This is a genomic window from Corynebacterium sp. NML130628 (assembly GCF_001875665.1).
In the GTDB taxonomy this organism is placed as follows: Bacteria; Actinomycetota; Actinomycetes; order Mycobacteriales; family Mycobacteriaceae; genus Corynebacterium.
The window spans coordinates 167,388-215,960 of sequence record NZ_MLAL01000045.1; the positions used below are offsets into that span (position 1 = coordinate 167,388).

Annotated in this window: 46 protein-coding genes and 4 tRNA genes (1 of these 50 cut by a window edge); 10 read left to right on the forward strand and 40 right to left on the reverse strand. The window is 61.2% G+C overall.

The features are described 5' to 3' along the window. The 9 genes in view from rplP to rpsJ are tightly spaced (at most 43 nt apart) and all read right to left on the reverse strand, a layout consistent with a single transcriptional unit that may run on beyond the window. A protein-coding gene (gene rplP, locus BJP07_RS10535) for a 50S ribosomal protein L16 (protein ID WP_070363099.1) crosses the window boundary here: on the reverse strand, positions 1-269 show its 5' portion. The gene continues 148 nt to the left of window position 1, outside the view; the window shows 269 of its 417 coding nt (coding positions 1-269); its start codon is at positions 267-269; the stop codon falls past the left edge of the window. Between the two features lie 3 nt (positions 270-272). Beyond that, entirely contained in the window at positions 273-1,016 is a 744-nt protein-coding gene (rpsC, locus tag BJP07_RS10540; protein WP_071567403.1) for a 30S ribosomal protein S3, read from the reverse strand. Beyond that, complete coding sequence (gene rplV / locus BJP07_RS10545) at positions 1,016-1,375, reverse strand: 50S ribosomal protein L22 (protein WP_070363101.1); 360 nt, start codon at positions 1,373-1,375, stop codon at positions 1,016-1,018. Before rplV ends, rpsC begins: the two co-directional genes overlap by 1 nt. 3 nt (positions 1,376-1,378) lie before the next feature. Further along, positions 1,379-1,654 (reverse strand): 30S ribosomal protein S19, encoded by a 276-nt coding sequence (gene rpsS / locus BJP07_RS10550; protein ID WP_070363102.1) that lies wholly within the window; start codon positions 1,652-1,654, stop codon positions 1,379-1,381. A 16-nt stretch (positions 1,655-1,670) separates the two neighbouring features. Then, a complete protein-coding gene (gene rplB / locus BJP07_RS10555) occupies positions 1,671-2,510 on the reverse strand; it encodes a 50S ribosomal protein L2 (RefSeq protein ID WP_071567404.1) in 840 nt (279 codons plus the stop codon). Positions 2,511-2,535: 25 nt separating this feature from the next. Then, positions 2,536-2,841, reverse strand: coding sequence for a 50S ribosomal protein L23 (gene rplW / locus BJP07_RS10560; protein WP_070363104.1), 306 nt, complete (start codon positions 2,839-2,841; stop codon positions 2,536-2,538). Then, complete coding sequence (gene rplD / locus BJP07_RS10565; protein ID WP_071567405.1) at positions 2,842-3,498, reverse strand: 50S ribosomal protein L4; 657 nt, start codon at positions 3,496-3,498, stop codon at positions 2,842-2,844. Further along, entirely contained in the window at positions 3,495-4,151 is a 657-nt protein-coding gene (gene rplC, locus BJP07_RS10570; RefSeq protein ID WP_070363106.1) for a 50S ribosomal protein L3, read from the reverse strand. The genes rplD and rplC overlap by 4 nt, the downstream gene beginning before the upstream one ends. 43 nt (positions 4,152-4,194) lie before the next feature. After that, complete coding sequence (rpsJ, locus tag BJP07_RS10575; protein WP_005286760.1) at positions 4,195-4,500, reverse strand: 30S ribosomal protein S10; 306 nt, start codon at positions 4,498-4,500, stop codon at positions 4,195-4,197. A 566-nt stretch (positions 4,501-5,066) separates the two neighbouring features. Between rpsJ and BJP07_RS10580 the strand changes: the two genes are divergently transcribed. The 6 genes from BJP07_RS10580 to BJP07_RS10605 are packed head-to-tail and all read left to right on the forward strand — an operon-like array spanning position 5,067 to position 8,061. Next, positions 5,067-5,561 carry an Asp23/Gls24 family envelope stress response protein gene (locus tag BJP07_RS10580; RefSeq protein WP_071567406.1) on the forward strand — a complete coding sequence of 165 codons (495 nt, stop codon included), beginning with the start codon at positions 5,067-5,069 and terminating at the stop codon, positions 5,559-5,561. A 2-nt stretch (positions 5,562-5,563) separates the two neighbouring features. Beyond that, a complete protein-coding gene (locus tag BJP07_RS10585) occupies positions 5,564-5,875 on the forward strand; it encodes a hypothetical protein (protein ID WP_071567407.1) in 312 nt (103 codons plus the stop codon). 59 nt (positions 5,876-5,934) lie between these two features. Continuing rightward, entirely contained in the window at positions 5,935-6,135 is a 201-nt protein-coding gene (locus BJP07_RS10590) for a hypothetical protein (RefSeq protein WP_071567408.1), read from the forward strand. Continuing rightward, positions 6,135-6,920, forward strand: a complete 786-nt coding sequence (locus BJP07_RS10595) for an Asp23/Gls24 family envelope stress response protein (RefSeq protein ID WP_071567409.1) — start codon at positions 6,135-6,137, stop codon at positions 6,918-6,920. The genes BJP07_RS10590 and BJP07_RS10595 overlap by 1 nt, the downstream gene beginning before the upstream one ends. Continuing rightward, complete coding sequence (locus tag BJP07_RS10600) at positions 6,907-7,500, forward strand: hypothetical protein (RefSeq protein WP_071567410.1); 594 nt, start codon at positions 6,907-6,909, stop codon at positions 7,498-7,500. The genes BJP07_RS10595 and BJP07_RS10600 overlap by 14 nt, the downstream gene beginning before the upstream one ends. Next, positions 7,501-8,061 carry a hypothetical protein gene (locus tag BJP07_RS10605; RefSeq protein ID WP_071567411.1) on the forward strand — a complete coding sequence of 187 codons (561 nt, stop codon included), beginning with the start codon at positions 7,501-7,503 and terminating at the stop codon, positions 8,059-8,061. Positions 8,062-8,793: 732 nt separating this feature from the next. On the opposite strand, the gene tuf is transcribed toward BJP07_RS10605, so the two are convergent. The 4 genes from tuf to rpsL all read right to left on the reverse strand — a co-directional run bounded on the left by tuf (position 8,794) and on the right by rpsL (position 13,502). Further along, positions 8,794-9,984, reverse strand: coding sequence for an elongation factor Tu (gene tuf, locus BJP07_RS10610; protein WP_071567412.1), 1,191 nt, complete (start codon positions 9,982-9,984; stop codon positions 8,794-8,796). 311 nt (positions 9,985-10,295) lie between these two features. Next, positions 10,296-12,416: an elongation factor G gene (gene fusA, locus BJP07_RS10615; protein WP_071567413.1), complete on the reverse strand. Its 2,121-nt coding sequence runs from the start codon at positions 12,414-12,416 to the stop codon at positions 10,296-10,298. A 240-nt stretch (positions 12,417-12,656) separates the two neighbouring features. Next, entirely contained in the window at positions 12,657-13,124 is a 468-nt protein-coding gene (rpsG, locus tag BJP07_RS10620) for a 30S ribosomal protein S7 (RefSeq protein WP_071567414.1), read from the reverse strand. A 6-nt stretch (positions 13,125-13,130) separates the two neighbouring features. Continuing rightward, a complete protein-coding gene (gene rpsL, locus BJP07_RS10625; RefSeq protein WP_071567415.1) occupies positions 13,131-13,502 on the reverse strand; it encodes a 30S ribosomal protein S12 in 372 nt (123 codons plus the stop codon). Positions 13,503-13,908: 406 nt separating this feature from the next. Here rpsL and BJP07_RS10630 point away from each other — a divergent pair, with 406 nt between their 5' ends. Further along, complete coding sequence (locus tag BJP07_RS10630; protein ID WP_083584214.1) at positions 13,909-15,696, forward strand: ribonucleoside triphosphate reductase; 1,788 nt, start codon at positions 13,909-13,911, stop codon at positions 15,694-15,696. Further along, entirely contained in the window at positions 15,662-16,324 is a 663-nt protein-coding gene (locus tag BJP07_RS10635; protein ID WP_071567459.1) for an anaerobic ribonucleoside-triphosphate reductase activating protein, read from the forward strand. Before BJP07_RS10630 ends, BJP07_RS10635 begins: the two co-directional genes overlap by 35 nt. 80 nt (positions 16,325-16,404) lie before the next feature. Here the strand turns inward: BJP07_RS10635 and BJP07_RS10640 are convergent, their stop codons facing one another. The 11 genes from BJP07_RS10640 to BJP07_RS10690 all read right to left on the reverse strand — a co-directional run bounded on the left by BJP07_RS10640 (position 16,405) and on the right by BJP07_RS10690 (position 33,449). Continuing rightward, on the reverse strand, positions 16,405-20,403 hold the full coding sequence (locus BJP07_RS10640; RefSeq protein WP_071567416.1) for a DNA-directed RNA polymerase subunit beta': 3,999 nt from the start codon (positions 20,401-20,403) through the stop codon (positions 16,405-16,407). 71 nt (positions 20,404-20,474) lie between these two features. Next, positions 20,475-23,972 (reverse strand): DNA-directed RNA polymerase subunit beta, encoded by a 3,498-nt coding sequence (locus BJP07_RS10645; RefSeq protein ID WP_071567417.1) that lies wholly within the window; start codon positions 23,970-23,972, stop codon positions 20,475-20,477. A gap of 294 nt (positions 23,973-24,266) precedes the next feature. Then, on the reverse strand, positions 24,267-25,193 hold the full coding sequence (locus BJP07_RS10650) for a DUF3068 domain-containing protein (RefSeq protein WP_071567418.1): 927 nt from the start codon (positions 25,191-25,193) through the stop codon (positions 24,267-24,269). 92 nt (positions 25,194-25,285) lie between these two features. After that, the gene (gene rplL / locus BJP07_RS10655) at positions 25,286-25,672 is read right to left on the reverse strand and encodes a 50S ribosomal protein L7/L12 (RefSeq protein WP_071567419.1); all 387 of its coding nucleotides are present in this window, start codon (positions 25,670-25,672) and stop codon (positions 25,286-25,288) included. A 49-nt stretch (positions 25,673-25,721) separates the two neighbouring features. After that, the gene (rplJ, locus tag BJP07_RS10660) at positions 25,722-26,243 is read right to left on the reverse strand and encodes a 50S ribosomal protein L10 (protein ID WP_071567420.1); all 522 of its coding nucleotides are present in this window, start codon (positions 26,241-26,243) and stop codon (positions 25,722-25,724) included. 217 nt (positions 26,244-26,460) lie between these two features. After that, entirely contained in the window at positions 26,461-28,491 is a 2,031-nt protein-coding gene (locus tag BJP07_RS10665; protein ID WP_071567421.1) for a choice-of-anchor M domain-containing protein, read from the reverse strand. Further along, a complete protein-coding gene (locus BJP07_RS10670) occupies positions 28,488-29,330 on the reverse strand; it encodes an anchored repeat-type ABC transporter permease subunit (RefSeq protein ID WP_071567422.1) in 843 nt (280 codons plus the stop codon). The genes BJP07_RS10665 and BJP07_RS10670 overlap by 4 nt, the downstream gene beginning before the upstream one ends. After that, the gene (locus BJP07_RS10675) at positions 29,323-30,096 is read right to left on the reverse strand and encodes an anchored repeat-type ABC transporter ATP-binding subunit (protein ID WP_071567423.1); all 774 of its coding nucleotides are present in this window, start codon (positions 30,094-30,096) and stop codon (positions 29,323-29,325) included. The genes BJP07_RS10670 and BJP07_RS10675 overlap by 8 nt, the downstream gene beginning before the upstream one ends. Further along, on the reverse strand, positions 30,093-30,986 hold the full coding sequence (locus BJP07_RS10680; RefSeq protein ID WP_071567424.1) for a choice-of-anchor M domain-containing protein: 894 nt from the start codon (positions 30,984-30,986) through the stop codon (positions 30,093-30,095). Before BJP07_RS10680 ends, BJP07_RS10675 begins: the two co-directional genes overlap by 4 nt. Before the next feature lie 7 nt (positions 30,987-30,993). Continuing rightward, positions 30,994-32,502: an anchored repeat ABC transporter, substrate-binding protein gene (locus BJP07_RS10685; protein ID WP_071567425.1), complete on the reverse strand. Its 1,509-nt coding sequence runs from the start codon at positions 32,500-32,502 to the stop codon at positions 30,994-30,996. 29 nt (positions 32,503-32,531) lie between these two features. Further along, positions 32,532-33,449, reverse strand: a complete 918-nt coding sequence (locus BJP07_RS10690; RefSeq protein ID WP_071567426.1) for a TIGR03773 family transporter-associated surface protein — start codon at positions 33,447-33,449, stop codon at positions 32,532-32,534. Between the two features lie 104 nt (positions 33,450-33,553). On the opposite strand from BJP07_RS10690, the gene BJP07_RS10695 reads away from it, so the two are divergent. Continuing rightward, a complete protein-coding gene (locus BJP07_RS10695) occupies positions 33,554-34,630 on the forward strand; it encodes an HNH endonuclease signature motif containing protein (RefSeq protein ID WP_071567427.1) in 1,077 nt (358 codons plus the stop codon). A gap of 52 nt (positions 34,631-34,682) precedes the next feature. Here the strand turns inward: BJP07_RS10695 and rplA are convergent, their stop codons facing one another. From rplA to BJP07_RS10740, 9 genes are all read right to left on the reverse strand, one after another. Further along, a complete protein-coding gene (rplA, locus tag BJP07_RS10700) occupies positions 34,683-35,393 on the reverse strand; it encodes a 50S ribosomal protein L1 (protein ID WP_071567428.1) in 711 nt (236 codons plus the stop codon). A 77-nt stretch (positions 35,394-35,470) separates the two neighbouring features. After that, positions 35,471-35,899 (reverse strand): 50S ribosomal protein L11, encoded by a 429-nt coding sequence (rplK, locus tag BJP07_RS10705; RefSeq protein WP_071567429.1) that lies wholly within the window; start codon positions 35,897-35,899, stop codon positions 35,471-35,473. Positions 35,900-36,065: 166 nt separating this feature from the next. Next, complete coding sequence (gene nusG, locus BJP07_RS10710) at positions 36,066-36,980, reverse strand: transcription termination/antitermination protein NusG (protein ID WP_071567430.1); 915 nt, start codon at positions 36,978-36,980, stop codon at positions 36,066-36,068. An 81-nt stretch (positions 36,981-37,061) separates the two neighbouring features. After that, entirely contained in the window at positions 37,062-37,385 is a 324-nt protein-coding gene (gene secE / locus BJP07_RS10715; RefSeq protein WP_071567431.1) for a preprotein translocase subunit SecE, read from the reverse strand. A 24-nt stretch (positions 37,386-37,409) separates the two neighbouring features. Further along, positions 37,410-37,485 (reverse strand) — tRNA-Trp (locus tag BJP07_RS10720). Positions 37,486-37,548: 63 nt separating this feature from the next. Continuing rightward, positions 37,549-37,620, reverse strand: a tRNA-Met gene (locus BJP07_RS10725). A gap of 36 nt (positions 37,621-37,656) precedes the next feature. Beyond that, positions 37,657-37,729 (reverse strand) — tRNA-Thr (locus BJP07_RS10730). 197 nt (positions 37,730-37,926) lie between these two features. Then, positions 37,927-38,009, reverse strand: a tRNA-Tyr gene (locus BJP07_RS10735). Positions 38,010-38,090: 81 nt separating this feature from the next. After that, on the reverse strand, positions 38,091-39,107 hold the full coding sequence (locus tag BJP07_RS10740) for a polyprenyl synthetase family protein (RefSeq protein WP_071567432.1): 1,017 nt from the start codon (positions 39,105-39,107) through the stop codon (positions 38,091-38,093). A gap of 144 nt (positions 39,108-39,251) precedes the next feature. Here BJP07_RS10740 and BJP07_RS10745 point away from each other — a divergent pair, with 144 nt between their 5' ends. Further along, positions 39,252-40,478, forward strand: a complete 1,227-nt coding sequence (locus BJP07_RS10745; protein WP_071567433.1) for a geranylgeranyl reductase family protein — start codon at positions 39,252-39,254, stop codon at positions 40,476-40,478. Here BJP07_RS10745 and BJP07_RS10750 read toward each other — a convergent pair. The 7 genes from BJP07_RS10750 to BJP07_RS10780 all read right to left on the reverse strand — a co-directional run bounded on the left by BJP07_RS10750 (position 40,468) and on the right by BJP07_RS10780 (position 47,484). Then, positions 40,468-41,160, reverse strand: a complete 693-nt coding sequence (locus BJP07_RS10750; protein WP_071567434.1) for a demethylmenaquinone methyltransferase — start codon at positions 41,158-41,160, stop codon at positions 40,468-40,470. The two genes, BJP07_RS10745 and BJP07_RS10750, sit on opposite strands and share 11 nt — an antisense overlap. A 6-nt stretch (positions 41,161-41,166) precedes the next feature. After that, positions 41,167-42,288: a glycosyltransferase family 1 protein gene (locus BJP07_RS10755; RefSeq protein WP_083584215.1), complete on the reverse strand. Its 1,122-nt coding sequence runs from the start codon at positions 42,286-42,288 to the stop codon at positions 41,167-41,169. A gap of 3 nt (positions 42,289-42,291) precedes the next feature. Beyond that, positions 42,292-42,768, reverse strand: coding sequence for a DUF3592 domain-containing protein (locus BJP07_RS10760; protein ID WP_369822356.1), 477 nt, complete (start codon positions 42,766-42,768; stop codon positions 42,292-42,294). Beyond that, positions 42,717-44,333 (reverse strand): 2-succinyl-5-enolpyruvyl-6-hydroxy-3-cyclohexene-1-carboxylic-acid synthase, encoded by a 1,617-nt coding sequence (gene menD / locus BJP07_RS10765; protein WP_071567435.1) that lies wholly within the window; start codon positions 44,331-44,333, stop codon positions 42,717-42,719. Before menD ends, BJP07_RS10760 begins: the two co-directional genes overlap by 52 nt. 11 nt (positions 44,334-44,344) lie before the next feature. Continuing rightward, positions 44,345-44,791, reverse strand: a complete 447-nt coding sequence (locus BJP07_RS10770) for a hypothetical protein (RefSeq protein WP_071567436.1) — start codon at positions 44,789-44,791, stop codon at positions 44,345-44,347. Positions 44,792-44,806: 15 nt separating this feature from the next. Further along, the gene (locus tag BJP07_RS10775) at positions 44,807-46,387 is read right to left on the reverse strand and encodes a DASS family sodium-coupled anion symporter (RefSeq protein WP_071567437.1); all 1,581 of its coding nucleotides are present in this window, start codon (positions 46,385-46,387) and stop codon (positions 44,807-44,809) included. 146 nt (positions 46,388-46,533) lie between these two features. After that, the gene (locus BJP07_RS10780) at positions 46,534-47,484 is read right to left on the reverse strand and encodes an o-succinylbenzoate synthase (RefSeq protein WP_071567438.1); all 951 of its coding nucleotides are present in this window, start codon (positions 47,482-47,484) and stop codon (positions 46,534-46,536) included. Positions 47,485-48,573 lie beyond the last annotated feature (1,089 nt).

Consider the following 48,573-nt stretch of genomic DNA (forward strand, 5'->3'; position numbering starts at 1 on the left):
ACAGGGCCCTTACCGGAACCCATACGAACACCAAGTGGCTTCTGCGTCAACGGACGGTCCGGGAAGATGTTGATCCAGACCTTGCCACCACGCTTCACGTGCCGGTTGATCGCAATACGAGCCGCCTCAATCTGACGGTTGGTGATGTACGCCGGCTCGAGAGCCTGCAGAGCGTAATCACCGAAGTTGATCGTGTTGCCACCCTTGGACACGCCAGAACGAGTCGGGCGGTGCTGGCGGCGGTACTTCACACGCTTAGGAATAAGCATTGATTAGCCCTCCTGCTTCTGCTCTGCACGCTGGCGGCGCTGGCCACCACGGCGTGGGCGGCGATCGCCACGGCCACGACGCTCGTTCGACGGAGCGTTGAGCTCGGACTCGCGCACGCCACCGACGACGTCGCCCTTGTAGATCCAAACCTTGACGCCGATGACGCCGAAGGTCGTGTGTGCTTCTGCGGTGCCGTAGTCGATCTCAGCACGAAGGGTGTGCAGCGGCACACGGCCCTCGTGGTAGCGCTCAACGCGGGACATTTCAGCGCCGCCAAGACGACCAGAGGTCATGACCTTGATGCCCTTGACCTGTGGGTTGCGCATAGCGGACTGGATTGCCTTACGCATTGCGCGACGGAATGCGACACGGTTGACGAGCTGCTCAGCAATGGACTGAGCGACCAGGGTTGCGTCGGCGTCGACGTTCTTGACCTCGAGAATGTTGAGGGCGACCATCTTGCCGGTGAGCTTCTCCAGCTCACGGCGGATGCGATCAGCCTCAGCGCCACGACGGCCAATCACGATGCCCGGACGGGCGGTGTGAATGTCGACGCGGACGCGGTCGCGGGTGCGCTCGATGACGACGTCGGAAATACCGGCGCGCTCGAGGCCCTTGGACAGAAACTCGCGGATCTTGATGTCTTCTGCGACGTAATCAGCGTAGTTCTTGTCGGCGTACCAGTGGGACTTCCAGTCGGACGTGATACCCAGGCGCAGGCCGTGTGGGTGAATCTTCTGGCCCATTACTTCGCCCCTTCCTTGGACTCGACAACTACGGTGATGTGCGAGGTGCGCTTCCGGATCTGGAATGCGCGCCCCTGAGCGCGTGGCTGGAAGCGACGCATGGTCGGACCTTCGTTTGCCCAGCACTCGGAAACGACCAGCGTACGCGGGTCCAAACCGAAGTTGTTTTCAGCGTTGGCGGCTGCAGATGCAACAACCTTAGCGACGTCCTTCGCAGCACCCTGTGGTGCGTACTTCAGGACTGCGAGAGCCTCGGAGACGGACTTCCCACGGACAAGGGCGAGCACGCGGCGCGCCTTCATCGGGGAAACACGAACGAACTTGGCCGTCGCGGATGCAGTGGTGATGGTGTCAGCCATTGCTTATCGACGTCCCTTCTGTTCCTTGACGTGACCCTTAAAGGTCTTGGTTGGTGCAAACTCACCGAGCTTGTGGCCGACCATGGACTCGTCGACAAACACCGGGACGTGCTTGCGGCCGTCGTGGACGGCGAAGGTGTGTCCGATGAAATCTGGGAGAATGGTCGAACGGCGAGACCAGGTCTTGATTACCTGCTTGGTGCCGGCATCGTTCTGAGCATCCACCTTGTTGAGGAGGTGCTCATCGACGAACGGGCCTTTCTTTAGGCTACGTGGCATGTCTTACTACCTCCTCTTAACGCTTCTTGCTCTTCGAGCGACGACGTCGCACGATCATATTGTTTGAGTAACGGTTTGGGTTGCGGGTGCGAACTTCCTTCTTGCCCCATGGGGACACTGGGTGACGACCACCGGAAGTCTTACCTTCACCACCACCGTGTGGGTGATCCACAGGGTTCATGACAACACCGCGGACCGTTGGGCGCCAGCCCTTCCAGCGCATACGGCCAGCCTTGCCCCAGCGGATGTTGATCTGGTCAGCGTTGCCGACCTCACCAACGGTTGCGCGGCAACGGATGTCCACGCGGCGGATTTCGGAGGAAGGCATGCGCAGCACTGCGTAGGAGCCTTCCTTACCGAGGAGCTGGATCGAAGCACCAGCGGAGCGAGCAAGCTTGGCACCTGCGCCTGGCTTGAGCTCGACTGCGTGAATCGTCGTACCGGTCGGGATGTTGCGCAGTGGCAGGTTGTTGCCAACCTTGATGTCGGCGTTAGGGCCGGCCTCGAGGACGGCGCCCTGCTTCAGGCCCTTCGGAGCGATGATGTAGCGCTTCTCGCCGTCGTAGTAGTGGAGCAACGCGATGTTTGCGGTGCGGTTCGGGTCGTACTCGATGTGAGCGACCTTTGCCAGCACGCCATCCTTGTCCGAACGACGGAAGTCAATCACGCGGTAACGACGCTTGTGGCCGCCACCACGGTGACGAGTGGTGATGTGGCCGTGCGTGTTACGGCCACCCTTCTTCGGGAGCGGGCGCAGCAGCGACTTTTCCGGAGTGGAGCGGGTGAGCTCCTCGAACTCCGAAACAGAGCTGGCACGGCGACCCGGGGTTGTCGGCTTGTACTTACGAATAGCCATATTTTGTCCTTTTCTATCGAGTCACTTAGACGGCTGCGCCGCCGAAGATGTCGATGGGATCGCTGCCCTCGCGGAGAGTAACGTAGGCGCGCTTGGTGTCCTTGCGCTTACCGAATCCAGTGCGGGAACGCTTGCGCTTGCCCTCACGGTTCACGGTGTTCACCGAAGCGACGTCGACGCCGAAAATCTCTTCCACGGCAATCTTGATCTGGGTCTTGTTCGCAGACTTCGCTACAAAAAACGTGTAGGTGTTCTGCTCCATCAGCGCGTAGGTCTTCTCAGAGAGGACCGGCGCGATGATGATGTCGCGGGAATTCACGATCTTAGCCATTTACTTCTCCTCCTCCGCAGCTTCAGCCTTGCCACGGTTGATGAAGGTGTGCAGCGCTTCAACCGAGAACACAACGTCATCGGCGTTCAGCACGTCGTAGGTGTTCAGCTGCGCCGGCTCAAGAATGGTGACGCCCGGCAGGTTCCTTGCGGACAGACGGGAGTTGACATCCTCACGGCCGATCACGAGAAGCACCGACTTACGGTCAGTCAGACGCTCAATGAACGTACGAGCGGACTTGGTCGAAGGCTTCTGGCCTGGAACAAGCTCCTCAATGAGGTGGATGCGCTCGTTGCGAACACGATCAGTCAGCGCACCAGCAAGTGCAGCCTTGATCATCTTCTTCGGGGTGCGTTGCGCGTAGGAACGCGGCTGCGGCCCGTGAACAATGCCACCACCGGTGAAGTGTGGCGCGCGGATCGAGCCCTGACGAGCGCGACCGGTGCCCTTCTGGCGGAATGGCTTCTTACCACCACCGCGGACCATGCCGCGGGTCTTGGTGGCGTGAGTACCCTGACGAGCGGCTGCCAGCTGAGCTGTAACAACCTGGTGCATCAGGGGGATGGAAGCTTCACGGTCAAAAAGTTCTGCCGGAAGCTCAACGGAACCGTTGGTCTTTCCGTCTGCGGTGTGGACGTTCAACGTCAGGTTCGTCATGCGTGAGCACCGCCCTTCACTGCGGTCTTGACGGTAACAACGGAACCCTTCGCACCAGGGATAGCACCCTTGATGAGCAGCAGGTTGTTGTCGCCGTCGATGCGTTGAATCTTCAGGTTCTGGGTAGTAACGCGGTTACCGCCCATACGGCCAGCCATGCGCTTGCCCTTGAACACGCGACCCGGCGTAGACGCGCCACCGATGCCACCAACGCGACGGTGTGCAGCCTGGTTACCGTGTGCGGCACCCTGGCCAGCGAAGCCGTGACGCTTCATTGCACCGGCGAAGCCGTGGCCCTTGGTGGTACCGGCAACGTCGACGAAGACATCGCCGTCAAACAGGTTGACGGTGATTTCCTGGCCGAGTTCGTACGCAGAGGTGTCATCCATGCGGATTTCAGCTACGTAGCGACGTGGGGTGACGCCAGCCTTCTTGAAGTGGCCGGCCTCTGGCTTGTTCGTCTTACGGGGATCGATGTCACCGTAAGCAATCTGGATGGCGGAGTAGCCATCAGTCTCTGGTGTACGGATCTGGGTGACCACGCACGGCCCAGCCTCCACGACGGTAACCGGGATAACACGGTTCTCGTCGTCGAAGATCTGGGTCATGCCGAGCTTGGTGCCCAGGATGCCCTTGATCTGGTTATCAGACATGTATTAGTTCTCCACTACTTACAGGTTGTCGGATCTCTAGTGATTACTGGATGTTCACGTCAACGCTTGCAGGAAGGTCGATACGCATAAGCGCGTCAACCGTCTTTGGCGTCGGATCGAGAATGTCGATGAGACGCTTGTGCGTGCGCATCTCAAAGTGCTCGCGAGAGTCCTTGTCCTTGTGGGGAGAACGAATAACGGCGTACACGTTCTTCTCTGTGGGCAACGGCACCGGTCCAACGACGCGGGCACCCGTGCGGGTGACCGTCTCAACGATCTTCTTCGCGGATGCGTCGATCGCTTCGTGGTCGTAGGCCTTCAGCCTGATGCGGATCTTCTGTCCCGCCACGCTTACCTCTTCCTCGCATCCCCACATTCTGAACGAAGCGGTGGGGTTGTAGCTTCTAGTTTCTCTATAACGTTGTCCGGGCTGGGCCCATGGCTCAACGCCAGTGTCGTTTTCATTGACTGTTTGACACTTCCGGAAGGTGAACGACGCGACAAAAAAACTGCGCGTTTACTTCAGTGCTTCCGCCACGATGCGCGAGCACATCGGGGTGTCAGACTCGGAAGGGTGCGTGACCCTTGCGTACTGCCGCTGTTTATTTGCCATGTCCCTTCTCCGGTTTCTCACCTAGTTAACCTAGATAAAAACCTTCTTTGGAAGGTGTCATGTTTACCTCACCACCATAACCATGTGGTCATCATGTTGAGGCAACCCGAGTATTAAAACACGTTCTTACAATAAGCGCAACCCCTTGCCTGCATTATCTCGGTTTGGTTGCAGTGTTGTATCCATTCGGCACATCTTGCATTGATTCGAGCATGCGCGGTGGTTGCTGTGTACCCTGGGTGGGTGCACGGCGCTTGTCCGTCGTATTTTTCTTTATCCATATTTATATGAAGGGATTTTCCATGGCCGACCATAATGCAACCGAGAACACCCCAGCTACCACTGAGGCAAAGGAGACGGAACAGATCCGCACCCGCAACTCCAACCTTGAGACCGAGCACGGGACCACAATGATCGACGACAATGTCGTCGGCAAGATCGCCGGCATCGCGGCGCGCGAGGTATCCGGCGTGTACAACCTTGGTGGTGGAGCAGCCCGTATGTGGGGTGCAGTTCGCGAGTCGCTGACGTCTTCCACCAACGTGCAGCAGGGCGTCGACGTCGCCGTTGAAGACGGCCACGCCTCGGTCGCCGTCGCCATCATTGCGGAGTACGGTGTTGCCATCCACGAGCTCGCAAACGCTATCCGCGAGAACATCACGGTCGCCGTCACCCGTATGACTGGCCTTATCGTTGACCGCGTCGACGTCACGGTTCACGACGTCCACCTGCCGGAGCAGGACAACGAGGTATCCCAAGACGCTGCATACAACGCTAACCAGGCCCTGGCCCAGTAGTTATGGCGTACACCTCCGTTAGCCGCGAGGTGGCCGAAGCCGCCCGGGACGCCATCTTGGCTATCCCTGGCGTAGCAGGCATGCACGGTGGGCACTTCGGCGAAGTCGCCTTCCTACTGCCTGGTGGGCGGATCGAGGGGCTGAAACCGGCGACACGATCCTCCGAGCCAAACCTACGCGGCCTAGAAGTGAACTTTATTTACGACGTTTCGAGCGAACGCGACATTCGTTCCGTCGCCGACGACGTACGCACCGCCGCCCTGCGCGCCACCGATGTCGACTTCGTCGATGTTGTTGTCGCCGACGCCGCATAGGACTGTCCTTGCTGGGCAGCCCGCGTTGCGTACCCACAACAAAATCTAAGTGGTGAACAATGAACTTTTTATCTAACAAAGCGCTAACTGGTGTCATTATCGGCATTATCGTTGCTTTCTTCGTTACCTTTGGTGGCGGGCTTGGGCTGCTGTGGCTCGTCCTGTTTTCCGTCATCGGTGGCATAGTGGGCGCCCAGCTCGACGGCAAGCTGGATCTTGCCGAGATCCTGAGCACCAGCTCGGGCAAGGGTCGTAGCTAATGGCGTCGAACGAATTCCACCTCAGCGAGCGTGTAATTACGCAGATCGCTGAGGTGGCGGCTTCCTCAGTGCCGGGCACGATCGAAATGGACGCGAAGCTGGCCGGTCTGGCAGGCCGCAGCTTTCCCCAAATTGATGTCCGCCTGGACCGGGTTTCAGGCACCGTGGCCGTCGAAGCCGAGATCGCTACTACTTACCCTGCCCCCATCGCCGCCATCACGGACGCCGTGCGGTCGACGATCATTTCGCATATCCGCACCTTGACCGGCTTGGATGTCTCGACCGTCAACATCGAGGTCGCGAATATCACCGCAAACGCCGGTACACCCGTGTCCTGGGACGACGTAGCAAACCACCAGTCCTTCATCATTCCGACTCCTCTGAAGGTCACACCCCTAGAAGTGGAGTCCCCGACGACGAAGGAGCCAGAACCGTTGCGCGACATCGTCGCCCGCTCGCTTGTCGACGACCTCACAGCCACCCACGCCCCAGAACCGGCGGCTGTTGCGTCTGTCGTGGCGCCCCAGCCACACCCCGTCCGAACAAAAGGCTTCGAAACGCAGCCACCCCGGGTATTCCGACCACGCACGCCGGAACCCGTCCGACTGCAGAGCATCCAAGTACGCGAACAACGCGCGTACAGCCCAAGTGCTCCGAATCCGGCGCCACTCAAGCCAGTTCGTGTGAAGCCCGCTGCAGCACCGAAGCCGGTGAAGGCACCGCAGCCACAACCGCTTCGCCAAATCACAATCAAACCGGCGGTGAAGTACTATGACCGAACCTAATACCTCCGTCATCCCAGTAGGTCCGCACCCTGCAGTCGCCCCCAAGGCCAGCCCCGCGGCTCGTTGGCTCAGCGTGCTTGCCGGCCTCATCTTCCTTGGCGGAGCCGTCACAACAGGCCACGACGCTTGGGTTCGACTCCAGGAATCTAGCAACCAATCCGAGTGGCTCCCCGAGCTCTACGACCAATTGACGTTGCACCTCATTGACATCACATGGGTCGGCGTCGCAGTTGGCATCGTCGTCATGCTGGTGGGAATAGCTCTCATCATTGCATCATTCAAGCCCCGTCAGAAGACGCATTTGCGGGTGCAGTCGCCGGTTTCAATTTGGACCCGCCCAGTGGACATTGCACGGAAATCAACATTCCTCGCAACGTCTCAGCTTGGGGCAAACCATGCGCGGACCAAAGCGGACCGGAAGAAGCTTACGCTCACGATGCAGACCGACAGGCAGCGACCGGAGGTCGAACAGCAGGCAAATGACTCTCTCGCTACCGAATTCCAGCGTCTGGAGCAGCTGCCCGCTATCACAATCAAGACCGAGGCACCGGCAGCTGTTGCGCAACAGGAGGCGAAATAAATGACCAAGACCCTTGCTTTCTTTGACCGCCTACTCGTTTTCATTCTCGGTGCTGCGTTTCTCTGCCTCGGATTCATTCCACTCACCTACTTTTGGGACATCCCATACGTGAGCGAATGGACCCAACAGGTCGATCCAGCGGTGATCAGCAACCTGCCCTACCGTTCCTCATACAACACCGCGCTCATCGTCGGAACAGTTGTCTTGGTCGTTCTGGGACTGTGGGCGATCATCGCGAATATCCGCAGCCGCGGATTCTCCACCCGAGCAATCACCGCGGCCGACGCCGAGCATGGCACGACCGAGATCAACGTGAAACGAGTTGCTGAGGCTGCGTGCCACCACCTGGCAACCAACCCGATGATTAACTCAGCGGACGCCAAGGTCGCGATGGTCGAGACTCGCCCGACCGTAGAGTTCGTCGCAGTCGCAAACCCTGCGTTCTCACTCGATGACGTCGCTGCAGTTCTCGAGGCAGCCGACCAGGATTTCCGGATGGCAAACCACACAATGAACGTGGATACCCTCTGGAAGCTGCATTACGACCAAGTCGCCTCCTAACTCCTTAGATAGCAAAAGCTCCCCACTTCGCAATGCGCGGTGGGGAGCTTTTCTGTGCCCGTTCGTCAGGCTTCAGGAGCACTAACGTGGCAGGTTCGGGCTTAAGGGACCTTATGTGTGTATAAATCTATCCGGTTTACCGGGGTGACCTCGACCAACAACCCGATATGGTTTTCAAAACAGTTCCATTCGCCCATTTTGAGGAATCAACACTGAATAGCGTCTGATGTGTGGTACGGAAGCTGCGGGTAGCACAGCGAGATCGACGGCTATAAGCCAGGAACGAGCCGTCCCGTACGATGAGGGCTCGCGCACCAACACAGAGCCCAGCAAAAGCCCTTTACGTGCGCCATACAGGCCGCGTCGCGGGAAGAACCGCGTGTTGAGGTTCTCCATATACATCCCAAGACCGCCTGTGCCGTTTACCGGGAAGCAAAGCTTCGAGGCATGTCGTTAAGCAGACTGACGTACAGCTTGAGTGGAAGACGAACTCACGTGACGTGGTCACTGAGAAGGGTGGCCGAACGAATTCGACACCGGCATTGTTAACCAGTTGAATCCCAGCTTAGGCGTGAGAAAAGGGTGGGCTGGACGCAGCTAGTTACACACAAAATGTCCCTTAAGCCCAGGTTCGGGCCTATCCTCAGCCGGGTGGATCAGCGGGCTCTCGCATGCAAAAAGGTCACTCCCCGTGGCGGGGAGTGACCTTTTAAGTCACATTATCGGGATAAATTAGCCGATAATCTTGGTGACGCGACCAGCGCCGACGGTGCGGGAGCCTTCGCGGATAGCGAAGCGCAGGCCCTCGTCCATTGCGACTGGGTGGATCAGCTCGACGGACATATCAACGTTGTCGCCAGGCATGACCATCTCGGTGCCCTCAGGCAGGTGCACAACACCGGTAACGTCGGTGGTGCGGAAGTAGAACTGAGGACGGTAGTTGTCGAAGAATGGCGTGTGTCGGCCACCCTCGTCCTTGGACAGGACGTAGACGGAGCCCTCGAACTTGGAGTGAGGGGTGTAAGCGCCCGGCTTGATGACAACCTGGCCACGCTCAACGTCCTCACGCTTCAGGCCACGAAGCAGCAGAGCTGCGTTGTCGCCAGCCTCAGCGGTGTCGAGAAGCTTGTTGAACATCTCGATCGAGGTGACGGTGGTCTTTGTGGACTTCTCGCGGATACCGATGATCTCAACTTCGTCGTTGAGGTTCAGGACGCCACGCTCAACACGGCCGGTAACAACGGTACCGCGACCGGAAATGGTGAAGATGTCCTCGATCGGCATCAGGAAGTCGCGGTCGGTCTCACGGACTGGATCCGGGATCGAGTTGTCGCAAGCTTCCATGAGCTCGACGATGGACTGTACCCACTTCTCTTCGCCCTCAAGAGCCTTCAGAGCGGAGATGTGAACGATTGGAGCCTCTTCGTCGTAGTCCTGCTCGGCGAGCAGCTCGCGAACCTCCATCTCGACGAGCTCGATGATTTCCTCATCATCGACCATGTCGCACTTGTTCAGTGCAACGAGGATGTAAGGAACGCCAACCTGGCGTGCGAGCAGAACGTGCTCGCGGGTCTGAGGCATTGGGCCGTCGGTAGCAGCAACCACGAGGATTGCGCCGTCCATCTGGGCTGCGCCGGTAATCATGTTCTTGATGTAGTCGGCGTGGCCTGGGGCGTCCACGTGAGCGTAGTGACGCTTCGGGGTGTTGTACTCGACGTGCGAAATGTTAATGGTAATGCCGCGCTCGCGCTCCTCCGGAGCCTTGTCGATCGCGTCGTACGCGAAGGACTTGTTCTCCTCCGGGTACTGGTCCGCGAGCACCTTGGTGATCGCGGCCGTGGTGGTCGTCTTACCGTGGTCGACGTGACCAATGGTACCGATGTTCACGTGCGGCTTAGAGCGCTCGAACTTTTCCTTTGCCACTGTATGTCCTCCTGGACTTCATGGTGGCTACGACCTTCGCAGCCACGTGGTTTACATTTGCCTTGCCTCCGAAGAGGCGATGGCTCTTTCACAATGTGCCAGTTACCTGATCCTAGAGATTCCATGCCCGATTTTCAAACTGTCAGACCGAATCTTCCGGGACCATTCGTCGCGAGTAACGGCCGGCTCAAACCACCACACCTCGGGCGTGGTAGCTCCAGCACGGCCGCTACTTGCGACCGCCCTTGCCCCTCTTTACCAATCAACTCGCTGGCACACGAAGTTGGTCGTCGAGAAGCAAGGGAAAACGACTAGTTGCCGTTACGCTCGTCGATGATTTCCTGCGCAACGTTGGAAGGAACCTCACCGTAGGAGTCGAACACCATGGTGTAGTTCGCACGACCCTGCGTCTTGGAACGCAGGTCGCCAACGTAGCCGAACATCTGGGACAGCGGGACAACAGCCTTGACGACCTTCGCGCCGGAGCGGTCGTCCATCGAGTTGACCTGGCCACGACGGGAGTTCAGGTCACCAATGACATCACCCATGTACTCCTCAGGCGTGACGACCTCAACAGCCATCAGTGGCTCAAGCAGGATCGGCTTCGCCTTTGCGACGGCCTCCTTGAGCACCTGCGAACCAGCCATCTTGAAGGCCATTTCGGAAGAGTCAACCTCGTGGTAGGCACCGTCTTCGAGGGTCGCCTTGATGTTGACCAGCGGGTAGCCAGCCAGGTAGCCGTACTGCATCGCGTCCTGAATACCAGCGTCGACGGAAGGGATGTACTCCTTCGGAACACGGCCACCGGTGACAGCGTTGACGAACTGGTAGGTTGCGCTCTCGCCCTCTTCCAGAGTCTCCGGGTCCGGGTTGTAAGGCTCGATGGTAACGATAACCTTCGCGAACTGACCAGAACCACCGGTCTGCTTCTTGTGCGTGTAGTCGAGGGACTCCACCTTCTTGCGGATGGTTTCGCGGTAAGCAACCTGCGGGGAACCGATGTTTGCCTCAACCTTGAACTCGCGCTTCATGCGGTCCACAAGGACATCGAGGTGGAGCTCACCCATACCGCCGATGACGGTCTGGCCGGTCTCGTCGTCAAGGTGAACGGTAAAGGTTGGGTCCTCTTCCGAAAGCTTCTGGATAGCCGTACCCAGCTTCTCCTGGTCAGCCTTCGTCTTCGGCTCAATAGCAACCTGAATAACCGGGTCCGGGAAGTCCATGGACTCGAGGATGATCGGGTGGTCAGGGTTGCACAGGGTGTCACCCGTAGTCGTGTGCTTCAGACCGATGAACGCGTAGATGTTACCGGCGTCAGCGTGCTCGACCGGGTTCTCCTTGTTCGCGTGCATCTGGAAGAGCTTACCGACGCGCTCACGCTGCTGCTTCGTCGAGTTCAGCATGTTCTCGCCCGGAATTGCCTGGCCGGAGTAAACACGGACGTAGGTCAGCTTGCCGAAGAATGGGTGCACTGCGATCTTGAACGCAAGAGCGGAGAAAGGCTCATCAACGGAAGGCTTACGGGTCAGATCACTCTCACCGTCAAGCGCGGTGCCGTGGACCTCACCGATGTCCAGCGGAGAAGGCAAGTAATCGACGATGGCGTCCAGCACAGGCTCAACGCCCTTGTTGCGGTACGCGGTACCACAGAAGACTGGGTAGACCTCCGAGTTCACGGTGAGCTTACGGATACCAGCCTTGAGCTCCTCAATCGTGAGTTCTTCGCCGCCGAAGTACTTCTCCATGAGCTCTTCGTCAGACTCTGCAACGGTCTCGACGAGCTTCTCGCGGTACTCCTCGGCCTTCGCCTTCAGATCGTCCGGAATCTCGGTGATTTGTGCAGGTGTGCCGGTCTCAACCTTGCCGGGCCACAGCATCGCCTTCATCTCAAGGAGGTCGACGACGCCGTCAAAGTTGTCCTCAGCGCCGATTGGCAGCTGCATTACCAGCGGCTTCGCACCAAGACGGTCGACGATCGTGCCGACCGTGTAGTAGAAGTCAGCACCCAGCTTGTCCATCTTATTGACGAAGCAGATACGTGGGACGTCGTACTTGGCAGCCTGACGCCACACCTGCTCGGACTGCGGCTCAACGCCTTCCTTACCGTCGAACACCGCAACAGCGCCATCGAGCACGCGCAGGGAGCGCTCAACCTCAACAGTGAAGTCCACGTGACCCGGCGTATCGATGATGTTGATCTGGTTGTTATTCCAGAAGCAAGTTACGGCAGCGGAAGTAATGGTGATGCCGCGCTCTTTCTCCTGATCCATCCAGTCAGTAGTCGCGCCACCGTCGTGGGTCTCGCCGACCTTACGGTTAATACCGGTGTAGAACAGAATGCGCTCTGTCGTGGTGGTCTTACCAGCATCGATGTGGGCCATGATGCCGATGTTGCGGACCTTGTGAAGATCCTTAAGCACTTCTTGTGCCACGTTATTTACCCCAACTTAAAAGTCGTCGACGTGCTACACACGTCTTGGCGAATATTTACCTAGTTCATTGTGCCACTGTTTGCCCACGATGGGCAGTGTCAGCCGAAAAATCACCACAAAACAAAAACCCGGACGCCGCACGTGCACCCACATTGGTGGGTGCACACGTATGCAGTTGTGCACACGCTGTCCGTGTCAGCATGGTCCGGGCGATTTGCTTCATAGATGACCTACCGGCGACTACCAGCGGTAGTGAGCAAACGCGCGGTTTGCCTCAGCCATCTTGTGAACGTCCTCGCGACGCTTCACGGATGCTCCCAAACCGTTGGACGCGTCCAGAATCTCGTTTGCGAGACGCTCGATCATCGAGTTCTCACGACGCTGACGCGTAAAGGTGACCATCCAGCGCAGGGCCAGCGTGGTTGAGCGAACCGGCTTGACCTCAACCGGGACCTGGTAGGTAGCGCCACCAACACGGCGTGAACGTACCTCAAGGTCAGGGCGGATGTTGCCGAGCGCCTTTTCCAAGGTGCCGACCGGATCGGTGCCCGTCTTTTCACGGCAGATCTCAAGCGCGCCGTAGACGATGCGCTCAGCGGTGGATTTCTTACCGTCGACAAGTACCTTATTGACCAGCTGGGTCACGAGTTCAGAGTTGTATACCGGGTCCTTAACGATGGGACGCTTCGGAGCTTGCTGCTTACGCATTTCTGATTACTGTCCCTTCTTTGCGCCGTAGCGGGAACGAGCCTGCTTACGATCCTTGACGCCCTGGGTATCCAAGGAGCCACGAACAATCTTGTAGCGAACACCCGGGAGGTCCTTCACACGACCACCACGGACGAGCACCATGGAGTGCTCCTGGAGGTTGTGACCCTCGCCCGGAATGTATGCAGAAACCTCGATACCGGAGCTCAGACGAACACGAGCAACCTTGCGGAGCGCCGAGTTCGGCTTCTTCGGCGTGGTGGTGTACACACGGGTGCACACACCACGACGCTGCGGGGAACCCTTCAGCGCTGCAGTTGCTACCTTGCCACGCTTGTCGTGGCGGCCCTTGCGGACCAGCTGCTGGATAGTTGGCATTAATTTTCCTTCTAAGTTTTTACGCCGAGACGGCAATCGCCTGAACATGCAAAAATGAGGGCTCTTTCCCGGGGCCCTACCGCACGTCCAGAACGTCCCGCCACGTTGATGCGAAAACGATCAGACACTTCACCTTTAGATGGTGAACCGTCCGACACAGTATCACGTTTACCGTCCATCACGCAACAATGGCTCCACGGTCGGCTTCCCCTCCCCCGGTAGAGGGTAAACCTAAGAACCACTTCCTTACCACTACACCTACGCCACCACCCACCCGTCGTCCGAGCACAGCAGACCACGGAACTACCATATCTAGTAGTGGTAGCTACTTTTGTGTCGATATCTACTAAATGCGATCTATGGAATTACAGCTACGTTAGTAACGAACCGAGAGAAAGGAAGACGCATGGCCGCAACCAACCAGGTCGACCCCCGCACCACGATCAACGAATACCTCCACCGCGCTGATTGGCGCATCAACGCAAACGCAAACCAGGACTACTCACTTGGTGGGATGATCCTCAACTCTGCCGGCAAAATCACCGCCAACTACTGGCTCGACGAAGTCTTTTCCAACGCCGCCGGAAAGGCGCACCGCAACGGCGACCTTCACATCCACGATCTAGACATGCTCTCCGGATACTGTGCAGGCTGGTCATTACGCCAGCTCCTCGAGGAGGGGTTCGGAGGAGTGCCGGGCACGATTTCCTCAACGCCCCCAAGGCATTTTTCTTCCGCGTGCGGGCAGGTGGTCAACTTCCTCGGCACGTTGCAGAACGAATGGGCTGGTGCTCAAGCGTTTTCGAGCTTCGACACGTATATGGCACCGTTTGTACGGCTGGATTCCCTGTCGTACGAGGACGTGCTGCAGCATATGCAGGAGTTCGTTTTTAACCTCAATGTCCCTTCCCGCTGGGGGACACAGACCCCATTTACGAACCTCACCTTCGACTGGACATGCCCGGAAGATCTCGCGGACCAGACCCCTTTCATCGGTGGCGAGCCGGTCGACTTCACCTACGGCGATCTCCAATTGGAAATGGACATAATTAACCGCGCGTTCATCGAAGTCATGTCCCAAGGTGACGCAGACGGCCGCCCTTTCACGTTCCCTATCCCGACCTACAACATCACAAAGGACTTCGACTGGGACTCCCCAAACGCGGAGGCCTTGTTTGCCATGACTGGTAAGTACGGGCTCCCGTACTTCCAGAACTTCCTCAACTCTGATTTGGATCCCGGCATGATCCGATCCATGTGCTGCCGTCTCCAGCTTGACCTTCGGGAATTACTCAAGCGTGGCAACGGCCTTTTCGGTTCTGCAGAACTCACTGGCTCCATCGGTGTGGTAACGCTGAATTGTGCGCGCCTCGGGTACCTCTTCCCGAACGACGAGGCTGCGCTGCTTCGCAGGGTTGATGAGTTGATCGAAGTGGCCGTCGATACGCTGGAGCGGCGCCGAGCGTTTGTGCAAGAGTGCTTCGACAAGGGGCTGTACCCGTACACGAAGCGGTGGCTCCCGGGCTTCGATAACCACTTCACCACTATTGGCGTCAACGGTTGCAACGAAATGGTGCGAAACTTCACTGGGGACGCCTACGACATCACCGATCCTCAATGCCACGCGATGGTGGCGCGTCTGCTCGATCACATCAATGCTCGCATCACTGAAGCACAAGAACGCACCGGGCACCTCTACAACCTGGAGGCCTCGCCCGCAGAAGGTGCCACGTACCGATTCGCACGCGAAGACCGCGCGCGCTACCCCGGCATTATTCAGGCAGGCACCGAAGAGCAGCCTTACTACACCAATTCCTCGCAGCTGCCGGTGGCGCACACGCCGGACCCCTTTGCAGCGCTCGCCGCGCAGGAAGACCTGCAAACCAAGTACACCGGTGGCACGGTACTACACCTCTACATGGGCGCGGCGATGTCCAGCGGTGAAGCTACCGCGGCACTTGTGCGCCGCAGCCTGGAGACGTTCCGACTGCCATACATCACCATCACACCGACATTCTCCATCTGTGCAAACCACGGCTACATCTCCGGCGAGCACCCAGAATGCCCGCACTGTGGCACGACTACCGAAATGTGGACGCGTGTGATGGGGTACTTCCGACCCATGCAAAGCTTCAACACTGGTAAGAAGGGTGAGTTCGCTGAGCGCCACTACTTCGCCGAAGCCTACGTCTAACCTCCCAGTGGCGGGGATCATTCCGTTCTCCGCCACGGATTGGCCGGGGCGCCTCACCGTCACTGCGTTCACGCAGGGCTGTCCGCTGCGGTGTCGCTACTGTCACAATCCGGCGCTGCAAGAGTTCACTCCGGGGGTTCATGAGTTCACAGAAGTGCTTGATTTGCTGCGAGCGCGCCGCGGCCTTATCGACGCCCTCGTCATCTCCGGCGGTGAACCGTTGGCATGCGCGGGCCTCGGCGATGCGATCGCGGCAACACACGACATCGGTTTCCCCGTCGGGTTGCACACCAGTGGCTATGCGCCCACGCGACTTCACACACTGCTTTCCGACGCCACTACCCGTCCCGACTGGATCGGGTTCGACGTGAAAGCGCTTCCGGAACACCTGCCGTCGGTCACCGGTGTATCCAACGCGGCTGCTGCCCGAATGTGGGAAAGCCTAGACATCGTGTGCAACGCTGCCAGTGATCACGGGATGGGGCTGCAGCTCCGTACTACGCTGTGGCCCGGCTCCGTGATTGAGCAGCACCTCGACCAGCTGCAAGACGCTGTTGCCCAGCGAGGTCAGGAACTCGTGCTGCAGTGGGCACGAGGGGTCAACTCCCAGGGTGTTTACAGCGCCTAACGCAAAGCGCCCCGCCTCCCTCAATTCAGGGTGGCGGGGCGCTGGTGCTGGGTAGCAGACCTAGCTACAAGCCAGAGTCACTAGATCTGGTCGTACCCGTATTCCTCCAGTGGGACGGAGGCGCCGGTGTAGTCGCCGTAGGCTTCGTCGCCGTAGATACCGTCGCCGAAGGACGGGATCGAGTAGGCGGCGGAGCGGGCGGCTTCCGTCGGCTTCACCGTGATGTTGCGGTAGCGGGAAATACCGGTACCGGCCGGGATCAGCTTACCGATGATCACGTTCTCCTTCAGACCAATCAGCTGGTCGGAACGCTTGTTGATGGCAGCGTCCGTGAGCACGCGCGTGGTCTCCTGGAACGAGGCGGCGGACAGCCAGGACTCGGTAGCCAGGGAGGCCTTGGTGATGCCCATGATCTCGGAGCGCATCTCTGCTGGCTCGCCACCGTCGGCGACGACTGCGGCGTTGACCTGGCGTGCCTCCGACAGGTCAACGAGCGTGCCTGGCAGGAACTCGGTGGTACCCGAGTCGATGACGGTGCCACGACGCAGCATCTGACGGATGATGATCTCGATGTGCTTGTCGTGGATGGACACACCCTGGGTGCGGTACACAGCCTGCACCTCGTCGATGAGGTGCTTCTCCACACCACGGCGGCCGAGGACCTCGAGCACGTCGTGTGGATCAGCAGCGCCGCGCAGGAGGCGGTCGCCCACGTTGACGTGGTCGCCTTCACGCAGGGAGCGCTCGATCATCGCGTTCGGGTTGGACTCCATCGGGCGGCGGACCTGCGCCAGGCCCTGGCGCTTCGACAGCTTCTCGTAGACCACAACGTCGGAGCCGTCATCGGGGTGGATGGTGAGCGTCCAGAAGTTGCCTTCGTCCTCGAGGGTGATGGTGCCGGCCACGGATGCGATCGGGGCGCAGTTCTTCGGCACGCGGGCCTCGAACAGCTCCTGGACACGTGGCAGACCACCGGTAATGTCGCCACCGACACCACCCTGGTGGAAGGTACGCATGGTCAGCTGGGTGCCAGGCTCACCAATGGACTGTGCAGCCACGATACCGACGGCTTCGCCGATGTCGACCAGCTTGCCGGATGCCATGGACTTGCCGTAGCACTTCGCGCAGACACCGGTTGGGGTCTGGCAGGTCAGTACCGAGCGGACCTTGACTTCCTCAACGCCGGCGGCGACGAGGGCGTCGATACGCTCTTCCGAAAGCTCAGCATCGGCCTCGAGCACGACGTTGCCCTCGGCGTCCTTCGCATCGGATGCGAGGACGCGGCCAGCAATCGAAGTCTCGACGAACTCGTCGCGGACGAACTTCTCGCCAGCGAGCTGCGCGACAGGGACCTTGACGCCCTGGCGGGTGCCACAGTCATGTTCGCGGACAATGACGTCCTGAGCCACGTCGACGAGACGGCGGGTCAGGTAGCCGGAGTCCGCGGTACGCAGTGCCGTATCGGCAAGACCCTTACGGGAACCGTGGGAGTTGTTGAAGTACTCCATCACTGTCAGGCCTTCGCGGAAGGAGGTCTTGATCGGGCGGGTGATGTACTCACCACGCGAGTTCACGACCATGCCCTTCATGCCGGCCAGGGTCCAGATCTGACGCATGTTACCGGCAGCACCGGACTTCACGATCATCGGAATCGGGTTGTCATCCGGGTACAGCGCCTCAACCGCTTCACCGACCTGGTTGGTGGCGTCCTGCCACAGCTCCACGAGACGGTCGTAACGGTTCTCCTCGGTCAGGGCACCCTTCTCCCAGTACTTGCGCTCGATTTCCTCGGCGCGCTGCTCGTACTGCTCAAGAATTTCCGTCTTGTTCGGAAGCACCAACACGTCAGACATGGAGATGGTCACGCCGGAACGGGTAGCCCAGTAGAAACCGGCATCCTTCAGCTTGTCCAGCGTCTGGGCAACGGTGATCATCGGGTACTTCTCCACCATCGACTGGATGATGTCGCCCAACAGCACCTTGCCGGAGCCACCGCCCTTACGGACCATGGCGCCTTCCTGGTACGGGAAGTTGAACGGAAGCAACTCGTTGAACATGATACGACCAAGGGTGGTCTCCATCATCCACGCCTGGCCCTTCGACCAACCCTCTGGGAACTGCTCCGCCTCGATCTCGCGAGTCGGACGCAGGTGATCAATGCGAACCTTGATCGGTGCCTGGAGGCCAAGCACGCCCAGGTCGTAGGCCATGATGGCCTCGCGGTAAGAGGAGTACACGCCCTTTGCTGGGCCGTTCTCATCAGCAGGAGTGAAGCGACCCTCGCCGCCAATCTCGTCCTCAGCCTTTTCCATGGTCAGGAAGTACAGGCCAGTCACCATGTCCAGGCGCGGCATCGCCAGTGGCTTACCGGATGCCGGGGACAGGATGTTGTTCGAGGACAGCATCAGAATGCGAGCCTCAGCCTGCGCCTCTGCGGACAGCGGCAGGTGGACTGCCATCTGGTCACCGTCAAAGTCAGCGTTGAACGCCTCACAAGCCAGCGGGTGCAGCTGAATTGCCTTACCCTCGACCAGCTTCGGCTCGAACGCCTGAATACCAAGACGGTGCAGAGTTGGTGCGCGGTTCAGCAACACTGGGTGCTCGGAAATCGCCTCTTCGAGGACGTCCCACACCTCAGGGCGCTGGCGCTCCACCATGCGCTTCGCCGACTTGATGTTCTGCGCATACTCGTTATCGACGAGGCGCTTCATCACGAACGGCTTGAACAACTCGAGCGCCATCAGCTTCGGCAGACCACACTCGTGCATCTTCAGCTGCGGACCAACAATGATGACCGAACGGCCAGAGTAGTCCACACGCTTACCCAGCAGGTTCTGACGGAAGCGGCCCTGCTTACCCTTCAGCAGATCAGACAGCGACTTCAACGGACGGTTGCCAGGGCCCGTAACAGGGCGGCCGCGGCGGCCGTTGTCGAAGAGGGCGTCGACAGACTCCTGCAGCATGCGCTTCTCGTTGTTCACGATGATCTCTGGGGCACCCAGATCGATCATGCGCTTCAAACGGTTGTTGCGGTTGATCACGCGGCGGTACAGGTCATTCAAGTCCGAGGTGGCGAAGCGGCCACCGTCGAGCTGCACCATCGGGCGCAGCTCCGGCGGGATAACCGGGATCGCGTCCAGGATCATGCCGGCAGGATCGTTACCGGAACGCTGGAACGCAGCTACAACCTTCAGACGCTTCAGCGCACGGACCTTCTTCTGGCCCTTGCCCTCCGCGATGATGGTGCGCAGCTCCTCCGCCTCAGCTTCAAGGTCGAAGTTGCGGATCAGCGTCTGAATCGCCTCAGCGCCCATGCCGCCGGTGAAGTAATCCTCGTAACGGTCCACGAGCTCTTCGTAGAGGAACTCGTCGATAATCATCTGCTTCGGAGCAAGCTTCTGGAAGGTCGACCAGATCTCGTCGAGGCGCTCAACCTCACGCTCGCCAGCCTCACGGATGTGCTGCATCTCCTTGTCCGCAGCGTTCTGCACCTTCTTGCGGGCAGCGGCAGTCGCGCCGGCGGCCTCGAGCTCAGCGAGGTCCTCCTCCAGCTTCTGCGCACGCTCCGCAATCTCGGCGTTAGCGTCCTGCTCAACTTCCTTCTTCTCGAGCAGCATCTCCGCCTCGAGCGTCGACATATCGTTGTGACGCGCCTCCTCATCAACACTGGTGACGATGTTGGCAGCGAAGTAAATGATGCGCTCCAGATCCTTCGGAGCAAGATCCAGCAGGTAGCCAAGGCGCGACGGGACGCCCTTGAAGTACCAAATGTGGGTCACCGGTGCAGCCAGCTCAATGTGGCCCATGCGCTCACGGCGAACCTTCGACTTGGTGACCTCGACGCCACAACGCTCACAAATGATGCCCTTGTAGCGAACACGCTTGTACTTGCCACACGCACACTCCCAGTCGCGAGTAGGACCGAAGATGCGCTCGCAGAACAGGCCGTCCTTTTCCGGCTTCAACGTGCGGTAGTTAATCGTTTCGGGCTTCTTGACCTCACCATGCGACCAACGACGGATGTCGTCAGCAGTAGCCAGGCCGATGCGAAGCTCGTCGAAGAGGTTTACGTCAAACACGTAAATTCCCTTTCACCTCCCCAACGACGGGGAGGATTGCAGTTGGATAGATTCTTTCGTTCGTTCCTGGCTTAGGCGGTGTCCGTCGCGGAGCCCTCGTCACGTGACAGGTTGATGCCAAGGGAGGAACCAGCCTGATCAAAGTCGTCGTCGTCGCCGTCGAGCTCCATCGGGGTGCCGTCCGTCGAAAGAACCTCGACGTTCAGGCACAGCGACTGCAGCTCCTTGAGCAACACCTTGAACGACTCCGGAATACCCGGGTCAGGAATGTTCTCGCCCTTCACGATGGCTTCGTACACCTTCACGCGACCAACCACGTCATCCGACTTGATGGTCAACAGTTCCTGCAGCGTGTAGGCGGCGCCGTATGCCTGCATCGCCCACACCTCCATCTCACCGAAGCGCTGGCCACCGAACTGGGCCTTACCGCCAAGCGGCTGCTGGGTAATCATGGAGTATGGACCAGTAGAGCGAGCGTGAATCTTCTCGTCGACCAGGTGGTGCAGCTTGAGCATGTACATGTAGCCGACAGAGATCGGGTACTTGAACGGCTCGCCGGAGCGGCCATCGAACAGCGTGGTCTTGCCGTTCTCGTCGACCATGACGTCGCCGTCGCGGTTCGGCTTGGAGTTCGCCAGCAGGCCAGCGATCTCCTCGTTCGTCGCGCCGTCAAACACAGGGGTCGCGGTCAGCGACTCCGGTGGGACGTCGTACAGGTGCTCAGGCAGCGTCTCGAGCAGCTTAGCGTTCGCAGGATCGTCCGGGTTGACCGTCCAGCCAGCCTTCGCCAACCAGCCGAGGTGGACCTCAAGGACCTGGCCAATGTTCATACGACGCGGCACACCGTGGGTGTTCAGAATGATGTCCACCGGGGTGCCGTCCGCCATGAACGGCATGTCTTCCTGGGGCAAAATCTTGCCGACGACACCCTTGTTGCCGTGGCGGCCAGCCATCTTGTCGCCGTCCTGGATCTTGCGCTTCTGCGCAACGTAAACGCGAATCATCTCGTTGACGCCTGGCGACAGATCGTCGTCGTCCTCGCGGGAGAAGCGACGAACCGCGATGACCTTACCAGTCTCACCGTGCGGCACCTTCAGGGACGTGTCGCGGACCTCGCGAGCCTTCTCGCCGAAGATGGCGCGCAGCAGACGCTCCTCCGGTGTCAGCTCGGTCTCACCCTTCGGGGTGACCTTACCGACCAGGATGTCGCCGTCGCGCACATCCGCACCGATGCGGATAATGCCGCGCTCGTCGAGATCCTTCAGCACGTCCTCTGACACGTTCGGAATCTCGCGGGTGATTTCCTCGGCACCGAGCTTGGTGTCGCGGGCATCAATCTCGTGCTCCTCGATGTGCACGGAGGTCAGGATGTCGTCCTCAACCACGCGCTGGTTCAGGATGATCGCGTCCTCATAGTTGTGGCCTTCCCACGGCATGAACGCAACCAGCAAGTTGCGGCCGAGCGCCATCTCGCCGTTCTTGGTGCCCGGGCCGTCAGCCAGCACCTGACCAGCCTCAACGCGCTGACCGTGGTCGACGATCGGGACCTGGTTGTAGCAGGTGCCCTGGTTCGTACGCTCGAAGGTGCGCAGCATGTATGTGTCCTGGATGCCTTCGTCGTCCATGACGGTGATGAAGTCACCGGTCACGTTCGTGACGACGCCAGCCTTCGCAGAAATAATCGTGTCACCAGCATCGTACGCGGCACGCTGCTCCATGCCCGTGGCCACATACGCAGCCTCAGAGCGCAGCAGCGGCACAGCCTGCTTCTGCATGTTCGCACCCATGAGGGCACGGTTCGCGTCGTCGTGCTCGAGGAACGGAATCATTGCCGTTGCCACGGACACCATCTGGCGCGGGGAAATGTCGAGGTAATCGACGCCCTTCGGACCGACGACGCCGATGTCGCCGTCCTTCAGGCGGACCTCAATACGCTCACCAGTGAGGTTGCGGTCCTTATCCATCGGGGTGGCCGCCTGCGCGATTGCGTAGCGGTCCTCTTCATCCGCGGTCAAGTAGTGGACCGTATCGGTCAGCTTGCCGTCTTCGACCTTCTGGTACGGCGTCTCAATGAAGCCGAACGCGTTCACGCGCGCGTAGGACGACAGCGCACCGATCAGACCAATGTTCGGGCCTTCCGGCGTCTCAATCGGACACATACGGCCGTAGTGCGACGGGTGGACGTCGCGAACCTCAATGCCGGCGCGCTCACGCGACAGACCACCAGGACCCAACGCCGAGAGACGACGCTTGTGCGTCAGCCCAGACAGCGAGTTGTTCTGGTCCATGAACTGGGACAACTGAGAGGTACCAAAGAATTCGCGGATCGCCGCGGAAACCGGACGGACGTTGATCAGCGAGGTCGGCGTGATGGACTCCGCATCCTGCGTCGTCATGCGCTCGCGCACAACACGCTCCATGCGAGACAGGCCAACACGAACCTGGTTCTGGATCAGCTCGCCCACCGTGCGCAGACGACGGTTACCGAAGTGGTCAATGTCGTCCGTATTAATCGCGATGACCTCGCCCTCCGGGGAAGTCATTTCGGTCTCACCTGCGTGCAGGCGCACCAAGTACTCGAGAGTGGTTGCAATGTCTTCCTCGGTCAGCGTCATCAGGCCGTCGTGGTCACCGCCCAAGCCGAGCTTGCGGTTGACCTTGTAACGACCAACACGCGCCAGGTCGTAGCGCTTCGCCTTAAAGAACGAGTTCTCCAGCAGCGACTGCGCGAGGTCGCGCGTCGGCTGCTCACCCGGGCGCTGCTTGCGGTAAATCTCCAGCAGTGCCTCGTCGGTGTTCGCCACACCATCATTTTCGAGAGTGGACATCATGATCTCGGAGAAGCCGAAACGCTCCGTGATCTGCTCCGTCGTCCAACCAAGAGCCTTCAGCAACACCGTCACCGGCTGGCGACGCTTGCGGTCGATACGCACACCAACCGTGTCACGCTTATCGACGTCGAACTCCAACCACGCGCCACGCGAAGGAATCACCTTCACCGCATGCAGCGGACGCTCCGTCGACTTATCGATCGTCTCGTCGAAGTACACGCCCGGCGAACGCACCAACTGCGAAACAACAACACGCTCGGTGCCGTTGACAATGAAGGTGCCCTTGTCCGTCATCAGCGGGAAATCGCCAATGAACACCGTCTGAGACTTAATCTCCTGGGTCTCATTGTTGATAAACTCCGCCGTCACATACAGCGGCGCGGAGTAGTTAATATCTTTTTCTTTACACTCGTCGATCGTGTCCTTGACATCTTCGAAGCGCGGCTCGGACAGCGTCAGGCTCATATTGCCCGAGTAGTCCTGGATTGGAGAGATCTCCTCGAGGATGTCCTCCAAGCCACTCGTGACACGCGCATCGGCGCCGCGAGCTTCCTGCTCACGCTCACGCCACTCCTGCGTACCAACAAGCCACGCGAAAGATTCAAGCTGTACATCAAGAAGACCCGGGACAGCGATCGGCTCTGCGATCTTCGCGAACGAATAACGTTCGGGAGCCCCGGGAATTTCAGCCATTGACATGGTCTGGTTTGAGACTGCCAAGTTGGGTCCTTCCAGCACCTAAGGCGGACGCCGATCTCTACTCTGGCTCTGTAAAATCGGCGTTTCCGCTGGGTAAATTAGCATTCGGTCTGCTTCGGAATACCCGCCCCCAGAGACAGCAAAATCACCTTGTCAAGTCGACGTTTCGAAAGTTTTTCGACGCCGAAAAAGCAAGGCTGACATAGCGGACTGGAGACGGCTTCCAGTGCAACGAATAAGTTTACACAATCCACCCAATGTTGTAAAGGGCAGCACGAATCCCCCGAATCTTTGCCGTCGCCGGGAAGCTTAGCACTAAACGCGCACGCGACGCTAACGCCGACGCGGCCACAACGCGCCAACCAAACCAATCAAGGTCAACACCCCACCCAAACCAAGCACACCCCATGTAAAGGCCTGCTGCGTGGAGGGACCGTAGGCGCCGTCGAGAAGCGAGAGAAGCTCGACCGTCTGCTGTGCATCCATCGCCGCATCGTAGGAAACAATGCCCTGGACCTCATTGCCGTCGAGATCAGCATAATAGTCGTTGACACGCTCCTGCATTCCCACGACCACGCCGGTGACCTGATCAACCAGCAACTCACGCTGCGCACTATGCGTGTAAAAGGCACGGACCGGCTCGCCGCCCTCCCCCTCGACAGTCAACGTATTGCGCATATCCGCGTAGCGCTGCGCCACATTCGTCGGAGCAACTTCCTGCCGGAACCGCAACACCGTGCGTCCCGCGACCGTCTCCTCCGCAACAAACTCCGCAGGAGCAGACCCACGCAACACAGGATCAAACACCTGGTACGTTTCCTGCTTCACCGGCGACGGCAACTTCAACCAAGCCCCCTCCACCGGGACATCAACGGCCGGCATCGCCATCACAAGCTGCACCTTTGCCGGGCTCTGCGCCTCGCCCGTCTCACGGTCCACGGCGTACGTCCATGTGCTCGCACCGACAAGATTCTCAAAATCCGTGCCAGCATCCCCCGCCCGCAATGTATCCCCCACACGCACGCTGGCAGTATCCTTCCCCGCCGGGCTCTGCACCTCCATATGCAACTGGTGCACGACCGGCACAGACTCACCCTCACGGGTGCCTTCGGGATCCGACATTGTCAGCGTGACCGCCCCCAGGTCCAACGGCAGCTTCGCCCCCGAGTTCAGCACACGCGGGGCCAGCAACCCGCCCACCAACAGCGCGATACCGAGGCCCGCCAACAGCGAAGCAATGATCCTGGATTTGGGCAGCATGGTGCGAAATTTTAGCACACAACGAAAAACACCCCGCCTGCCACGGTAAGTGGCGACGGGGTGTTCGTCGAAAAGCTATGCAGCCTGCACGATTACTTGAGGGTAACCTTTGCGCCAGCCTCTTCCAGCTTGGCCTTTGCAGCCTCTGCATCGTCCTTGTTTGCGCCCTCGAGGATAGCCTTTGGAGCACCCTCGACCATTTCCTTGGCGTCCTTCAGTCCCAGGCCCGGAACGAGCTCGCGAACAACCTTGATGACGCCGATCTTCTTGGCGCCAGCGTCCTCGAGAACAACGTCGAACTCGTCCTTCTCCTCAGCAGCTGGAGCATCGCCAGCAGCGCCCGGAGCAGCAGCAACAGCAACTGGTGCAGCAGCGGTAACGTCGAAGACCTCCTCGAATTCCTTCAGGAACTCGGAAAGCTCGATGAGGGTCATTTCCTTGAACTGCTCAATGAGCTCGTCCTTAGACAGCTTAGCCATGGTGGCTTCCTTTCTATTGGTGGGCGGTTAGCCCAAGTTTGTAAGTGTGTTATGCGGCGTCGTCCTGCTTGTCCTGCAGTGCAGCGACAAGGCGAGCCGTCTTGGATGCCGGAGCCTCGAACAGCCCAGCAGCCTTTGCCAAAGAACCCTGGAATGCGCCAGCGATTTTTGCAAGCGTGGTCTCGCGGTTGTCCATCTCAGCGATGGCGTCAACCTGAGCGGCGTCGATGGCAGCGCCATCCATGTAGCCACCCTTGATCACGAACGCGTCGTGATCCTTGGAGAACTTCTTCATGACCTTCGCGGCGTCCACAGCCTCGCCCTTAATGAAAGCGATAGCGGTCGGGCCGGTCAGAAGCTCGTCGAGACCCTCGATGCCGTGCTCGTTCGCAGCAATCTTGATGAGGGTGTTCTTGGCGACGTGGTATTCGACATCGAAGCCGAGATCGCCACGCAGAGTCTGCAGCTGACCAACGGTCAGGCCACGGTACTCCGTCAGCACGATGGAGCTAGCAGCGTCAAACTTCTCCTTCAACGCAACGAGCTCGCTCTCATTCTTCGGATTTGCCATTACACACGCCTCCTTCCAATACTTCATGTCCTTCAATCCGCCCGGAACACAAAAAGTGCCCCGTGCAGAAGCACGAGGCACCATAAGAAAGGTAGGCCACGTTCCTCCTGCGTGGGTCGACCCCTGGAGTGGGGTACCTTCGGCCCCGAAGGGCGACCGACGGTCTTCGGTGAAACTTGAGCTCGGGTAATACCCGTTCAAACTTCGTTGTAGAACCCTACACGCCTTCTTGCATGCGCGCAACTCCGCGCAACATTCGAGCCGCAACCACAAACAGCGCGATACCTCCCAACAACGCCATCAAGCCAACGCCGAGAATAAGTCCACCCCAAAAACCGCTGGCAGTCACGTCCGTCGCGGGCTCCTCCTGCGCTGCGCCCTGGTCGAAGGAGGACACAATGCCGCCCCCACCCTTCGGCGCCGAGGCATCGGGAATCGCTCCCCTTGTCGACGTCGGCTTCACCCCGGTCGCCTTTGCATCCCGCTGCTTCGCCGCCGACGTTGTTGTGGGCTTCTGCGCCGGCTTCGAAGCCGACTTGTGCGATGCTGTTTGCTTCGGTACCGCTTGCTTCGACACCATCTTCGCTTCCGTCGCCCGCACCGTACTTATAACAGTGCGGGCTGCGGCTGGCTTCGACGGGGAGGTCGTCGCTACTGGCCGTAGCTTCTGGCCGAACTTGCTCAACTCTTCATCGATTGAGCGGATGCCCTTCGCCAATGCGCCCACCCAGGTGTCGCTCGCCGCTGCGTTGACGCCGCACGAGTCCAAGTCGCGATATCCGTTTGCGTGCTGCTCACGCGCGGTAGCGATGGCGGCGTCGCCAACCGCGAACACCGCGACGAGCTCCACAGAGTCGAATGCAAACGTCACGGCGTACAGGCCCGGCTCAGTGAATCCGAACGCCTGGTGATCGTGGGCGTTGGCCGGGTAGCGCAGTGTGCGGGAGCTGTCGCCCGAGTCCAACTCAAGCTTGGCGCCCTGCAACCCTTCGTGCCATGTGTACATGCGTCCCGGCCCGGAGACCTTATTAATACGGACGGTTGCGGGTGCGGGGTGGTGGGTCGTCGAGAAGCCGAGCCACGGCAGGTCTGACTGCTGCGACTGCGGCAACATCCACATGCGCTCGGGGCGCGTGGGGAAGGTGTCGCGCAGCGTCGCGGGTATGTCCTTTCGCGCACGGTCGGGCACCTCGAACACGAAAGTGCCACTGGCGCGACGCGCGGGGTTGTTGGGGTCGCGGTCGTCGATGAGCGCGGCCTCCCGAGTATCGACGGGCCCCATATCCATATGACCGCTCGCGATGAAGGTATCCGGTCGGGTGCGCAGCGCATCGCAGTGCTTCGATGCGGGGGCTGGGGTAGGCGCCGACGACGCAGTTGTTGCCGGCGTCGGCGTTGGCGTTGGTGTTGGTGCTTGCGTTGGTGCCGGAGTGGGCGTCGATAAATTGGGGGTCCGAAGCCCCGTCGTGGTGCCCTCCGGCAGACCGACGTCCGCGTCAGTGCCCACCAACCAGTACTGGTCGGTCCAACTGGTGTACTCGGTCTCGCCGTTGGTCAGCTCGGCACGGCCCTGCCAGCGCAGCTTGTACACTCCAGGTTTCGTAAACGTCCAGTTGAAGTGCCCGTGTGCACCGACCTCATACTCGACGGTGTGCATCTGCGCATCGGCGCTATTGAAGAGTCGCTCGGCCGGCGAGGCGGCGTTCTTGAAGAAAATCTGCACATCGCCCGGGCCGTCGATGCTCAACAGGTCGAAGTACATCAAACGGTCTTTGAAGTTGCTCGGCACAGCCCCCGGCAGCTCGTGGGCAGGGTCAAATGCGCCGATACCGGACCAGATCGGGCGCCAATTGTCCGTGAAGTCGGCGTGCTGGGGTGCGAGCCACACCTGACTGCCCGGGGCGCCAAGGAAATCGAGGGAACCGTCGTCCGGAATGGTGAGCCGGGAGACGTCATTGCCATCGGAGTCAGCGTCGAGGGGCAGTCGGAAGCAGACGTCGCGCTGGTCAGTGACCTGCTGGCCATCGACCGCCCCGATGGACAGTTGGCCGCCGAACCGAGTGCCGTAGAGGGCGTCGTTGTGGGAGTGGTACAGCAACTTACGGCCAGCGCACGGGTGGTCAAGATCCTCAGGGAGGACGACGCCATGCCCTGGGTCGCCGGGTTGGTGCTCCGCAGGCGTGGCGGCGTGGGCCGGGGCGACCGTGAAAGCGAGAAGCGCCACCGCGAGGATGAGCCTTCGAATCATGCCCGTGCCCCCTTCCGCGCGAACAGCCAGCTCGCACCAAAAATGGCCGTCACGCACAGCACGATAGTTGCGCCGGTCGGCGAGTCGAACGACCATGCCAACCACACGCCAACCACACTGCCGACCACACCGATCAGCGCAGCAAGGATCATCATTGTCTCCAGGTTGTCCGTAAACAGGCGAGCCGCGGAAGCCGGAGTGACCAGCAACGCCAGCACAAGAATGTTGCCGATCGTCTGTACCGAAACGACCACCGCGGCAGTCACGCAGAGGTAGAGCACTAAGTCCAGAAGTGCGACGCGCACGTTCATCGCGCGGGCCGTCTCCCGGTCGAGCGCTACCGCGGTCAGCCACGGACGCAACGCCACCACCAACGCCACGATCACGGCGCACGTCGCGGCACTGACTATGAGGTCGCGCTCGCTCACGCCCGTCAGTGAGCCAAACAAAAACGAGCTCAGCGACGCCGTGTAGCCTTCCACACGCGAAATAATGACCAGACCGAGCGCGAACGCGGCCGCAAACACAATGCCGATCACCGCATCCTCCTTGAGCGCACGCCGCTGCGACAGCCCCGCAATCAACACCGCCACGATGAGCCCAGCAACAGCGCCACCGAACAGCACCGACACCTGCAGAGCAAACGCCAACGCGACGCCCGGGAACACAGCATGTGCGACCGCGTCCCCAATGAACGCCATGCCACGCAGCACCACAAAACACCCGACGACCGCGCACAGCACCGACGCCAACACCGCCGCCGTCAGCGCGCGCGGCAGGAACGCCAGGTGCGGGTTGGCCACATCGGCCAAAAACTGCAGAAACCCGATTTCAAGCACGAGTGACCTCTTTCACGTGTGTTTGCAGAGCCGCCAACCACGGCGAATCCGGGCCGACGCCGAACGTGTCCATCCAAGGCTCGGCACTGTCAAGCTCAGCGGGAGTCCCATCAGCGACGATGCCACCGCGGAACAGCAACAGCCGATCGCAGGAATCCACAGCCTCAACGATGTTGTGCGTGGACATCACGATCGCGATTCCTCGGGAAGCCAGCTGGCGAAACAACGCCAGCAGTTGCTCAGTGGATGGGATGTCGAGGCCCGTGAACGGCTCGTCAAGGAACAGCGCGCTCGGACGACGCACCAAGGCGCGCGCCACCAGGACGCGTTGGCGCTGCCCACCGGACAGTGCCGCAATTGGTCGGCGAGCCAAATCCTGCAGGTTCACAGCATCGAGCGCATCCGCAACAGCTTCGCGATGCTCCGCGGTAGGACGGACATACCACGGACGCAAGTCAAGCGTGGCGTTGAGCACGGCGGACGCGACATCAATCGGGAAGTCCCAAGCAACGTCGTGGCGCTGCGGAACGTACCCCACCACTTTGCGCACCGAGTTACCCGTCTGCTCCCCCACCCGCACCGTCCCCGAGGCACCGGGAATCAGGCCGAGCGTTGCCCGCATCAGCGTGGTCTTGCCAGCCCCATTTGGTCCGAGCAGGCCGACGAACTGTCCAGCAGGCACTACAAGATCAACGCCCTCGAAAATGAGACGGCCCGGGTACCCGGCGCGCAGCCCGCGCGCCTCTATGAGCGGTTGTCGGTTCACTCGCTACGCCCCTTCCGGGAGCGCGCCACCAGAAGTGCCACGAGTGCAAGCACCAGCACGCCGATCACGCCACCGGCGATCAACCCCGCGTTCAACCTGCCCCGGCCGCCTTGCTGCTTTTCCGACGCTGCGCCCTCACGCCACGACCCCTCGAACTGCGCGGCGCGCGCCGCCTCAACATCTGCGGCGTCACCGACCGCCACGTGCACCAGCTGCTCGTCTGTGTGGACAGTGCCGGCGTCGTCTTTCACCACGGCCCGCACCCCAACTAGGTGTACGCCCGGCTCGGTGAATACCCAGTTGGCGTGGGTGTGTGTGTTGGGCTCCACCCACATCGGCTGTGCGCCCGGCTCTGTGGTTGTCCACAGGAGCTGGGGCGCGTGGAACCCACCCGGTTGCAAGAACAGTGAGAACTCGCCCGGGCCTTCGTGTCCGCCGAATTCCAGGCTTACCCCGCTGCCAGAGCGCTCAAGCAGGCTTGCAGCCTGCGTGTTCCACCCTAGCCACGGAACTCCAGCGACCTCAGTTTGTGGGATTACCCACACATCTGCACCAGGCTTTGCGCCGGTAAAGGCGAAGTCATCACCGTCGGGTAGCGTTTGCTTCGCTGCGTCCGTAACCCGAAATACCACGTCGTCGAGGTGGCGCCACACGGGTGGTTGTTGCGTGTCGTCGCGCGCAAGGAACTCAAGTGTGTCCCCGTTGAACGTCGCACCGAGGTCCACGTGGCCGGCGTCGATAACGGTGCTCTCGCCGACAGGCGCGATCGCCTCATCTGCACTGACCACCTGTTGCAGCGCAGGATCATTGTCGGCGGCCTGCGCGTTTGCAATCACTGGGGTGGCTACGAGCATCGCAGCGCACACGAGTGGAGTAATTCGAAGTTTCATTGTTCGCTCATTTCTCATTTCGTCCAAGGCACCTGCGTATCGACGCAGCATTCGCCTCCACAAGGTGTATATAGGTATCGGCCGGGCCAGCCCCTGGGGGATCCAACGTGTCGCCCCAGATCGGGCACACTTTAATGCCCAGTTGGGCGGCGGTTTCCGTCAGCACTGTGCTGCGTCCGGCAAGCTGCGGTTCCAGGAACACCGCGGGCACGTGCAGGTTCTCCAGCGTGCGGGTGAACGCGATGACATCGCGTGGGCTCGGTTCTACGCTCGGGTTTGGTGTAACAAACCCCGCAACGCGCAGCCCGTAAGCTCGCGCAAGGTAGGAGTAACCGTGGTGAGTGGTCACTAGGTTGCGTTGCTCTTCGGGGACCGCTGCGATAGCGTCACGCATTGCGTCATCCGCTTCGTTCAGTTGCTGGAGGTAATCGTGGGCGTTGGCCTGGTAGATTTCCGCGTGTCGCGGGTCCACTGCAGCCAACTCGTCGCGGATCACCTGAACGATCGCCTTCATCGCACGCACGTCATGCCACACGTGCGGATCCAGCTCGCCGTGCACGTGATTGCCGAGCACCGCCTGCGGCAGCAGATATGCTTCCTCCCCCGGGGTGCCCAAGAATCGGAACGCTCGCTCCGGCGGGATCGGCTGGAGCGTAGTGTTTGGCACCGTGACGGCAACGTTTTCGGGGTCGAGGCGGCCGTCGTCATCCGAATTGAGTACGAGATGGGCTGCCCCCTGCTCGTCGAGCTCAGCTGTGATGTCGACATGCCCCTTCTCCACCGCGTGCATCCCAGGCGCAACCCGCGCAGGATCCTGCCCCACCACGACCGTCACCGTCGATTGCGTATTTGCCCGTTCCGGCGCACCGACGGCATCGCGGATCTGCGCGTCAAACGTCAGCTTGTACACACCGGGTTTAGAAAACGCCCAGCTAAGGTGGGTATGTGCGTCGACAGGCAATGTTTTTGCGTCATGCTTATCCAGCCCGTCACGAGAGTTGAACACCACCTCCGGGGTGCCAAAAGTCCCCAGGATAAACGCGAAAGCGTCACCGGGGCCGTCAACATCTACAAGCTCCAGGTCCGCAACCCCCGTCGCCGACAGCTGCTGGCCCGTATCCACCCGCAGCCCGAGCCATACAGCGTCTAGACTCGCGTCCTCCACAAGTGGAATCGGCGCGAACCCGTAGCGCTGCGCTTCCTGTGCAAGAGGCACGACCGGCGTTGTCTCGCGGGCAGTCGCTGCGATCGTGTTGATCAGTGACTGCGGTTCCAGCAACAGACCGTTGGTAAAAACCGCATCTGCGTAAGCAATGTCGCGCGTGGCATGCAAGCTTGGCTCATAGCTGTGCGGGTCAACCCCACGCGCCATCAAGGCGTGCACATCAGCCGCCTCACCGGCAACGTTGTGCACCATGTCCGCCAAAATAGGTGTCGACGCCACCACCGACGCCTTCCCCTCCCCCACCGACTGCACACCCGGGGACCCACACGCACCAAGCAACGTCACGCACATCAATGCAGTGGCTCGACGAAAAAATTGACTCACCGGTGGCCACCAAAACCCCACACCGCAGCAACACGACGGCGCAACGACGCATCTAAGCACAACCAACCGGCACCAAAAACAAACACACCCAGACCAAGCACTGCTACTGGCAGCGTCATCACCGTAGTCCCCGTCTCCGCGAGAGTACCGCTACGCTGCGTGGGCGCAGACGCAGGTTCTTGCAACGACTGTTCCTGCGACTGACGCTGCTCCTTCCCAGACCCTTCGTCTGCTCCGGCCGCCGCCACTTGCTGGGCACATTCGCCCTCTGCCTCAAAGACGGAACCGAAATCGAAATGGCCATCGTCCGCGTTTCCTGAACCACCAACGTCAAAGGTGAGCGTCGCCTCTCCATTCACCGATTCACCATTGTTCGCTGTCGCACTTTGCCGCACAGTCACCGTATATGTTCCTGGTGCGCTAAACATCCAATTCGGGTGCACGTGCGAATTCGCCGGGATGGTGTGACTACCCTGGGCCTGCCCGTCGACTGCACGGAACCACTCTTCACCCACAACCCGACCGAGGCCACCTTGCGTAAACACAAACATTGTGCCAGGGCCGTCGAATCCCGTGACCTCCCACGTCACATCGCCCGATGTGTTCTCAAGCAGCGATGGGTGCTGCGTGTTCGCCCCGAGCCATGGCACGCCGGCCTGCTGGGTTGCTCCGATCAGCCACGCCGCACCAGCCGGGATAGGCCCTACAGGACTCGTGAGCTGCTGTTTCGCCGCATCCCCCAGGCCAAAGCGGAGCTCCGTGGGATCGCGCCACTCCGCCGGAACTGTACGGTCATCCTTCACCATCGGATGCAGCGCTGGGTGGCATTCGTCTGCGAAGGCTGGCGTCGATACGAAGAAGAACAGCAGTGTCGCCGCGAGCACTCGCAGCGTTTGGGTGACAGAAAAATTCACCTAATGAACATTATTTTCATTAGAGTCGACATGCAAATTGCGAGTTATCCACAGGCAATGAGAGGGCTCTTCCCGAACACTGCACAGCCACTTAAGTTAAAAGTATGAACTTCAAAACATTCCTAGAATCCATGTCCACGCAAGCCCTCGACACCTTGGACGGCTTCGATTACGACGCCGCCATCGAAGCCGGCGTCGACCCAACACGCGCACGCGCCTGGCGCCAACTCCACGAAATCTACTTCGGCCCCACAAAATCTCGACAGAAACAACGCCTCGCCGCAGAAAAAGCACGCCGCTACGGCTTCTCCCTCGACCAACTCGCCATGATCGAACGCAGACTACGCCCCATCAAATCTGCCCGAACCCGCACCAAACTGCGCCTGGTACTCCTCGACAGCAAAGGCACCTACAAAAAGCTCAGCGAACGCGCAAAAGCACTCCTCCCGAGCAACACCAAACCAGCCAAAGACCGCCTGACCTTTTCACCATCCCGCAACGGGCGTCGCACCATGACGCTCACCACCAACGAACGCGACCTCGCAGACCTCGAACACGCCCTCACCCGCGACATGGACCCCAAAACACCACCCAGCAAACACATGCTGCGCAGATTCCTCGACATCATACGTGGCGACGGCCACTCCGTCCCCCACGCCGTCCCACGCCCCCTCCTCCTCATCCCGCTACCACAGTGGATCCAGATCAAACGCGGCCACGGCGACGACACCACCCTCACCCTCACCGATGGCACCACCATGACCGGCGCCGAATACCTCAACAGCAGCGTCGCAACCAGCGACAACGAACTCGAGGCCGCCGTCTTCCACCCACAACACGGAGCAGTCAACCTCTACCGGACGCAACGCCTCGCCAATGACAAGCAACGCACCCTCGCCCGCGCCATCACTCCCGGTTGCCCGGTACCCGGCTGCCGCCACACCGCCGACGCCTGCGAAATCCACCACATCACCGCGTGGCAACACGGAGGAGAAACGAACATCGACAACCTGGCCCCGCTGTGTCGCTACCACAACCGCGTCAACGACGACGACCCGCAACGCGCCCGCCGCGGACGAATCGAACTTGTCAACGCACAGCCCCTCTGGCACTCACCGCGCGGCTACGCCACCACCAATCCAGTACACCGTCCAGGGGCTATGAAACTGCTGTACACATAGCAAAACGCCCACCACGGCATGGCCGAAGTGGGCGTCGAAAAGGGAAGGAAGCTTACGCCTTCTTCGCGTAGTCCTTCACAACGTTGGTGTCCACTGGGACGCCAGGGCCCTGCGTTGCGGAAACGGTGACCTTCTTCAGGTAAATACCCTTCGCGGATGCTGGCTTGAGGCGCAGCACCTCGTCGAGCAGGGCGCCGTAGTTCTCGGCGAGCTGCTCAGCGGTGAAGGATGCCTTACCGATCAGCGCGTGCAGGTTGGAAGCTTTGTCCACGCGGAACGCGATCTTGCCGCCCTTGGTCTCCTCGATCGCCTTCGCGACGTCGGTGGTGACGGTGCCGGTCTTTGGGTTCGGCATGAGGCCACGTGGGCCCAGGACGCGAGCGACGCGGCCAACCTTGGCCATCTGGTCCGGGGTCGCGATTGCGACGTCGAAGTCGATGGTGCCGGCGTTGATCTGCTCGATCAGAACGTCGGTGCCGACGATGTCAGCGCCTGCAGCCTCAGCCTTGGTTGCGTTCTCGCCCTCTGCGAACACAGCTACACGGACGGTCTTACCGGTGCCGTGTGGCAAGTTGACGGTGCCGCGGACCAGCTGGTCGGCCTTGCGAGGGTCGACGGATAGGCGCATTGCGACGTCGATGGTGGCGTCGTAGTTCTTGGAGGAGGTCTCCTGCGCCAGCTTGACGGCATCGAGTGGGTGGTAGAACGCGTCGCGGTCTACCTTTGCCAGCGTCTCGTTGTAGCGCTTGGACTTCTTAGCCATGTTGGTTTCCTTTCAGAAAATGGTGTTTTCAGGAAATGTGGTACGCGCCTGGCCGGCGCTCCCACGAACGGCGAGAACTACTTCTCGACCGTGATGCCCATGGAACGAGCGGTACCTGCGATGATCGCGGCGCCTGCCTCGATGTCGCGGGCGTTGAGATCCTTCTTCTTGGTCTCGGCAATTTCCTTGCACTGGTCCCAGGTGACAGAGCCAACCTTTTGGGTGTGCGGGATGCCGGAGCCCTTCTGCAGGCCAGCTGCCTTAAGAAGCAGAGATGCAGCCGGTGGGGACTTCAGGATGAAGTCGAAGGAGCGGTCTTCATACACGGTGATCTCAACCGGGATGATGTTGCCGCGCATGGACTCGGTTGCAGCGTTGTATGCCTTGGTGAACTCAACAATGTTGACACCGTGTGCACCCAGCGCAGGACCAACCGGCGGAGCCGGGTTTGCCATACCGGCCTCGATCTGCAGTTTGATCAGGCCGGTGACCTTCTTCTTAGCCATCGAATTACCTCAATTCCTTGGTACAGTGCCTCCTGCCACGATGACGGCAGAAACACTTCCGGATGCCCCGCTTGACGGAGCCACCGGGGAGAACGAAAAACGTCGCGGGCCTCTCGGCACACGCGACGTTTCACTTTACGCCCCGACACGGGACAAACGCAAACGGTTACATGATGCGTTCGATCTGGTCGGCGGTGAGCTCGACTGGAGTTTCGCGGCCGAAGATGGACACGAGCGCTTGAATCTTGCCGGTTTCTTCGTCGATCTCGGAAATGGTGGCGGACACGGACGCCAACGCCCCGGACAGGATGGTGACGGCTTCGCCGACCTTGTAGTCGTGGTCGATCTTCTTCGGCGCTGCCTCCTCCGGCATTGCCACGACGGTCTCGCCCTCGGCGTTCGGTTTGCTGTCTTCGCCGGTGACTGGCTCCGCCTTCGGCATGAGGAATTTTGCCACGTCGCGATGCTTGACCGGGGTGGCGTTGCCTTCGTTGCCTACGAAGCTGGTCACGCCTGGGGTCTCGCGGACAACGGACCAGGCGGCGTCGTTCATGTCCATGCGGACCAGGACGTAGCCCGGCAGCAGCTTGCGCTTCACAAGCTTTTTCTTGCCGTCTTTGTTTTCGATGGCCTGCTCGATCGGCACGACAACGTCGTAAATGGAGTCCTCCACCTCGAGCGTCTGAATACGCATGTCGAGGTTGGTCTTCACTTTGTTCTCGTAGCCGGAGTAGGACTGGATGATGTACCACTCGCCTGGCAGCTTCTTCAGTTCGCGGACGTACTTGCGAAGGCGCGCGCGGTACTCGGAGTCCTCGTCAGCCTGTGAAGCCTCCACAGCCTCCGTCGGCTCTGCGAGTGGCGACTCGGCCGCGTTGAGGTCTGCCTCCTGCACAGGCTCCTCGACAACTTCGACAGCCTCAGTGGCTTCCGCCGTTTCCGGATCGGTAGCCTCGCTCACGGCGCCACCTTCGGCAACCATTTCTTCTTCGGCGTGGAGCTCAGCAGTCTGCTCTGTTGCTTCGGACGATTCGGGCGCTTCGAGGTCCGTGTTTTCCTGGTTTCCCGGCTCGGTGCTCATGGTGTTTCTCCTTGGTGTGGCAAAAACTAATCCCGCCTTCCCTCGGGTTTGAGGTGGCGGGACAATCACGTGTTTTACATGTTAGCGGATGAGCACCCACTGCACCAACATGGTGCCGAGGTGGTCGGTTCCCCACACGAGTGCGGTGAGCACGATGAGGAAAGCGAATACGACGAGGGTGTAGTTGAGCATCTGGTTTCCGGTTGGCCAGATGACTTTGCGCATTTCCTGGACGACTTCACCCGGGAACGCGCCTGGGCCGCCTCCGAGGGATTCTTCGCGGTCCTCTTCCTGCTTTGCGGGTGCCCGCTTCTCTTCGTAGGAAGCGGATGAAACAGAGGAAACCCCGCGCAGCTGGCGCTTGCCGGTTGGCTGTGCTGGGTTGTGTTCTTGCGGATTAGTCAAAAGAACTCCTCTAACTACAAGTTTTGGCAGGGGCGACAGGACTCGAACCTGCAACCTACGGTTTTGGAGACCGTTGCGCTACCAATTGCGCCACGCCCCTAGGACACTGTGAACAGTGTTCCTAACCCTACCACGGGAAACGCGTTTCCCGTTTTGAGGTGAGTAGCGATGGCGAGAATTGAACTCGCGACACAGCGATTATGAGTCGCTTGCTCTACCACTGAGCTACACCGCCATGTGTTTGCCGCCACGAGGACTATACAAACAACAGAGCCCCCTGTCAGAATCGAACTGACGACCTTTTCCTTACCATGGAAACGCTCTGCCGACTGAGCTAAGGGGGCACAGCCTCTGTGTTGTGAACTCACCGTTTCGGCGTGTCCGCTCCGTTGAAGCCTTTGAAAGAGTAACCCGCTTCTACCATTGAACGCAAATCGCCAGGTAGCAATAGCTTTTCGACGCCCTCTTCGCATGCTTATAACGCAACACCTGAAGATGGAAAAGGCCCGCCCCTCACAGAACGCGAGGGGCGGGCTTTCGGTGCCAGGTAGAAGATTCGAACTTCTGAAGGCGTACGCCGGCGGATTTACAGTCCGCTTCCTTTGGCCACTCGGACAACCTGGCATGCACCGTAAGTGCGTGGACTACTTTACATCAACGTACCCGCAAGAACGCAAATCGCGTGGCCAGAGCCGCTATCCGGCGCTATCCGACGCGTTCGATCGCGTAGACGGAGACTTGGCGCAGCGCTTGGTTTGCGGGGCCGTCGGGAAGGAAGTCGAGTTCGCGTTCGACGATGTCGAGGTACTCCTGCACGGTGTCGAGTGAGCGCTGGCGACCTTGCGTTTGGCTGAGCAGGTCGATGGCACGCTCGACGTCGGCGTCGTTGTCGAGTGGGCCGGTGAGCAGGCCGCGGAGTTCTTCGGCGGCTGGCGAGTCCTCTTCGAGTGCGTAGAGCACCGGGAGGGTGAATACGCCCTCACGGAGGTCTGTGCCGGGCGTTTTCCCGGATTGGGCGCTGTCGGAGAAGATGTCGATGATGTCGTCGACGATCTGGAAAATCATGCCGATGGCGCTGCCCATCCGGGAGCAGCTTTCAACGATGTCGCGCGACGCCCCGGAGTGCAACGAGCCGAGGTAGGCGGCGGAGGCGATGAGGACGGCGGTTTTGCCGTCGATAACTTTGAGGTAGTGCTCGACTGGATCTTCCCCCTGGGCGCCGACGGTTTCGCGCATTTGGCCGGTGACGAGGCCTTGGAAGGTGTCTGCGAAGTGGGCGACGGTAGCGGTGTCGATTTCGCTCATGAGCCTGGAGGCGTGGGCGAAGAGGATATCGCCGGCGAGGATGGCGACGGTGTTGTTCCACCGCATGTTGGCGGAGTCGACGCCGCGGCGTTTTTCGGCTTCGTCCATGACGTCGTCGTGGTACAGGGTGGCCAGGTGCACCATTTCGGTGATGGTGGCCCCTTTGATGACGTTGGTGGTGCCAGGGTTGGGCCCGAATTCGCTGCAGAGCAGTGCCACAAGTGGGCGGAAGCGTTTGCCGCCGGCGGCTGCTAGGTGCATCACTTTGTCGGTGATGAACGCTTCACCTTGCTGGAGCCGCTCCCTGAGCAGGGTTTCGACCTCGCCCATGCCGTTTGTAACACGCTCGGTGAGGGCGTCGTCGCCTAGGTCCATGCGAAAGCCATGGCGTGGTGACGGTGTTATGCCGTTGGTCATCGATGATGTCCTTGCAGGTTAAAGTACTCATTGCGCCATTCCCGGGGCATGTGGGGGCGCGGTTAACATCACTAACCGTAGTCCACACCCTCAAATTTTTGCAGTAATGGGGTGTGCCTGCGCTATCTGGCACAATGTGGACTCGTGACTGAGTTTGTTGATTGCGTAGTTGTGGGCGCGGGCCCGTCGGGGGCCACGGCGGCCATCGCGGCCCAGAGGGCTGGGTTTTCAACCCTGCTTATCGACGCCTCTTCGCCCGGCCGCGACAAAACCTGCGGCGACGGTCTGACTCCGCGGGCGGTACACACACTGCGTCGCTTAGGGCTAGAGCACGTGTTGCCCTCCTACCGCAATAAGGGTCTGCGGTTGCACGGGTACGGGGGTGACGTGATTGCCCCGTGGCCGGATGGGATGTATGGCACGGATGGTTCCGCGAGCCCGCGCGCGACGTTTGATGCGGCGTTGGTCGCGGAGGCTGCGGCCGCGGGGGCCACGGTGTGGCAGGACTGCCCCGCAACGGACGTGACGTTCGGCGCCGACGGTGTGATCGAGGCGGTGCACACCGCGCGTGGCGAGGTGCGCTGCCGCTGGGTGGTTGTGGCCGATGGGGTGCGTTCGACCTTCGGCAAGCTGTTGGGCCGCACGTGGCACAAGGGCGAGGTGTTTGGGATCGCGGCGCGATCCTACTGCGCCTCCCCCATGTCCGGGGAGCCGTGGATGCATTCGCACGTGGAACTTCGCGACGACACCGGCACCATCCAGCCGGGCTACGGGTGGATCTTCCCGCTCGGCGACGGCACCGTAAACCTTGGTTGCGGCGCCCTGTCTACGAATGCTCGCCCGGCGCGGGTGAACACGAAGAAGTTGCTGCACCAGTACGCGGACCAGCAGCGTGATACCTGGGCCCTGGGCGAGCCGCAGCGGGTCACGAGCGCGTTGCTCCCGATGGGTGGCGCGGTGTCGAACGTGGCGGGACCGAACTGGGTGCTGATCGGGGATGCGGCGGCGTGCGTCAACCCGCTCAACGGCGAGGGCATCGATTACGGGATGGAGACCGCCGTCATGGCGGTGGAACTGCTGCAGGAAGGCAAGGATTGCACGCTGGCGTGGCCGCTGCTCCTGCGGGAGGCGTACGGCCAGGCGTTCGCGCTGGCGCGCACCGCGGCCCGCCTGCTGACCTACCCGCAGTTCTTGCCGGTGGCAGGCCCGCTGGCGCTGCGTGGCGTGGCGGGGCGCCACCTGATGCCGGCGGCGGCGCGCCTGATGGGCAACCTGGTCACCGAAGAGGACACGGACTTGATTTCGCGTGCGTGGCGCGCCGCCGGGCGCGTGGTTCCGGTCAACGCGCCGCTGTGGGACGCTACGCTGTAGGTTTCACGGCGCTGTGCAGCGCCACGATGCCCAGCGAGAGGTCCTGCCAGCCGGCACCCGTCCAGCCGTTGTGGTTGATGGCGGCGGCCAACTCCTCCTGGTGTGGCCACGCCCGGATGGATTCGGCGAGGTACTCGTAGGCTTCCGCGTTGGAGGAGAACACTTTCGCCAGCAGCGGCAGCGCGACCGGGAGGTATTGCTTGTAGAAGGTGCGGAAGCCGGGGACGATGGGCGTCGAAAATTCGTTGACGAGCAGGCGGCCGCCAGGTTTGGTCACGCGCGCCATTTCGCGCAGGCCGGCTTCGAAGTCGTAGACGTTGCGTAGGCCGTAGGAGATGGTGACGGCGTCGAAGGTGTTGTCGGCGAACGGCAGGTGCATCGCGTCGCCGACGACCTTGGGGACGTCGCGGTCGCGGCCGGCCGCGAGCATGCCCTGGGAGAAGTCGCAGGCGACGACCCACGCACCGGACTTCGCCAGTTCGACGGTGGACACGGCGGTGCCGGCGGCGAGGTCGAGTACCTTCTCCCCCGGTTTCAAGTTGAGTCGCTCGCGGGCGCGCCTGCGCCAGTACTTGTCCAGCCCAAACGACAACACGGTGTTGGTGATGTCGTATTTTTCGCCGACGCCGTCAAACATGCCCGCTACGTCGAAGGGCTTCTTCTCCAGATCTGCCTTGGCCATAACGCTCTACTGTAGCGCGCGCCGTGCCTTCTCGTAATACTCGATGAGTTGCTGGCACAGCGCGTCCCACGTTTTGCCGGAGACCGACTCGCGCGCCGCCACCCGCAGGGCCTGCCACCGGGCCTCGTCGAGGCACCACGCGACGGCGTTTGGCAGTTCGGTGGTGAAGGTGGGGACGTCGAGAAGGCGGCCGTTGGTCCCGTCGACAATGAGGTCGATGGGGCCGCCGGCGCGCGGCGCGATGGTGGGCACCCCGCTGGCCTGGGCTTCTTGGATGGTTTGGCAGAAGGTTTCGAATTCGCCGGGGTGCACGAAGACGTCGAAGCTGGCGTAGGCGCGGGCGAGTGCCTCGCCGGTGAGCGGGCCGCAGAACACGGCGCCGGGGAGGGCGGCGCGCAGGTCGTGGGCCTCGGGGCCGCCGCCAACGATCACCACTTGGAGGTCGTCGCGTCCGCAGAGCGGGGCAAGCCGGTGCACGCTTTTCTCGGCGGCGAGGCGCCCGACGAAGCCGACGATGCGTCTGCGCCCGCTCGGGTCCCAGCCGCGGCGCAGCTCTTCGCTGCGGCGACGGGGGTGGTAGAGGGTGGCGTCGACGCCCCTGCCCCAGGTGTGGACCCGCTCGATGCCGTGGGCGCTCAGTTGGTCCACCGCCGCAGACGAGGGAGCGAGCGTGAGCTGGCACGCGTTGTGCAGCCGGCGCGTCCAGTCCCACGCAAGCTTCGCCAGCGCCGGCAGGTGGTACTTCGTGGCGAAGCCCGCCACGTCCGTTTGGTAGAGCGCCACCGCGGGCACCCCGAGCTGGCGGGCTGCGAACGCGCCCGCCGCCCCGAGCACGAACGGGCTTGCCAGGTGCACCACGTCCGGCTGGAAGGCCGCGAGTGCTGCGCGCACGGCCCCGGTGGGCACCCCGACGGGCAGCGAGTCAATGAGCGGGACGCGGACGGTGGGTACGCGGACCACGCGGAAGCCCCGGTAGTCAGGGATTTCCTCCTGGTGCTCGCGGGCACCGGGGGCGATCACGAGGGCGTCGTGCCCGCGTTCACGGAGGTGGTCGAGCACGCGCAGGACGGAGTTGGTCACCCCGTTGACGTTCGGCAGGAAGGACTCGGCGACGATGGCCACACGCATCCGCTACGCCTCCCCCTCGTGCTCCCCGCGTACGAAGCGGCCCACGCCCTTCCACGCCGCCGCTGCCACCAGCGTTGCCACCACGGCGACGGACAGCGCGGGGATCAGCGCCAGCGTCCAGCCGCGGCCCTCGACCTTGACCAGGTCAGGGTCGGTGCGCGAGTACGTCACCCACACCTGCTGCCCCTCGTTGAGCCCGGTTGGGTACAGCAGCCCGGTCGCCGGGGAGTGGGTGCGGCCGCGGTCGTCTTGGTACTCCACGGTGGTGCGGGTGGCGCTCACGGCGGTGACGGTGGCCAGGCCGCGGCCGGGGTCGCGGGCGATGCGCCAGTCGTTGATGGCGGGGCCCGCGACCATCGCGAGCACGCCGATCATCGTGCAGGTGTACAGCGCCAGCACGAGCTGCTGGGCGCGGCGTTTCCAGCGGATCACTTCTGCAGCCGCTGCGCGAGTGCTCGCCGGGTGGACCGTGTGGTGCACGCTTCCACCACGGTGATGGGGTTGGGCTGCGTCTCCAGTTCAAGCAGCACCTCGTGCAGTTCGGCGAGGGTTTCGGCGCGGCGGTAGTCGGCACCGTAGGCTTCCGCCAGCTTTTCGACGTCCACTCCGTGCCTCGTACCAAACGCCCTCTCGAAGTCGTCCCGGACGGACTGCGACCCGACCTCCAACGTTTCGAAGATGCCGCCGCCGTCGTCGTTGGCCACCACGATGGTCAGGTTGCCTGGGTGCGGCTCCCCCGGCCCGATGAGGAGCCCGCCGGCGTCGTGGAGGAAGGTGAGGTCCCCCATGAGTGCGACGGTGCGCGGTGCCCGGATCTCGTCCGGGTGGAGACGCTGCGTGGCAAGTGCGACGCCGACCGCCTGGGAGACGGTGCCGTCGATGCCTGCGGCGCCGCGTGGGGAGACGGTGGGCACACCGTCAAACGGCATACCGACGAAGGAAGCGTCCCGCACCGGGTTCGACGCCCCAAGCACCAGCGTGTCCCCCACCCCGAGGGTGTCGCAGACAGCAGCGGCGACGTGCATGCCGGTGAAACCGTAGTCGACGTCGGCGAGGGCGTCGCGAACCGTGTTCGCGCCGACGCCACCCGCTGCCTCACAGATGGTGATCCACTGCTGGCGCGGCTGCCCCGTCGCGTTGACGCGGGAGGCACGCAGCTGCGGGTTGCCCGTGAACGTGTCGGTGCGCGAAATGCCGATCACCGTGATGTCCGGGTCGGCGAGCAACGCCATCACGTCGCGGTGCAGTGTCGGGTGCCCAACCACGATGATCTGTTCCGGCTTCGTGGACGCGGCGAAATCGCCACCGTCGTGACTAATCGCGACCTCGCTCTGCGCGAAAAAGCGCGCCGCCAACGGGTGCACCTGGTGGAACGGGGTCGGCGCGGTCGGCTCCGCGATGGTGGGCACGTGCTCCAACCCGGGCACGTCCCAGGCCTCGTCGCCGGCGATGACCAGCGTGTCCTTCGTCAGGTCGACATCCACGGCACCGTGGTCACGCCACGCCGGATTCGTGGACAGGCGGCCCGGGCCCACCCGGCGCGGCTGCCCCACCGGCTCCGGCAACGCATCCGGCACCAGCGGAGTATCCAGGGCGACGTTCACGTGCACCTGGGTGTCGCTAAAGTCCAGCGCGCGGGCATCCTCCACTGTGGTGACCTGCTGCGTGCGCGCGTAGTGGCCAAAAATGCCCTGCTGCCAAATCGTCTGGGAGGCCCCAGTACCGACCATCCACTCGGGGCGGTCAGCGCTGATGACGGCCAGCGGCACGTGCGCCATGTGCGCCTCCACCATGGCGGGCAGCGTGTTGGCGACAGCGGTGCCGGACGTCATCACTACGCCGACGTGGCGGCGCTGCACGCGCGCCATGCCGAGGGCGGCAAAGGAGGCGGAGCGTTCGTCGATACGCATGTGGACTGTGATGTCCCTGCGTGCGAGCAACGCGTACGCGAGCGGCGAGTTGCGCGACCCGGGGCACATCACCACATCGGTGACATGCTGCGACACTACTTCGGCGACCTGGCAGGCAATATCCATCGAGTTCATGGCCACCTACCTTACTGGCCCTGCATGGCGCTTTCCGCGCCGGAGACAAGATCATCGAAGAGACCACGCAACTCGGACGGCACCTCCACCGGGGGCTCGGTCGGTGCCACGGTCTCCCCGCTCTCCCCACGCCCTCGATCCGGCAGCAACTTCGGCCGCTTCATGGTTGTCTCCGTGACCGTCTCCGTGGACACGGCGGTCTCGGTCACCATCACGGTGGACGTCACCGGTGGCTTGTTGGCCTCGGCGGCGGCGCTGCGCCACAAGAAGAACAACACGGTGCCCGCGCACAGCGCCACAGCAAGCGCAATCCCCAGCCCGATTGCGAGCCCGTTGGAGCGCTTCGGCTCCGGCTCGTAATAGGGCTGGGGGTCGCCGTAATAGGCTTCCGGCTCGTAGTACTGCGTTTGGTGCTGCGGATCCGGGAAGTACTGCTTCGGACGTTGCTGGTTATCCATGCTGCTAGCGTACCGCTAGAGCACCAAACCAAACACCGGCACCGCCAGGAAGTAGGTCACCACAGTAATCAGGGCCAAGGAGATGATGTTGAGCCACAGGCCGCCCTTGAGCATCTCGCTCATGGTGACGTAGCCGGAGGAGTACGCAATCGCGTTCGGCGGGGTTGCCACCGGGAGCATGAACGCACAGGTTGCGGACAGCGCCACAGGGATGGCCAGCAGCAAGATATTCATCTCGGTTGCTTCGGTCAGGCCGATACCAACCGCGACACCACCCATGATCGGGAGGAAGGTTGCGGCGGTTGCCGTGTTCGAGGTCAGCTCGGTCAGGCCAAGCACCAGTGCGGCGACAGCCATGATGAGCAGAATCGTCGGCAGCACAGCGAGGCCCTTTGCAGCTTCACCGATCCAGAGGGACAAGCCGGTGGAGGTGAACATCGCGGACAAGGACAGGCCACCACCGAACAGCAGCAGAACGTCCCACGGCATCTCGTTGGCGGTCTCCCAGTCCATCAGGCGCTTGCCCTGCTTCGTGCCCGGCACGATGAACATCAGCAGGCCGGCAATGATGCCAACGATGGCGTCGTTGTACGGGAACTCCCACCCAAACTGCTTGATACCAAGCGGGATGAAGATCCACGCCAAGGCTGCGATGAGGAAGATGATGCCGACGGCCACCTGCGGGAACGTCCAAGCACCCAGCTTGCGGTACTCCTCATCGATGAGCTCCTTACCACCAGGGATCCGGTCGATCTCAGGCTTGAACACGTTGATGAGCACCACCCAGGCGATGACGGTCAGCAGGATCGCCATTGGCATACCTACCAGCATCCACTGACCGAACCCGATCGTGATGTCGTGTGCTTCCTTCATGTAGCCGGCCAGCAGGGCGTTCGGCGGGGTACCGATCAGGGTGCCCAGGGAACCGGTGGACGCGGAATACGCGATAGCCAGCATCAGCGCGGTAGCGAAGCGCTTCTGGTTCTGCATGCCACCGACGGAGTCAGCGGTCAGGGTCAGCACGGAAACACCGATCGGGAGCATGACCACGGCCGTTGCGGTATTGGATACCCACATGGACATGAAGCCGGTGGCCAGCATGAATCCCAGGATGATGCGCTTCGGGCTCGTGCCCACGATGCGCACCACCACCAGCGCCAACCTGCGGTGCAGGTTCCAGCGCTGCAGGCCAAGCGCCATGAGGAAGCCACCCATGAATAGGAAGATCGTGGCGGATGCGTACGGCCCGGAGACCGCGCTGAACTTGGCCACCCCCATCACGGGGAAGATCGCGATCGGCAACAACGCGGTGGCCGCCAGCGGGATCGCCTCGGTCATCCACCACGCTGCCATCAGCACCGTGGTCGCGGCGACGACGCGCATGACGTCGGCGTCGTAGGTCGTTTCAGGGTCAGCCCCCGAGGACTGGCTCACGGTATCAGCCGCGCTGGCTGGGAAGATGTAATACACCAACAGCGCGAGCAGCACGCCCGCAATCAGCCCAATGAGCTGGCGGCGCCACTCACCCGGTTCCGGCGATTTAGCAAGATCGCCATCAGAAAGTGCAGACGATTCGTGGATCACGGGAGTCGACATTTTCGATCCTTTCGAACAGGATTCACACAACAGCTAAAAAGGTGATCTTTCACACCCTCGCATGGGAGACGTTACGCCCTCACACATCAAATGTCGCAAGAATGCACAGATTAATCAAACATTTCCACCCCCGGCAGGTAGCGTTTTTACCCCCGCATGGTGTCCATACAGTCCCGAACGCGCTGAAACCACCAGTCGCGACGCTCGGCGGGCGCCCGAAGTTCATGGAGTCGCGCCGGATCGGGGGTAACAGGGGTGGCTTCGAGGCAGCCATCGACGAGCGGTCGCGGCGTTGCGACGTCCTCTACGAACAACCGCTGCGTGGCCAAGCCCGCCGCGCGCGAGTCAGCAACACGCGCCGCCACCAGCCCCGCGTACATCCCCACCGCGGTATCCAGGGCGCTGGCCACCGTCACGTCCATCCCCAGGTCCCGCTTCAGCGCCAGCAGGCGCCGCACCCCGCCGAGTGGCGCCACCTTCAGCACCGCCACATCCGCAGCCCCCAATCGCGCAACCCGCAGCGGGTCCGCCGCACGCCGGATCGACTCGTCCGCCGCAATCGGCGTACGCACCCAGGCACGCACCGCCGCCAACTCCTCCACGTTCTCACACGGCTGCTCGATGTACTCCAGCTCCCCCAACGCTTCGGCGGCGCGCACCGCCTCCTCGACGCTCCACCCCCGGTTCGCGTCCACGCGCAGGGTCGCGTCGGGGCGCAGCTCGCGTACCCGCTCGACGCGCGCAACATCCTCGGCGAGGGTTTGGCCAACCTCGGCTACCTTGATCTTGAACGTCCCGATACCCGGGAAACGCTCGAGGACCTCCTCCACGCCGGCGGCATCCACCGCGGGCACCGTACCGTTGACCGGCACCGGCCCGGAAGCCTCCGGCAACCCCTCAAACGCGGCCTCCAGCCCGGCGCGCAACCACTGCGCGGACTCCCCCGGGCCGTACTCCACAAAGGGAGAGAACTCGCCCCAACCGGAGGGGCCGTCGATAAGCAGGGCCTCGCGCGTGGTGATCCCGCGGAACCTCACCGCCATGGGCAGGGCTACGACGTGGGAGCGTTCGAGAATGTCATCGAGAGCGGGGATCATGCCCCAATGCTAGCTTCGGACCGAAAGGCAGAGTGCTGCGACCACCCCGGAAAGCGTCTCCGCGTGGAATGAACGGTTCCAAGCATGAATGAAGCGAAAGAACTAGGTTTCATCGCCAAACCACCAGCTCCGCGCGTTAACGCGAACGGACCGGCCCAGGATCTGTCCATGGACTTCACGTTTACCCCCAGTACCGTTGGCATTCGACGAACCCCTCGTGCTACGAAGCGCAGGCAGCTGGTCCATTCCGGCGCAACTTGCTCACACGAGCGGGACAACGGACCCAGCCAAGCTTCCCGCGACGCAGCGACAAATTGGGCACTTAGCAAAGCGGGCCCCGGTTACAACACCCCCGGCGCTGGCTACAGATACAACTTTGCTTTTAACAAGGATTTGAATGCAGACACTTTCAATTGCTCTTCGCTAGTTTGGGCTTCGTACATGGTCGCTACAAACGGAGTAGTCAACTTGGATGCTAACGGAGGGCCAGGTGTGTATCCGTCTGATGTAAGGGATGATGACCAAGTAATCTCATACTAGGACTTCGAATAAGGATCAACTCATGCGAAGCAGATCACGCGGCACCGTAGTGGTGGCCCTCGTACTGTCCTTCACTATTGCCTCCCTCCTTATATTTCGTATCCTCCCGGACCGAAGCGAGGGGGCCGAGCAGGGATGGGCCACGTCAGGTAATTACATCGTTTCTTACGGGCCAGTAATGGAGCCATATCCATCTACAACGGATAATACTTACTACCTCTATTCTCCATCCGGGGAAGAGCTCGGACATGAAAAAGGGACAGGGAGCTGGACCCCCGTAGCCCTTCCCACACGTGGGGGAAGCTATCTGTATTTCGCCGACAAAATACGCCAATTAGGGGGCAGCGGGAGTGAGATTGCCGTGCCAGATCGAAGTCCTATTGTAAATTTTGATGGGTCCCCAAACGGAAGTTTCTCCGTCGCGCCGCCCGCCGTTGAGTTGTGAACCCCCGTCGACTCGTTTGAATAAAACTTACTATACCCGCTGGTAAACAGCAAGATCACGCCCTATATTAATCCCCACCAACTGCGGTGGGGCCTTATAGGCTG

Excerpts from the sequence above, each read along its gene's own strand:
- BJP07_RS10680 (WP_071567424.1), bottom strand. The coding sequence starts at position 30,986 with ATGAAACTTCGAATTACTCCACTCGTGTGCGCTGCGATGCTCGTAGCC.
- rpsS (WP_070363102.1), bottom strand. The coding sequence starts at position 1,654 with ATGCCACGTAGCCTAAAGAAAGGCCCGTTCGTCGATGAGCACCTCCTC.
- BJP07_RS10770 (WP_071567436.1), bottom strand. The coding sequence starts at position 44,791 with ATGGATAACCAGCAACGTCCGAAGCAGTACTTCCCGGATCCGCAGCAC.
- rplW (WP_070363104.1), bottom strand. The coding sequence starts at position 2,841 with ATGGCTAAGATCGTGAATTCCCGCGACATCATCATCGCGCCGGTCCTC.
- rplL (WP_071567419.1), bottom strand. The coding sequence starts at position 25,672 with ATGGCTAAGCTGTCTAAGGACGAGCTCATTGAGCAGTTCAAGGAAATG.
- rpsG (WP_071567414.1), bottom strand. The coding sequence starts at position 13,124 with ATGCGTAAGCAGCAAGCTCCGAAGCGTCCCATCGTTAAGGACCCGGTA.
- BJP07_RS10775 (WP_071567437.1), bottom strand. The coding sequence starts at position 46,387 with ATGTCGACTCCCGTGATCCACGAATCGTCTGCACTTTCTGATGGCGAT.
- rplV (WP_070363101.1), bottom strand. The coding sequence starts at position 1,375 with ATGGCTGACACCATCACCACTGCATCCGCGACGGCCAAGTTCGTTCGT.
- BJP07_RS10750 (WP_071567434.1), bottom strand. The coding sequence starts at position 41,160 with ATGGCCAAGGCAGATCTGGAGAAGAAGCCCTTCGACGTAGCGGGCATG.
- BJP07_RS10685 (WP_071567425.1), bottom strand. The coding sequence starts at position 32,502 with ATGTGCGTGACGTTGCTTGGTGCGTGTGGGTCCCCGGGTGTGCAGTCG.
- rpsL (WP_071567415.1), bottom strand. The coding sequence starts at position 13,502 with ATGCCAACTATCCAGCAGCTGGTCCGCAAGGGCCGCCACGACAAGCGT.
- BJP07_RS10605 (WP_071567411.1), top strand. The coding sequence starts at position 7,501 with ATGACCAAGACCCTTGCTTTCTTTGACCGCCTACTCGTTTTCATTCTC.
- rplJ (WP_071567420.1), bottom strand. The coding sequence starts at position 26,243 with ATGGCAAATCCGAAGAATGAGAGCGAGCTCGTTGCGTTGAAGGAGAAG.
- BJP07_RS10665 (WP_071567421.1), bottom strand. The coding sequence starts at position 28,491 with ATGATTCGAAGGCTCATCCTCGCGGTGGCGCTTCTCGCTTTCACGGTC.
- BJP07_RS10740 (WP_071567432.1), bottom strand. The coding sequence starts at position 39,107 with ATGACCAACGGCATAACACCGTCACCACGCCATGGCTTTCGCATGGAC.
- BJP07_RS10755 (WP_083584215.1), bottom strand. The coding sequence starts at position 42,288 with ATGCGTGTGGCCATCGTCGCCGAGTCCTTCCTGCCGAACGTCAACGGG.
- rplA (WP_071567428.1), bottom strand. The coding sequence starts at position 35,393 with ATGGCTAAGAAGTCCAAGCGCTACAACGAGACGCTGGCAAAGGTAGAC.
- BJP07_RS10630 (WP_083584214.1), top strand. The coding sequence starts at position 13,909 with ATGGCCGCAACCAACCAGGTCGACCCCCGCACCACGATCAACGAATAC.
- nusG (WP_071567430.1), bottom strand. The coding sequence starts at position 36,980 with ATGAGCACCGAGCCGGGAAACCAGGAAAACACGGACCTCGAAGCGCCC.
- BJP07_RS10585 (WP_071567407.1), top strand. The coding sequence starts at position 5,564 with ATGGCGTACACCTCCGTTAGCCGCGAGGTGGCCGAAGCCGCCCGGGAC.
- BJP07_RS10600 (WP_071567410.1), top strand. The coding sequence starts at position 6,907 with ATGACCGAACCTAATACCTCCGTCATCCCAGTAGGTCCGCACCCTGCA.
- rplB (WP_071567404.1), bottom strand. The coding sequence starts at position 2,510 with ATGGCTATTCGTAAGTACAAGCCGACAACCCCGGGTCGCCGTGCCAGC.
- rplK (WP_071567429.1), bottom strand. The coding sequence starts at position 35,899 with ATGGCTAAGAAGAAGGTCACCGGCCTGATCAAACTGCAGATCGAGGCC.
- BJP07_RS10595 (WP_071567409.1), top strand. The coding sequence starts at position 6,135 with ATGGCGTCGAACGAATTCCACCTCAGCGAGCGTGTAATTACGCAGATC.
- BJP07_RS10695 (WP_071567427.1), top strand. The coding sequence starts at position 33,554 with ATGAACTTCAAAACATTCCTAGAATCCATGTCCACGCAAGCCCTCGAC.
- BJP07_RS10580 (WP_071567406.1), top strand. The coding sequence starts at position 5,067 with ATGGCCGACCATAATGCAACCGAGAACACCCCAGCTACCACTGAGGCA.
- menD (WP_071567435.1), bottom strand. The coding sequence starts at position 44,333 with ATGAACTCGATGGATATTGCCTGCCAGGTCGCCGAAGTAGTGTCGCAG.
- BJP07_RS10780 (WP_071567438.1), bottom strand. The coding sequence starts at position 47,484 with ATGATCCCCGCTCTCGATGACATTCTCGAACGCTCCCACGTCGTAGCC.
- rpsC (WP_071567403.1), bottom strand. The coding sequence starts at position 1,016 with ATGGGCCAGAAGATTCACCCACACGGCCTGCGCCTGGGTATCACGTCC.
- BJP07_RS10590 (WP_071567408.1), top strand. The coding sequence starts at position 5,935 with ATGAACTTTTTATCTAACAAAGCGCTAACTGGTGTCATTATCGGCATT.
- rplD (WP_071567405.1), bottom strand. The coding sequence starts at position 3,498 with ATGACGAACCTGACGTTGAACGTCCACACCGCAGACGGAAAGACCAAC.
- rplC (WP_070363106.1), bottom strand. The coding sequence starts at position 4,151 with ATGTCTGATAACCAGATCAAGGGCATCCTGGGCACCAAGCTCGGCATG.
- BJP07_RS10650 (WP_071567418.1), bottom strand. The coding sequence starts at position 25,193 with ATGCTGCCCAAATCCAGGATCATTGCTTCGCTGTTGGCGGGCCTCGGT.